Annotated in this window: 43 protein-coding genes and 1 pseudogene (1 of these 44 only partly in view); 28 read left to right on the top strand and 16 right to left on the bottom strand. The window is 68.8% G+C overall.

What is annotated here, in order from left to right; all coding sequences use genetic code 11:
• Positions 1–202: 202 nt before the first annotated feature.
• Both DDE10_RS17770 and DDE10_RS17765 read right to left on the bottom strand, forming a co-directional pair.
• On the bottom strand, positions 203–1,219 hold the full coding sequence (locus DDE10_RS17770; protein WP_114954123.1) for a zinc-dependent alcohol dehydrogenase family protein: 1,017 nt from the start codon (positions 1,217–1,219) through the stop codon (positions 203–205).
• A complete protein-coding gene (locus DDE10_RS17765) occupies positions 1,212–2,741 on the bottom strand; it encodes an AMP-binding protein (RefSeq protein WP_114954122.1) in 1,530 nt (509 codons plus the stop codon). The genes DDE10_RS17770 and DDE10_RS17765 overlap by 8 nt, the downstream gene beginning before the upstream one ends.
• Before the next feature lie 124 nt (positions 2,742–2,865).
• Between DDE10_RS17765 and DDE10_RS17760 the strand changes: the two genes are divergently transcribed.
• The 4 genes from DDE10_RS17760 (at position 2,866) to DDE10_RS17740 (ending at position 7,625) form a co-directional block, all read left to right on the top strand.
• Positions 2,866–4,374, top strand: coding sequence for an aldehyde dehydrogenase family protein (locus tag DDE10_RS17760; RefSeq protein ID WP_114954121.1), 1,509 nt, complete (start codon positions 2,866–2,868; stop codon positions 4,372–4,374).
• Positions 4,375–4,512: 138 nt separating this feature from the next.
• Complete coding sequence (locus DDE10_RS17755; RefSeq protein ID WP_114954120.1) at positions 4,513–5,379, top strand: amidohydrolase family protein; 867 nt, start codon at positions 4,513–4,515, stop codon at positions 5,377–5,379.
• A gap of 639 nt (positions 5,380–6,018) precedes the next feature.
• Entirely contained in the window at positions 6,019–6,855 is an 837-nt protein-coding gene (locus tag DDE10_RS17745) for a CmcJ/NvfI family oxidoreductase (protein ID WP_162806707.1), read from the top strand.
• A 5-nt stretch (positions 6,856–6,860) separates the two neighbouring features.
• Complete coding sequence (locus DDE10_RS17740; RefSeq protein ID WP_114954118.1) at positions 6,861–7,625, top strand: glutathione S-transferase family protein; 765 nt, start codon at positions 6,861–6,863, stop codon at positions 7,623–7,625.
• 95 nt (positions 7,626–7,720) lie between these two features.
• Here the strand turns inward: DDE10_RS17740 and DDE10_RS17735 are convergent, their stop codons facing one another.
• Positions 7,721–8,611, bottom strand: a complete 891-nt coding sequence (locus DDE10_RS17735; RefSeq protein ID WP_114954117.1) for an SDR family NAD(P)-dependent oxidoreductase — start codon at positions 8,609–8,611, stop codon at positions 7,721–7,723.
• A complete protein-coding gene (locus DDE10_RS17730; RefSeq protein WP_114954116.1) occupies positions 8,608–9,513 on the bottom strand; it encodes an SDR family oxidoreductase in 906 nt (301 codons plus the stop codon). The genes DDE10_RS17735 and DDE10_RS17730 overlap by 4 nt, the downstream gene beginning before the upstream one ends.
• 162 nt (positions 9,514–9,675) lie before the next feature.
• Between DDE10_RS17730 and DDE10_RS17725 the strand changes: the two genes are divergently transcribed.
• The 5 genes from DDE10_RS17725 to DDE10_RS17705 are packed head-to-tail and all read left to right on the top strand — an operon-like array spanning position 9,676 to position 14,889.
• Entirely contained in the window at positions 9,676–10,416 is a 741-nt protein-coding gene (locus tag DDE10_RS17725) for a nuclear transport factor 2 family protein (RefSeq protein ID WP_114954115.1), read from the top strand.
• The gene (locus DDE10_RS17720; RefSeq protein WP_114954114.1) at positions 10,413–11,843 is read left to right on the top strand and encodes an NAD-dependent succinate-semialdehyde dehydrogenase; all 1,431 of its coding nucleotides are present in this window, start codon (positions 10,413–10,415) and stop codon (positions 11,841–11,843) included. The genes DDE10_RS17725 and DDE10_RS17720 overlap by 4 nt, the downstream gene beginning before the upstream one ends.
• A 57-nt stretch (positions 11,844–11,900) precedes the next feature.
• Positions 11,901–12,950, top strand: coding sequence for an amidohydrolase family protein (locus DDE10_RS17715; RefSeq protein ID WP_114954113.1), 1,050 nt, complete (start codon positions 11,901–11,903; stop codon positions 12,948–12,950).
• Positions 12,950–14,581: an MFS transporter gene (locus DDE10_RS17710; RefSeq protein WP_114954112.1), complete on the top strand. Its 1,632-nt coding sequence runs from the start codon at positions 12,950–12,952 to the stop codon at positions 14,579–14,581. The genes DDE10_RS17715 and DDE10_RS17710 overlap by 1 nt, the downstream gene beginning before the upstream one ends.
• Entirely contained in the window at positions 14,581–14,889 is a 309-nt protein-coding gene (locus DDE10_RS17705; RefSeq protein WP_114954111.1) for a DUF1244 domain-containing protein, read from the top strand. Before DDE10_RS17710 ends, DDE10_RS17705 begins: the two co-directional genes overlap by 1 nt.
• A gap of 7 nt (positions 14,890–14,896) precedes the next feature.
• Here the strand turns inward: DDE10_RS17705 and DDE10_RS17700 are convergent, their stop codons facing one another.
• Entirely contained in the window at positions 14,897–15,355 is a 459-nt protein-coding gene (locus DDE10_RS17700) for a DUF3237 domain-containing protein (RefSeq protein ID WP_114954140.1), read from the bottom strand.
• The gene (locus tag DDE10_RS17695; RefSeq protein ID WP_114954110.1) at positions 15,352–16,845 is read right to left on the bottom strand and encodes a lignostilbene-alpha,beta-dioxygenase; all 1,494 of its coding nucleotides are present in this window, start codon (positions 16,843–16,845) and stop codon (positions 15,352–15,354) included. Before DDE10_RS17695 ends, DDE10_RS17700 begins: the two co-directional genes overlap by 4 nt.
• Positions 16,846–16,925: 80 nt before the next feature.
• Between DDE10_RS17695 and DDE10_RS17690 the strand changes: the two genes are divergently transcribed.
• Positions 16,926–17,390 (top strand): Saro_0803 family transcriptional regulator, encoded by a 465-nt coding sequence (locus DDE10_RS17690; RefSeq protein WP_284734743.1) that lies wholly within the window; start codon positions 16,926–16,928, stop codon positions 17,388–17,390.
• Between the two features lie 34 nt (positions 17,391–17,424).
• On the opposite strand, the gene DDE10_RS17685 is transcribed toward DDE10_RS17690, so the two are convergent.
• From DDE10_RS17685 to ykgO, 4 genes are read right to left on the bottom strand one after another with little or no spacing between them, the layout of a single operon-like run.
• Complete coding sequence (locus DDE10_RS17685; RefSeq protein WP_114954108.1) at positions 17,425–18,312, bottom strand: NAD(P)H-hydrate dehydratase; 888 nt, start codon at positions 18,310–18,312, stop codon at positions 17,425–17,427.
• Entirely contained in the window at positions 18,309–19,073 is a 765-nt protein-coding gene (locus tag DDE10_RS17680; protein WP_114954107.1) for a histidine phosphatase family protein, read from the bottom strand. Before DDE10_RS17680 ends, DDE10_RS17685 begins: the two co-directional genes overlap by 4 nt.
• A gap of 31 nt (positions 19,074–19,104) precedes the next feature.
• Positions 19,105–19,740, bottom strand: a complete 636-nt coding sequence (locus tag DDE10_RS17675) for an HAD family hydrolase (protein WP_114954106.1) — start codon at positions 19,738–19,740, stop codon at positions 19,105–19,107.
• A 59-nt stretch (positions 19,741–19,799) separates the two neighbouring features.
• Positions 19,800–19,925, bottom strand: coding sequence for a type B 50S ribosomal protein L36 (gene ykgO, locus DDE10_RS17670; protein ID WP_006833921.1), 126 nt, complete (start codon positions 19,923–19,925; stop codon positions 19,800–19,802).
• A gap of 218 nt (positions 19,926–20,143) precedes the next feature.
• Here ykgO and DDE10_RS17665 point away from each other — a divergent pair, with 218 nt between their 5' ends.
• The 4 genes from DDE10_RS17665 (at position 20,144) to gpmA (ending at position 23,164) form a co-directional block, all read left to right on the top strand.
• On the top strand, positions 20,144–20,611 hold the full coding sequence (locus DDE10_RS17665; RefSeq protein WP_114954105.1) for an Lrp/AsnC family transcriptional regulator: 468 nt from the start codon (positions 20,144–20,146) through the stop codon (positions 20,609–20,611).
• 109 nt (positions 20,612–20,720) lie between these two features.
• Positions 20,721–21,341: a DUF4136 domain-containing protein gene (locus tag DDE10_RS23545; protein ID WP_162806706.1), complete on the top strand. Its 621-nt coding sequence runs from the start codon at positions 20,721–20,723 to the stop codon at positions 21,339–21,341.
• On the top strand, positions 21,338–22,474 hold the full coding sequence (locus DDE10_RS17655) for a M14 family metallopeptidase (protein ID WP_114954103.1): 1,137 nt from the start codon (positions 21,338–21,340) through the stop codon (positions 22,472–22,474). Before DDE10_RS23545 ends, DDE10_RS17655 begins: the two co-directional genes overlap by 4 nt.
• A 3-nt stretch (positions 22,475–22,477) precedes the next feature.
• On the top strand, positions 22,478–23,164 hold the full coding sequence (gene gpmA, locus DDE10_RS17650; RefSeq protein ID WP_114954102.1) for a 2,3-diphosphoglycerate-dependent phosphoglycerate mutase: 687 nt from the start codon (positions 22,478–22,480) through the stop codon (positions 23,162–23,164).
• A 393-nt stretch (positions 23,165–23,557) separates the two neighbouring features.
• On the opposite strand, the gene DDE10_RS17645 is transcribed toward gpmA, so the two are convergent.
• Positions 23,558–24,169 (bottom strand): GGDEF domain-containing protein, encoded by a 612-nt coding sequence (locus DDE10_RS17645; protein WP_162806705.1) that lies wholly within the window; start codon positions 24,167–24,169, stop codon positions 23,558–23,560.
• Between the two features lie 127 nt (positions 24,170–24,296).
• Here DDE10_RS17645 and purE point away from each other — a divergent pair, with 127 nt between their 5' ends.
• Both purE and DDE10_RS17635 read left to right on the top strand, forming a co-directional pair.
• Positions 24,297–24,785, top strand: coding sequence for a 5-(carboxyamino)imidazole ribonucleotide mutase (gene purE / locus DDE10_RS17640; RefSeq protein ID WP_114954101.1), 489 nt, complete (start codon positions 24,297–24,299; stop codon positions 24,783–24,785).
• On the top strand, positions 24,782–25,861 hold the full coding sequence (locus tag DDE10_RS17635) for a 5-(carboxyamino)imidazole ribonucleotide synthase (RefSeq protein WP_114954100.1): 1,080 nt from the start codon (positions 24,782–24,784) through the stop codon (positions 25,859–25,861). Before purE ends, DDE10_RS17635 begins: the two co-directional genes overlap by 4 nt.
• A 147-nt stretch (positions 25,862–26,008) precedes the next feature.
• Here DDE10_RS17635 and DDE10_RS17630 read toward each other — a convergent pair whose 3' ends face one another.
• The gene (locus DDE10_RS17630; protein WP_114954099.1) at positions 26,009–28,942 is read right to left on the bottom strand and encodes a M16 family metallopeptidase; all 2,934 of its coding nucleotides are present in this window, start codon (positions 28,940–28,942) and stop codon (positions 26,009–26,011) included.
• A 115-nt stretch (positions 28,943–29,057) separates the two neighbouring features.
• Positions 29,058–30,536 (bottom strand): pyruvate kinase, encoded by a 1,479-nt coding sequence (gene pyk / locus DDE10_RS17625; protein ID WP_114954098.1) that lies wholly within the window; start codon positions 30,534–30,536, stop codon positions 29,058–29,060.
• Between the two features lie 178 nt (positions 30,537–30,714).
• Here pyk and DDE10_RS17620 point away from each other — a divergent pair, with 178 nt between their 5' ends.
• The 4 genes and pseudogenes from DDE10_RS17620 (at position 30,715) to ruvA (ending at position 32,921) form a co-directional block, all read left to right on the top strand.
• Positions 30,715–30,957, top strand: a complete 243-nt coding sequence (locus DDE10_RS17620; protein WP_114954097.1) for a DUF2312 domain-containing protein — start codon at positions 30,715–30,717, stop codon at positions 30,955–30,957.
• A 35-nt stretch (positions 30,958–30,992) separates the two neighbouring features.
• Positions 30,993–31,736, top strand: coding sequence for a YebC/PmpR family DNA-binding transcriptional regulator (locus DDE10_RS17615; protein WP_114954096.1), 744 nt, complete (start codon positions 30,993–30,995; stop codon positions 31,734–31,736).
• A gap of 13 nt (positions 31,737–31,749) precedes the next feature.
• Positions 31,750–32,229, top strand: a pseudogene (gene ruvC / locus DDE10_RS17610) (crossover junction endodeoxyribonuclease RuvC); the annotation flags it as partial.
• Positions 32,230–32,315: 86 nt separating this feature from the next.
• Complete coding sequence (ruvA, locus tag DDE10_RS17605; protein WP_114954094.1) at positions 32,316–32,921, top strand: Holliday junction branch migration protein RuvA; 606 nt, start codon at positions 32,316–32,318, stop codon at positions 32,919–32,921.
• Positions 32,922–32,943: 22 nt separating this feature from the next.
• On the opposite strand, the gene DDE10_RS17600 is transcribed toward ruvA, so the two are convergent.
• A complete protein-coding gene (locus DDE10_RS17600) occupies positions 32,944–34,071 on the bottom strand; it encodes a dipeptidase (RefSeq protein ID WP_162806704.1) in 1,128 nt (375 codons plus the stop codon).
• A 101-nt stretch (positions 34,072–34,172) separates the two neighbouring features.
• Between DDE10_RS17600 and ruvB the strand changes: the two genes are divergently transcribed.
• The 8 genes from ruvB to pal all read left to right on the top strand — a co-directional run bounded on the left by ruvB (position 34,173) and on the right by pal (position 40,792).
• Positions 34,173–35,195, top strand: a complete 1,023-nt coding sequence (gene ruvB, locus DDE10_RS17595) for a Holliday junction branch migration DNA helicase RuvB (RefSeq protein WP_114954092.1) — start codon at positions 34,173–34,175, stop codon at positions 35,193–35,195.
• 12 nt (positions 35,196–35,207) lie between these two features.
• A complete protein-coding gene (locus DDE10_RS17590; protein WP_114954091.1) occupies positions 35,208–36,350 on the top strand; it encodes a DUF3089 domain-containing protein in 1,143 nt (380 codons plus the stop codon).
• Between the two features lie 88 nt (positions 36,351–36,438).
• The gene (gene ybgC, locus DDE10_RS17585) at positions 36,439–36,897 is read left to right on the top strand and encodes a tol-pal system-associated acyl-CoA thioesterase (protein WP_114954090.1); all 459 of its coding nucleotides are present in this window, start codon (positions 36,439–36,441) and stop codon (positions 36,895–36,897) included.
• Positions 36,898–36,905: 8 nt separating this feature from the next.
• A complete protein-coding gene (gene tolQ / locus DDE10_RS17580) occupies positions 36,906–37,580 on the top strand; it encodes a protein TolQ (RefSeq protein WP_114954138.1) in 675 nt (224 codons plus the stop codon).
• A gap of 21 nt (positions 37,581–37,601) precedes the next feature.
• Entirely contained in the window at positions 37,602–38,051 is a 450-nt protein-coding gene (locus tag DDE10_RS17575; RefSeq protein WP_114954089.1) for an ExbD/TolR family protein, read from the top strand.
• Positions 38,051–38,884 carry a hypothetical protein gene (locus DDE10_RS17570; RefSeq protein ID WP_114954088.1) on the top strand — a complete coding sequence of 278 codons (834 nt, stop codon included), beginning with the start codon at positions 38,051–38,053 and terminating at the stop codon, positions 38,882–38,884. The genes DDE10_RS17575 and DDE10_RS17570 overlap by 1 nt, the downstream gene beginning before the upstream one ends.
• A complete protein-coding gene (gene tolB / locus DDE10_RS17565; RefSeq protein WP_114954087.1) occupies positions 38,884–40,236 on the top strand; it encodes a Tol-Pal system beta propeller repeat protein TolB in 1,353 nt (450 codons plus the stop codon). The genes DDE10_RS17570 and tolB overlap by 1 nt, the downstream gene beginning before the upstream one ends.
• Before the next feature lie 34 nt (positions 40,237–40,270).
• Complete coding sequence (gene pal / locus DDE10_RS17560) at positions 40,271–40,792, top strand: peptidoglycan-associated lipoprotein Pal (RefSeq protein ID WP_114954086.1); 522 nt, start codon at positions 40,271–40,273, stop codon at positions 40,790–40,792.
• 92 nt (positions 40,793–40,884) lie between these two features.
• On the opposite strand, the gene DDE10_RS17555 is transcribed toward pal, so the two are convergent.
• Both DDE10_RS17555 and DDE10_RS17550 read right to left on the bottom strand, forming a co-directional pair.
• Positions 40,885–41,730 (bottom strand): S1/P1 nuclease, encoded by an 846-nt coding sequence (locus DDE10_RS17555; RefSeq protein ID WP_114954085.1) that lies wholly within the window; start codon positions 41,728–41,730, stop codon positions 40,885–40,887.
• Between the two features lie 71 nt (positions 41,731–41,801).
• Positions 41,802–42,859: the 3' portion of a cystathionine gamma-synthase family protein gene (locus DDE10_RS17550; RefSeq protein ID WP_114954084.1), read on the bottom strand. 244 nt of this gene lie beyond the right edge of the window; 1,058 of the gene's 1,302 nt are visible here — the last part of the coding sequence; its start codon lies beyond the right edge, outside the window; the stop codon is at positions 41,802–41,804.

Below are 42,859 nucleotides of genomic sequence, written 5' to 3'. Positions count from 1 at the left end.
GCCGGCGACGGCGGGGTAAAACCGCCCAGCCGCGCTCATGCTCAGTCTGCGCGACGTCCGCTTCTGTCAGTAGCGGACGCTTTTTCAACGCTATCGGCGCAAAGCTGCCGTAGAGCACCATCCAAAAGCATGACGCTGCCGCTCGATCGCTAAGCACACACTCCAACTTCTTACTCCCCAGCCGAGCCGCGGCCCTACCCCCTTACACCGCGATCACGACCTTGCCGAACAGCTCCGGAGAGGCCTGGTAGCGATAGGCCTCGGCTGCTTCCTCGAACGGGAAGACCTTGTCGATCACGGGGTGGATGTCCGCGGCCTCGATGGCGCGGTTGAGGTCGATCGCCATGGCGCGGCTTCCCACCATGATCCCGCGCAGGCTGGCGCCCTTGATCATCAGCGGATGCGGCGCGTTGTCGCCGCCGCGGGTGAGGACGCCGATCATCGCGATCTCGCCGCCCCAGCCGACCGCCTGCATCGACAGCGGCAGCGTCCCGAAGCCACCGACCTCGATCACCTTGTCGACGCCGCCGCGGCCGGTGCGCGCGGCCGCCTCCTGGCCCCATTGTTCGACCTCGCGATAGTTGATCAGCGAGTGGGCGCCTAGCGCCTGGGCGCGGGCGAGCTTGTCGTCCGACGAGGAGGTGATGAGGATGTTGGCGCCGCCGGCCGCCGCGATCTGCAGCGCCAGGATCGACACGCCGCCGGTCCCGAGCAGCAGCACGTCCTGCCCCGGACGCAATGGCGCGGCGCCGAGGGTCAGCCCGTTCCAGGCGGTGACGCCGGCGCAGGGCAGGGTGGCGGCCTCCTCGAAGCTCAGATTGGCCGCCATCGGCACCAGCGCCCGCTCCGGAAGGACGACATATTCGGCGAGCATGCCGGGCGCGCCCGGCGCACCGAGGGCGGGGCCGGCATCGGGACGCGGCGGGCCCTCCTGCCAATTGAGGAAGAAGGAGGACATGACCCGATCGCCGGCCTTGAAGCGGGTCGCCCCGTCGCCGGTCTCGACCACCTCGCCCGCGCCGTCCGACAGCGGCACCTGGTCGTGCGGCACCTTGCCGCCGAAATAATGGCCGGTGACGATCGCCTGGTCGCGATAGTTCAGCGAGCAGGCGCGGACGCGGACGAGGACCTCCCCCGGTCCCGGCCGTGGCTCGTCGGTCTCGATCATCGCGAGGTCGTCCAGCGAGCTGCTGCCTGCGCGCAGGATATGGCTACGCATCCATGATCTCCATCTCTTGGAGCGCGCGCCGGCGCAGGATATGCTTCTGGACCTTGCCGGAGGCGGTCCGCGGGATCGCCTCGGTGACCACGATCGTCGCCGGCACCTTGTATTTGGCGAGCCGGGCGAGGCAGTGCGCTCGCACCTCGACCGGATCGAGGTCGCGGCCCGGCCGGGGGATGACATAAGCGCGGCCGACCTCGCCCCAGCGATCGTCGGGCACGCCAACGACCGCCGCCTCGGCGACCGCTTCCAGCTCCGCGAGGGCGGCCTCGACTTCGGCCGGATAGACATTCTCCCCGCCCGAGATGAACATGTCCTTCTGGCGGTCGACCAGCCACAGATAGCCGTCGGCATCCACATAGGCGGCGTCCCCGGTGCGGAACCAGCCGTCGACGAAGGCCCGCGCATTCTCCTCGGGCCGCTTCCAATAGCCGGGCGTGACGCTCGGGCCGCCGATCCACAATTCCCCGGTCTCGCCGGGGGGCAGCGGCTTGCCGTCCTCGTCGACGATCCTCGTCTCGACCGAGACATAGGGCAGGCCGCACGAGCCGGCCTTCTCGATGGCGAGCCGTTCGTCCGCCACCGGCATGCCGAAATTGGAGCCGGTCTCCGACATGCCGAAGCCGTTCGACATCGGGATGCCGGCACGGATGAAGCGTTCGACCTGGGCCGCCGGATTGGGCGCGCCGCCGGTGGTGAGATAGGCCAGGCCGGCGAGCATCGCCGGCTCGAAGCCGGGCTCCTGCCAGAGGCGCTGCGCCATCTGGGGCACGCAGAAATAATGGCTGATCCGCAAGGCCGGGTCGGCGATCCGGCCGAGCGTGACCGGGGCGTCGAATCCCCTGGAGATCAGCACGCTGCCGCCGGCGAGAAGCGGCGTCATCGTCGCGGCGAGCAGGCCGGCGACGTGGAACATCGGCATGTCGCACAGGAAGACGCTGCTCCGGCCGACGTCGTTGCCGAGCACGAAGTTGGTGCAGCCGAAAAAGGCGTTGGCCGCGGTGACGATCACGCCCTTGGGCCGGCCGCTCGTCCCCGACGTATAGAGCAAGGTGACCGGCTCCTCCCAGGCGCGGCGGGCGTCGGCGGGCGGCGCCGCGGGCGCATCGGCGGCGAGCGGGAGAAGCGCCTCGATCGGATGCAGGTGCGCGCCCTGCGCCGCGCCGCCGGCAAGGCTTGCATATTGCGGATCGTGGAACAGCAAGGCGGGCCCGGAATCTTCGGCGAGGACTGACAGCTCGGCTGCCGACAAGCGCCAGTTCAAGGGCACGAAGACGGCGCCGGCGCGGATGCAGGCGAGCTGCAGGATCAGCTGCTCGGCGCTGTTGCGGGCAATGGTGGCGACGCGCTCTCCGCGCCCCGGCCCGAGCCTTCCCGCCAACCACGCCGCCACCCGGTCGACGTCACAATCGAGGCCGCGATAGGTCCAGGATCGGCCCGTCTCCAGGTCTGCGCAGGCGGCCGCGCCCGGATGGGTGCGCGCATGAGTCGCGACCGGATCGATTCGTGCCTCGATCATCCTCTCTCCCGAGCCTATCCTGCTGTCGATTCGCCCCCCGAAATTTGTACGCAACACTTCGTATCGGGCATAGCCCGTGCTACACGGAAAACGGCAAGATCCTACGACCCCGGGAGAGATGCAAATGAACGAGATGGCCCGAATCAACGCGCAGCAGGATTATTCCGACGCGGCGCGCAAGGCGCTCGCGCGCGAGCCGAGGCTGTTCATCGGCGGCGAATGGGTCGAATCGACCCACGGCGTCACCTTGCCCGTCATCGATCCGTCGACCGGCCAGGAGGTCGGGCGCTTCGTCGATGCGTCCGACGCCGATGTCGACCGCGCGGTGGCGGCGGCGCGCCTGGCCTTCGATGACGGCCGCTGGACGGGGCTGCCGCCGATCGTCCGGGAACGGATGATCCACAAGCTGGCCGACCTGCTCGAGGCCCATGCCGACGAGTTCGCCGAGCTGGAGGCGATCGACAATGGCAAGCCACGCTCGATCGCGGCGGCGGCCGACATCCCGGGCTCGATCGGCATGCTGCGCTACATGGCCGGATGGACGACCAAGATCGGCGGCGAGACGATGCCGCCGATGGCGGCGCCCAACGGCGCCTTCCATGCCTATGTCCGGCGCGAGCCGGCCGGCGTCGCCGCCCAGATCGTGCCGTGGAACTTCCCGCTGCTGATGGCGGTGCTGAAAATCTCCCCGGCGCTGGCGGCCGGATGCACGGTCGTGCTCAAGCCGGCCGAGCAGACGTCGGTGACGGCGCTCAGGCTCGCCGACCTGATCAACGAGGCGGGCTTCCCGGCCGGCGTCGTCAACATCATCACCGGCAACGGCCATACCGCCGGCGACCGGCTCGTCCGCCATCCCGACGTCGACAAGATCGCCTTCACCGGCTCGACCGAGATCGGCAAGCTGATCAACAAGAATGCCACCGACACGCTGAAGCGGGTGACGCTCGAGCTCGGCGGCAAGTCTCCTGTCGTCGTCCTGCCCGACGTCGACGTCCAGGCCACCGCCGGCGGCGCCGCCGCGTCGATCTTCTTCAATGCCGGCCAGGTCTGCGTCGCGGGGTCGCGCCTCTACGCCCATCGCGACATCTTCGACAAATTGATCGAGGGCGTCGCCGAGGCGGCGAAGGGCTGGACGGTCGGGCCGTCGCTGAGCCCCGCCACCCGCATGGGTCCGCTCGTCTCGGACGAGCAGCATCGCCGCGTCCTCGACTATATCGACCAGGGCAAGAAAGCGGGCGCCTCGATCGTCACCGGCGGCGACGTCCCCTACGACCAGGGTTATTTCGTCAATCCGACGATCATGGTCGACGTGAATCCGGACATGAGCGTCGTCCGCGAGGAGATTTTCGGCCCGGTCGTCGTCGCCCAGCGCTTCGACGATCTCGACGAGGTGGCGCGCCAGGCGAACGACACGCCCTACGGCCTCGCCGCCAGCGTCTGGACCCGCGACCTGTCGGCGATGCACAAGATGTGCGCGAAGCTCAAGGCGGGCACGGTCTGGGGCAATTGCCACATGATGATCGACCCGGCTCTGCCCTTCGGCGGCTTCAAGCAGTCCGGCCTCGGCCGCGAGCAGGCACGGCAGGGCGTCGAGGCCTATACCGAGCTCAAGACGGTCATCATCGCGCTGTAACGGCCCCTCTCCCCTTCAGGGGAGAGGCTGGGAGAGGGGGAGTCGAGGCGTTCGAAGGACGCCCTACTACCCCCTCTCCTCCGCCGCTTCGCGGCTCCTCCTCTCCCCTGAAGGGGAGAGGGCTCTAACGGAGATCCCATGGACATCAGCAAGCTCAAGGCCATCGACGTGCACGTCCACGCCGAGGTCTCCTGCCATCACCCCGAAGACCCGATCATGGGCAAGTATCTCGACGCGGCGAGCCAATACTTCAAGGCGGACCGGCGGCGGCCGACCATCCCGGAGACGATCGCCCTCTACCGCGAGCGCCAGATCGGCTTCGTCATGTTCACCGTCGACATGGAGGCCGGCACCGGCATCAAGCGCATCTCGAACGAGGAGATCGCGCAGGCGGCGCGCGACAATGGCGACATCATGATCGCCTTCGCCTCGATCGACCCGCACAAGGGCAAGGCCGGCGCGATCGAGGCGCGGCGGCTGATCGAGGAGCATGGCGTCAAGGGATTCAAGTTCCACCCGCCGATGCAGAACTTCCATCCCTATGACCGGATGGCCTGGCCGCTTTACGAGGTGATCGCCGAATTTGGCCTGCCGGCCATCTTCCACACCGGCCATAGCGGCATGGGCACGGGCATGAAGGGCGGCGGCGGCATCCGCCTCAAATATGGCCAGCCGATCCTCGTCGACGACGTCGCCGTCGACTTCCCGGACATGAAGATCATCCTCGCCCATCCGAGCTGGCCGTGGACCGACGAAAGCCTGTCGATGGCGCTCCACAAGGAGAATGTGTTCATCGACCTGTCGGGCTGGTCGCCCCGCTATTTTCCGAAGCAGGTGATCCACTATGCGAACACCCAGCTCAGGAAGAAGATGCTGTTCGGATCGGACTATCCTCTGATCACGCCCGACAAGTGGATGGCCGACGCCGCCGAGGCGGGTTTCCGCGACGAGGTCATGCCCGGCATCCTCAAGGACAATGCCGCCAAGCTCCTGAAGCTGGCGTGACTGCCGTCCACGGCCGCCACGTCCTCGTCACCGGCGGCTCGACCGAATCGGATTCGCCACCGCACGGCTGATCGCCGCGCGGGGCGGCCGGCTGCCCCCGGTTGCGCGGAACGAGGACAGGCTTCGCCGCGCTGCCGGCGAGATCGGCGAGGTCGCCGCCTTCCTCCTCTCCGACGCCGCCGGGCATGTCACCGGCCAGAGCTGGGCGATCGACGGCGGCGTGCTGGGGACGCTGCGGGTGGATTGAGATCGGCTCTTATCGCAGACCGATACGCGCAGGAATTCGCAACATGCCCGGCCTCTCTCCCTCTCCCGTCGGGAGAGGGTCGGGGTGAGGGGGTTCGGCGCTCGCCGGGGGGACGCGAGCCCACGAGCCTCTATTGTTGGGGCCGGGATTCAGTCGCCTGGAGCGAAGACGCGAACCTCCGGCTGCCGAACCCCCTCACCCAACCCTCTCCCCCTGGGAGAGGGCTACGGCCGGCCCCGCCCTGCACGCGGTGGAACAGGGATGAAGGCCGGACCCGCGCCAACCCCGCTGTCACCTTCGACGGGGCGCAACCGCCCCTTGCCCCCGCCCGCCTTTCTGTTACCCTCAACTTGTAAGCGCTGCATACAAAGCGCGAGGAGATGGAGAGGCTCATGGCGACGCTCGCCGCGCGCCCGCGGACCGTCCAGGCCGAGATCAACTATCTCGGGCCGATGGACACGATGCCCTATTTCTACGCCAAGGATCATGACCGCGATCATCTCTTGCTCGAGCCGCACCGGGTCGAGATCGCCGACGCGCGCCAGGCCGAGCCGCCGCCTTGTCTCGACCGAGAGGGCTTCACGCTCGTCCCCCATCGGAGCGCGATCACGGATTTCACGGACAGCGCGGCGGTGGATGCCGTCTATCCGGGGGAGATCGAGGCGCTGCTGAAGCGGGTCACCGGCGCGGATCATGTCGTCGCGCGCGGCACCGTGCTGCGCTTCGTCGAGCAGGACCAGCGCGACCGCTTCGTCAATTCGCTCCCCGCCGGCTTCGTCCATGTCGACACGTCGCGCGAGAGCTTCGCCGCCTTCGCCGCGATGCAGCTCGGCGACCATCCCGACCGCGAGGCGCTGCTCGCCGGCCGCTATGTCGGCTTCAACGTCTGGCGGGTGCTGACGCCGCCGCCGCAGGACCTGCCGCTCGCCGTCTGCGCCGCGTCCTCGGTGACCGAGGCGGACCGGGTGACCGGCGAGGCGCGGGTCGACGGGGTCGGCATCGACGAGTTCCGCTTCGGCTCCTCCCTGTTCCGCGCGAGCCCGCGCCATCGCTGGTTCTATTATCGCGACATGAGCCCCGACGAGGCCCTGATCTTCAAGCAGTTCGACACCGCCGATCCCGACCTGGTCGGGGTGCCGCACGTCGCCTTCGCCGATCCGAGCGCGCCCGAGGATGCCTTGCCGCGCGCGTCGGCCGAGATCCGCGCTTACGCTTATTGGAGGGGCTGAGGCCGATGGGAATCCGATATTATCATGCCGAGCCGCTCGCCAATTCGCTGAAGTCGATGATCCCCCTGTTCGAGAAGGGGCTCGAATTCGAGAGCGTCTACGTCAACCTGCACAAGTTCGAGCAGCACGAACCCTGGTTCCTCGCGATCAATCCCGAGGGCCAGGTGCCGGTGCTCGACCATGACGGGGCGATCGTCACCCACACGACCGTCATCAACGAATATCTCGAGGACGCCTTTCCGGAGCGGCCGCCGCTGCGGCCGAACACGCCGATCGGCAATGCCCGGATGCGCTACTGGAACAAGTATGTCGACGAGCATGTGATGAACTTCGTCTCGATGCACGGCTGGCACCGGCTGGTCGGCATCATCGCGCGCAAGATCGAGAGCGGCGAGTTCGAGAAGATGCTCGAGCGGATCCCGCTGCACGAGCAGCGCGAGAAATGGCGGACCGCCCGCTCCGGCTTCAGCGAGGCCGACCTCGCCAACGCCACCCGCAAGATCGAGGTCGCGGTCGACAAGGTCGAGGCCCAGCTCGGCGAAAGCGAGTGGCTGGCCGGCGACCTGTTCACCCTCGCCGACATCAACTTCTACAGCCATTGCGGGATGATGGTCGAGCGGATGTTCCCCGAAATGGAGATCGCGACGCGCTGCCCGCGGCTCGTCGAGTGGCGCGACCGGGTGACGGCGCGGCCGGCGGTCCAGGAAGCGCTCGACATGCCCGACCATACCGAGCCCGGCCTGCGCACCTGGAGCGGCCACGCGCGCTAGCGCCTCGTCGCCCCTGCGAAGGCAGGGGCCCAAGCTGAATTGCCTGTCTCGCATTCTGCTTGGATGCCGGCCTTCGCCGGCATGACGAGTGGGGGTCACTCCCCCTTCAGCAGCGCCCTCTCCTGCGCGTAGCGATCCCGCCGTCCCTGCTCGAAGGCGATGCGCTGCGGGTCCGGCGTTTCGTCCGGGAATTTGGCGAGGATCTGGTCGAACACCTCCTCGAGCTCCTCTTTGAACTCGGGATGGGGGAAGATGTAGAAGCGGTTCGCCTTCACCGCGGCGATCGTCTTCTCCGCCACCTCGACCGGGTCCATGCCGATCTGGTGGACCTGGCCGAGCATCTCGACGAAGCCCGGGTCGGTGGAATTGCCGCCCTCCGCATGGGCCGCCGGCCGGATCTCGTCCGAGCGATAGATCTCGCTGCGGACGAGGCCGGGGCAGAGGACGGACACGCCGATGCCGTGCGGGTGCAGGCTGTGGCGCAGCGATTCCGACAGGCCGCGCACCGCATATTTCGAGCAATTGTAGATGCCGGGAACGCCGGAGGCGAGGAAGCTCGCCATCGACGCGGTGTTGACGACGTGGCCGCCCTCTCCCCGCGCCTTCATCCGCGGCACGAAGGTCTGGACGCCGTTGATGACGCCGAACAGGTTCACGCCGAGCACCCAGTCCCAATCCTCGTAGGAGGATTCGTCGATCGGCCTGAACAGGTTGATGCCGGCATTGTTGAACAGGAGGCTGACCGGCCCCATCCGCGCCTCGGCCTCGTCGGCAGCGGCGGCGAAGGTCTCGCGCGAGGCGACGTCGAGCCTGATCCCGGTGACCTCGCGATTGTCGAGCGTCGCCAGCGCCTGCTCGATCGACTCCTCGCGTATGTCGGCGATGACGACCTTGCAGCCCTGGTCGAGCAGGACTCGGGCGAGGCCGAGGCCGATGCCGTTGGCGCCGCCGGTGACGAAGGCGGTGCGGCCCGCCAGGTCCTTCATTTCGTCCTCTTCGCGTTCTGGCGGTCGCGCTCGGCGGCGTGGATCGCATTCTTGAAGAGGAAGGGGAACATCGCCTTGTACTCGGGATCCTCCTCGCGATCGGGGACGGAGGCGATCATCGCCTCGGCCCGGTCCTTCACGCCTTCGTGGAATTCGTGGTGGGTGAGGATGAACAGCTCGTCATTCTCGATGCCCTCGCGCACCCGCTCGCCCACTTCCTCCTTGGTCATGAACAGGTGGCTGAGGTCGCCGCTCTGCTGCCGCCGCCGGTCGGTCTCGGCATAGCCGGTGTCGGCGAGATGGGCGGGCCGGGTCTTGCCCGATTCGGCGATGTTGGACTGGACCGCGCCCGGGCAGAAAGCGGAGACGATGACGCCTTTCGGCTCGAGCTCGCCGCGCATCGCTTCCGAGAGGCCGACGACCGCGGTCTTGCTCGCCGTGTAGAGCGTCGTGCCGGCATTGGGCATGATGCCGGACATGGAGGCGGTGTTGACGATGTGGCCGCCTTCGCCATGGGCGAGGATCCGGGGCAGGAAGGTGACGATCCCGTTGATGACTCCGCCAACATTGACGCTCATCGTCCAGTCCCAGTCGGCATAAGTGGCGAGCTCGACCGGGCCCATCACCGCGATGCCGGCATTGTTGACGAGCAGATGGACCTTGCCGAAGCGCGCTTCGGTGGCGTCGGCGGCCGCGGCGAAGGCGGCGCGGTCGGTGACGTCGAGTTCGAGCGCGAGGACGCTTTCCTCGCCCAGCTCCCCGACCGCCTCGTCGATATGGTCCTGGCGGATGTCCGCGATGGCGACGTTCATCCCGGCGCGCCTCAGCGCCTTGGCGATGCCGAGGCCGATGCCGGAGGCGCCGCCGGTGACGAAGGCCGTCTTTCCCGCGAGATTCTGCATGTCCACCTCTCCTCGTCGCAGTCGGCTTGCGCGGGCTCGCGCCCGAAGGCGACAGAAGCCGTTGCCGAGCCGCTGGCGTTATTTGTATGCGTAGAATACAAATCAGCGGCACAGTAACGCAAGAGCCGTGTCGAGCGGCCGGCAGCGCGAGAGGAGAATGGGATGTCCGAACCGGATCGAATCGCGGCGCTCGAGGCGCAGGTCGCCGAATTGAGCCGCCGGCTGCAGGTGCAGGAGGACGAGCAGGCGGTCCGCAAGCTCCACCACCTCTACGGCTATCTCATCGACCAGTGCCTCTACCGCGAGACGGTCGACCTGTTCACCGAGGATTGCGAGGTCCGCTTCTTCGGCGGCTCCTTCAAGGGCAAAGCGGGGGCGAAGCGGCTCTATATCGACCGCTTCCAGGCCAATTTCACGCACGGCAATAATGGCCCGATCGACGGCTTCCTGCTCGACCATCCGCAGCACCAGGACATCGTCGACATCCTGCCCGACGGCGTCACCGCTTATGCGCGCTTCCGCTGCACGATGCAGGCCGGCCGCCACCGGGATCATGGCGAGCCGCGGCAATGGTGGGAGGGCGGCATCTACGAGAATGTCTATCGCAAGGTGGACGGCGTCTGGCGCATCCACATCCTCAACTACAATCCGCAATGGCACGCCGATTTTGAGACCGGCTGGGCCCATACCCGCCCGCAATATGTCCCCTTCTTCAGCACCACCTTCCCGGAGGACCCTACGGGCCCTGACGCGCTGGTCAGCGACGTCTGGCTGTGGCCGACCCGCAAGGTGGTCCCCTTCCACAACGTCCATCCGGTGACGGGGCAGCCGATCGTGCCGGAGCGCTGGCAAGGTGATATCGACCGCGCCCGGATCGCCAACACCCAAGAGGAACGCGCATGACTGCTTACCCCGAACTTTGCATGATCATCGACGGCGAGAGGGTCGCGGCCGGAGACCGGCGCACCTTCACCGTCCGCAATCCGGCGACCGGAGAGGCGCTGGGCGAGCTGCCGCTCGCCGATGCCGCCGATCTCGACCGGGCGCTCGACACCGCCGCGCGCGGCTTCCGGATCTGGCGCGATTCGACGCCGCAGCAGCGCGCCGCGGTCCTGCAGGGCGCGGCGCGGCTGATGGCCGAGCGCGCCGACGACCTCGCCCGGATCGCGACCATGGAGGAGGGCAAGCCCTTCGCCGAGGCGCGGATCGAGGTGATGATGAATGTCGGCCTGTTCAACTTCTATGCCGGCGAATGCCAGCGCCTCTACGGCCGCCAGCTCGTCCGGCCGGCCGGGCAGCGCTCGACCGTCACCCACGAGCCGGTCGGGCCGGTCGCCGCCTTCGCGCCGTGGAACTTCCCGCTCGGCAATCCGGGCCGAAAGCTCGGCGCCCCGATCGCCGCCGGCTGCTCGGTCATCCTCAAGGCGGCCGAGGAGACCCCGGCCTCGGCCCTGGGCGTGCTCCAGGCCCTGCTCGATGCCGGGCTGCCCAAGGAGGTCGCGCAGGCGGTGTTCGGCGTTCCCGACGAGGTGTCGCGCCACCTGCTCGGATCGCCCATCATCCGTAAGCTCAGCTTCACCGGCTCGACCGTCGTCGGCAAGCATCTGATGAAGCTCGCCGCCGAGGACATGAAGCGCACGACGATGGAGCTGGGCGGGCACGGCCCGGTGCTGGTGTTCGACGATGTCGACGTCGAGCGCGTGCTCGACGTCATGGTCGCCGCCAAATATCGAAATGCCGGCCAGGTCTGCGTCTCGCCGACCCGTTTCATCGTCCAGGAGGACATTTTCGACCGCTTCGTCACCGGCTTCGCCGAGCGGGCGAAGAAGGTGAAGGTGGGCGACGGGCTCGCCGAGGGCACCCAGATGGGGCCGATGGCCAATCCGCGCCGGCCCGACGCGATGGAGCGGCTGATCGGCGACGCCAAGGCGAAGGGCGGCAAGCTCCAGGCCGGGGGCGAGCGGATCGGCAATCAGGGCTATTTCTACGCGCCCTCGGTCCTTTCCGAAGTGCCGCTCGAGGCCGACATCCTCAACGAGGAGCCGTTCGGGCCGGTCGCCATCCTCAACCCCTTCAAGGACGAGGAGGCGATGATCGCCGAGGCCAACCGCCTCCCCTACGGCCTCGCCGCCTACGCCTGGACCCGGGACAGCCGCCGCCAGAAGACCGTCGCCCGCGAGATCGAATCGGGCATGGTCGGGATCAATTCGGTGATGATCGGCGGCGCCGACTCGCCGTTCGGCGGCGTCAAATGGTCGGGCCACGGCAGCGAGGACGGCCCCGAGGGGCTGATGGCCTGCCTCGTCGTCAAGGCGGTCCACGAGGGGTGAGAACTTCCCCCCTCCCCATCAAGGGGAGGGCTAACGTGCTTGTGATTGGGAGAGAGAATGACCCACGAACTGAAGACTCGCGGCGACCGGGGCTATTTGCGGATCGCCACCGAAGAGGCCTTCGCCACCCGCGAGCAGATTGACGGCTATTTGCGGCTGATCCGCGAGGGCAAGGCGGACAAGGGCGTGAAGTCGCTCTGGGGCTTCTACGCCTCGAGCCCGTCCGAGCGGGCCGTCCAGATCCTCGATCGGCTGCTCGATCTCGACGCGCGGCGGATCGCCGACATGGACGCGACCGGGATCGACGTCGCCATCCTGTCGCTCACCGCCCCCGGCGTCCAGGCCTTCGAGGCGGAGGAGGCCAAGGCGATGGTGACGAGGGCCAACGACCATCTCGCCGAGGCGGTGTCGCGCCACCCCGACCGGTTCGTCGGCATGACCTCGATCGCGCCGCAGGATCCCGCCTGGTCGGCCCACGAGATCGCCCGCGGCAAGGAGCTCGGCTTCAAGGGCGTGATGATCAACAGCCACACCCATGGCGAGTATCTCGACAACCCGAAGTTCGACCCGATCTTCCGCGCAGCGGTCGAGGTCGACCAGCTCATCTACATCCACCCCCAGTCGCCGCCGGACCGGATGATCGACCCGATCATCGAGGCCGGGCTCGACGGCGCGATCTTCGGCTTCGGCGTCGAGGTCGGCATGCACCTCTTGCGGATCATCACCAGCGGCGTCTTCGACCGCTATCCGAGCCTGCAGATCGCCGTCGGCCATATGGGCGAAGCGCTGCCCTTCTGGCTCTACCGCCTCGACTACATGCACCAGGCGACGGTGCGCTCGAAGCGCTATCCGTTCATGAAGCCGCTGAAGAAGACCATCTTCGACTATATGCGCGAGAACGTGCTGATCACCACCAGCGGCATGGCCTGGGCTCCGGCGATCAAGTTCAGCCAGGAGGTGCTCGGCGTCGACCGCGTCCTTTACGCGATGGACTATCCCTACGAATATGAGCCGGACGAGGTGCGCACCCACGACCTCCTCGACATATCGGACGAGGACAAGAGGAAGCTGATGCAGACCAACGCCGAGCGGGCGTTCAAGCTCTGATGGCCGCCGCGACGCCGTCCGCCGATCCCCACAAGCTCGGCGGCCGCGTCGCCTGGATAGCGCTCGTGCTCGTCGCCCTCACCCAGGCGATGAGCATGGTCGACCGCCAGATCCTCGCCATCCTGGTCCCTCGGATCAAGGCCGACCTGGGCATCGCCGATGCCGAGATGGGCCTGCTCTACGGCACCGTCTTCGCGCTCTTCTACGCGATGTTCTCGCTGCCGCTCGGCCGCCTCGCCGACGGCTGGATCCGCACCCGGTTGCTCAGCCTGTCGATCATCGGCTGGTCGGCGGCGACCGGCCTCGCCGGCTTCGCCAACAGCTTCGCCTTGCTCGCCTTGTCGAGGCTCGGCGTCGGCATCGGCGAGGCGAGCGTCCAGCCGGCCGGCATGTCGCTCCTCGCCGACAGCTTCCCCAAGGAGAAGCGCGGCATGGTCGCCGCCTGGATGGCGGCGGCGGTCGCACTCGGCCTGGGCGGGGCGCTGCTGCTCGGCGGCGTCACCGCCGACCAGTGGGATTCGGCCTGGCCCGGCGGCGACGGCGCCCCGCTCGGCCTCAAGGGCTGGCAGGCCGCCTTCCTGATCGCGGCGCTGCCCGGCCTCGTCATCGGCTGGCTGCTGTGGCGGCTGCCCGAGCCGCGGCGGGGCGCGGCCGACGGCCTCGCCCCGCATGCCGACCCGCACCCGTTCCGGGCGAGCTGGGGGACGCTGCACGCGATCCTGCCGGTCACCAACTGGATCACCTTCGCCCGCCGCCGTGCCCGGGCGGGGGAATGGGCGGTCAACCTGGTCGGCCTCATTGTCATCGCCGCCGCCATGTACGGCCTCACCGCCTGGACCAACTCGCTCCGCCCGAATGCGCCGCCGCTCGCGCTGGGCGCCTTCTCGATCGGCGGAAACGCCCTGCAATGGCTGATTGTGGGCTTCGGCGCCTATGTCATGCTCAACTGGCTGCAGTCCCTTCGGCTCGGCGACCGGCCCGCTTTCGCCCTCATCGCCGCGTCGCCCGCGACGGTGCTGACCCTGACCATCGCCGCCCTGCAGACGGTGATCAATTACGGGGTGATGGGCTGGACGCCCGCCTATCTGATCCAGCATTTCGACCAGAGCGCCACCGAGGTCGCCCTGCTCTTCGGAACGCTGTCGGCCGCGATCGGCATCGTCGGGCCGATGGTCGCGGGGCCGCTCGCCGACTGGGCGCATGCGCGCATCGGCGGCGGCCGGGTCTATGTCACCCTCGCCTCGCTGGGGATCTCGCCCTTCTTCGGCTTTCTCACCTATACGGCGGACACGCTCACCGGCTTCTATCTGTGGTTCTGCGCCTATTCGATCGCGCTCACCATGTGGCTGCCGTCCATCTATGCGACCATCCTCGACCTGGTGCTGCCGCGGATGCGCGGTATCGTCATCAGCTTCTACATCCTCAGCATGACCATCGTCGGGCTCGGCCTCGGCCCCTATGCGGTCGGGCTAATGAGCGATCTCAACGGCGGCGACCTGGCCTCGGCGATCCTCAACCTCTATTGGCTGGGGCCGATCCTGATCGTGCTGCTGATCGCCCTGATCCGCCGCCTGCCGATCGATGAAGCGCGCCTGCTCGAGCGGGCCCGCGCCGCCGGGGAGCCTGTCTGATGACCAACGATGCCGAGCTCGACGATGATGTCGCCGCCGCCGCCTTCCGGCGGCTGCTGAGCCACCTGCGCCACCGCAGCGACGCCCAGAATGTCGACCTGATGGGCCTGGCCGGATTCTGCCGAAACTGCCTCGCCGACTGGGTCGCCGAGGCCGCCGCCGAGCGCGGCCGGCCGATCGACCGGGAGGCGGCGCGGCAGCTGGTCTACGGCGTGCCTTATTCGGAGTGGAAGGCGAACCAGCCGCCGGCCACGCCCGAGCAGCTGGCGCGGATGGAGGAGAGCGTCGCCCGCAACAAGGGGACGTGACCGTCGCTCAGACGACCTGCCACACCCACAGCCTGATGCCGTCCGCCCATCTTTCGCCGGTGCACAGGAAGAGCGAGCGGTTGAGCCAGTCATGGGGTCCCGCCGGGGCCGTCAGCTGGGGCGAGGTGCGGAAGTAGATGGACGTCGGATCGATGCGCTCGCCCCGCGCCAGCGCCGCCATCACCTCGGGCGGCCCCGAGCGCATGCCGCGGTTGCGGACCTGGATGACGGCGCCGTCGCCCGTGCGCATCGCGTAGATGGCGTCGAGGAGCAGGACGCCGTCCGGCCGAGTCACCTGCCAGTCGGCCCCGCCGGGCAGGATCTCGCCCTCGAGTCTCGGTCCCTTGAACCGCCCGCCGAGGATCGGGATGTAGCGGCGCTCGCCGTCGGGCGCCGCTCCCTGAGCCACCGCCGGCCCGAGCCGCGCCTCCGCCTCGTAGGCGAACTCGACGTCCGGCCGGATCATGCGGCGATCGGCTCGGAGCGATTCGCCGCCGCCTCCAGCCATTCGCCCGGCGCCCAATTGCCGTGGAGGCCGAAGCGCAGGCGTAGCGGCAGCTTGATCGTCGCGATCGGACCCTTCTCGATGGCGAGCGCATCGAACAGCAGCAGGTCGGTGAGGGCGACGTCGAGCCGGTTGGCGAGGGCGACGATATAGCCGTCCCCCTCCGGCGAATCGGCGCTGCGAGGGATGAAGCAGGGCTCCTGCAGCGACGAGGTCGGGCCGACCCACCAGCTCTTGTCCTCCCCGGCCTCCAGGTCGACATGGCCGAGCGTGTTCATGAGCAGGCCGGTGCTGCTGCCGCCCTTCAGGTCGACGGGCTTCGACATGTCGACGACGAGCATCCAGCCGTGCCGATATTTGCGGCCGGCATAGCGGTCGTCGATCCGCGGAAACTCGCCGACCATCTCGGACAGCCGCTCCCGGCTCTCGAACTCGTCGGAATTGGAGGCGAGGTCGACGGTCCAGCGGGTGAGATGCGACTGGGCCTTCATCGGATCGAAGGGGGCGCCGTGGACGTCCGGGAAGAAGGGGAACATGTTCCCCTCGGCCTCCGGCGTGTCGAAGTGGATCCTGGTCCCTTCATTATAGGCGTTCATGACATGGCTGGCGAACAGGTTGGGCGCCTTGAACCAGCGAATATCCTCGGCCGTCGCGCCCTCGCGGCGCGGGACGACACCCAGATAGACGGGCAAGGTGGTGTCGAAGCCGAAATGGGGAAGCCCCTTTTCGAGCCGCTCCAGGCTGCCGATGCTCGGCACGACGTGGAAGACGGCATAATCCCGGGTCATGCCGAAATCGTGCATCATGCAATAATAAGGCAGCTCGAACCAAAGCTCGCGCTTGAGCTCACCCTCCGGGCTGATCTCGTAATAGACGATGTCGCGCGTGCAGATGCCCTTGGCCGCATAGCCGAAGGCGATCATGTCGCCCGTCTCGGGATCGATCTTCGGATGAGCGGTGAAGGTCTCGCCGGTCATCCTGCCGCCGAACTTCGTGTAGCCGACCGTCTCGAGCGTGTTCGGGTCCATGACGACGGCGGGGCTGTCCTCCTTCAGCGCGAGCAGCCGGCCGGCATGCATGATGACGTTGGTGTTGGCGGTCCCGCGAATCCGGCCCTTGACGCTCTCGTCATCGGTCAGCGGGTTGCGATAGGCGCCAAACAGGGCCTTGCCCGCCTCCCGTTCCAGCTTCCACTTGTCGGTATGGACCCAGCGGTGCTTCATCGAGACCTTGCCGTCCTTGAAGCGGAACATGGTCACCTGGCCGTCGCCGTTGAAGGCGATGTCGTCGTCGAGGCGGGGCGGGAATTGCGGATCGGGCTGCACCCTGTAGAAGGCACCGTCGAGATGTGGCGGGACCTCCCCTTCCACCTCGAGGTCGAGAATGTCGGCTTCGAACCTTCCGGGCTTGTTGAAGCCGGTGAATGCGGGAGTCTCAGGAAAATTGGCCAAGGCATCTCTCCTTTTGGCCAATTGTACGCTACGCTCACAATAGGGCCAAGAGGCGGAGTCAGGGGGAGGTGCGGAAAGAAGTGGTAGAATCCGCTGCGAGCAACGTCGTTCCGCCGGTCGACCTCAGCGATGTCGGCGAGATTCGGGACATATTGGGCTTCCACATCCGGCTCGCCTACGTCACCGTCTACCGACATTTCATGGAGACCTTCTCCGACCTCGACCTGACCCAGAAGCAGGTCTCCGTCCTGTGGCTGGTGAGCGACAATCCCGGCGTCGCCCAGACCGACCTCGCCCAGCGCCTGCACATGGATCGGGCGACGACGATGGGAATCATCAACCGACTCGAGGGCCGCGGCCTTCTGCGCCGAGGCCCCTCGCCCCAGGATCGTCGTCGCAAGACGCTCTACCTCACGCCCGCGGGCGAGGAGGTGCTGAAGCGCGCGAAGGCGGCGATCTGGGAGCATGAGAATTGGCTCAAGAGCCGCTTCACCAAGCGCGAGGTGCAGACCCTGATGGGCCTGCTCGACCGCATCCACACCTGAAGGTCAGCTCAGCGAACGCAGGGCGACGGAGCGGTCAGGCCCGGTTATCCGGCAGCAAGCCGGGTATCTCGCCGGGCAGCTCGCGGGCGAGGAAGCCGAGGCGGCCGACCCGGCCGGTCAGCGCCCGCCCCGCCTCGGCGTGGAGCCAGATGCCCCACAGCAAGGCGGTCAGCGTCGGCGCGCCGCGGGCGCACAGGCCGCCGACGATGCCGGACAGGACGTCGCCGCTGCCGGACGTGGCGAGGCCGACGCCGCCGCCTTCGAGCCTGAAGGTCCGTCCGTCGGGATCGGCGACGTAGCTGCAGCCGCCCTTGACCAAAGCGATGGCCCGAAAGCGCCGCGCCGCCTCGCGGACGGCGGCAACCGGATCCGCCTCGACCTCCTCGCGCTCAAGCCCGAGCAGGCGCGCCATCTCGCCGCCATGGGGAAGCAGGATGGTGCCGCCGGACCAAAGGCCGACCTCGCCGGCGAGCTCGGGGAGGCAATCGAGCACCGCCGCATCGAGGACGAGCGGGCAGCAGGCGCCGCAGCCGAGCAGCTCGGCCAGGAGGCGGGTCAAAGGCGGCCCCGACTGCATGCCGCAGCCGATCGCGACCGCCTGCGCCGCCTTGGCCCAGCCGACCAGCGGCGCGATGCCCGCCTCGGCGATGCAGCCCTCCTCCGTCTCGGGATAGCCGATCACCCGGGCTTCCGGCACCGCGACCGCCATCGGCGAGGCGATGCTGGCGGCGGTGCCGATCTGGAGCTTGCCCGCCCCGGCGCGCAGCGCCGAGATGCCGGCGAGCAAGGCGGCGCCGGCCAGCTCCCGGCTGCCGGCGATGACGAGCAGCCGGCCGCGATCCTCCTTGCCCGAATCCTCCGGCACGTGCGGCAGCGGGAAGCGGGCGAGCAGCGCCGAGTCGACCGTCTCGATCCCGCTCATCGCGCGCCCGTGATCGTCTCGGGCTCGGCCGTCACCGGCGCATGGTCGACCTCGAGCGGCGCGGTGAAGTTGTAGCGCACCAGCTGGGGCATGCACTGGCGCTCGTCGTCCGGCTCGAACGCATATTCGCAGATCCCGCAATTGAGCACGGCCCCCTCCTTGTCGATCGCCAGCACGCCGGCCTCGTCAAGCTCCTCGAGGATGTAGCGAAGGCAGAGCACCACCACCTGATGGCAGACGACGAGGACCCGGCGGTCGGCATGATGGAGGCTGACCGTGTCGAGCGCGCTTCTCAGTCTCAGGATGACGTCGGCCCAGCTCTCGCCGCCCGGCGGGCGGTGGTAGAACTTGCCGAGCAGCCGGCGGTGCTCGGCCTGGTCGGGATGCAGGGCACGAATGCCCTCGGTGGTCATCCGGTCGAGGATGCCGAACTCACGCTCGCGCAGCCGCTCGTCGATGATCGGGCCACGCGCGCCGCAGGCGACCCCGCCCGCCCGGCAGATCGCCGCCGCGGTCTCGCGGGCCCGGATGTAAGGCGAGGAGATCACGACCTCCGGCCGCTCTTCCTCGGGCAAAGCGGCGAACCAGTGGCCGACCGCCTCGGCCTGGCGATGGCCCAGTGCGCTGAGCGGCACGTCGACGTCGCGCACGTCGAGCGCGATCATCGGCTCGCCCGCCGCCACGGCTGCGGCGCGGGCGACGTTGCCGGCGCTCTGCCCGTGCCGGATCAGCCAGAGTCGCGAGGGCCATCTTTGTCGCACGGGCGAAACAAAGCGCCACGCGCGGGAAAGTTCAGAGCAGCCCTTCGGCCTCGAGGCGATCGCGCAGATCCGCGGCGGACGTGAACAGGTGCGCGCGCATGCCGACCGCCTCGGCGCCCTCGACGTTGATCAGGCGGTCGTCGACGAAGAGGGCGTCCTGCGGCCTCAGCCGGAACCGGTCGAGCGCGAGGAAGTAGATGGCCGGATCCGGCTTCAGCAGCTTCTCCTCGCCCGAGACGACGATGTCGCGGAACCGGCCGAAGAAGCCGCGCTCCTTGGCATGGAAGGGCGGCCAGAAATCGGCGGAGAAGTTGGTGATCGCATAAAGCGGCACGCCGCGCTCGTGCAGGTCGTCGACGATCGCGTGCACGCCGGGGACGGGGTCGGTGATCGTCTCCCCGAACCTTTCGCCCCAGGCGGCGATCAGATGGGCATATTGCGGGAACTTCTCGGTCAGCTCGGCGGCGGCATCCGCATAGGCGCGGCCTCCGTCCAGCGTCTCGTGCCACTGCCAGAGGCCGACATCGTCGACGAAGCGCATGCGTGCCTCGTCGTCTCCGAGCTGGCGGACCAGGAAGCTGTCCGGATCCCAGCCGTAGAGAACGTTGCCGACGTCGAAGATGACGGCGCACGGTGCGCCGTCCGGAACGGGAATCGCTTCAGGCATGCGATTCGGGCCCTCCCCGCGGACGGGAAGAGGCGAGACGGACGACGTCAAAGCGGGCGTCAGCCCTGGCGGGCCTTGAAGCGGCGGTTCGTCTTGTTGATGACGTAGGTGCGGCCCCGGCGGCGGATCACGCGGCAGTCGCGGTGGCGCGACTTGAGGGACTTCAACGAGTTGCGGATCTTCATGGCCTGGGACGCCCTGCCTGTTCTTCGTGATCTTGTTGCCGGAAAAAGCGAGGCGCTCACCTAGGAAGAGCCGCGTCCCAAGTCAAGCTCGCGGTGAGGGCCTCCTGCGCGCCGCGGCGACCCTCGTGCCACAATTTCTATTGCCCCGATCCTGCAATTTTATTCTAAGAGCGCTACCCGAACATGCCAGTGACGCAATTTTATTGCCAGGAACGATGATGGACCGGACCGATCTAAAGATTCTCGCCATCCTGCAAGAGGATTGCTCGCTGCCGGTGGCGGAGGTCGCCTCGCGCGTGAACCTGTCGCAGACGCCCTGCTGGCGGCGGATCCAGCGGCTCGAGGCGCAGGGCGTCATCCAGCGCCGGGTGGCGATCCTCGATCCCGAATCGGTCGGCTTCGACCTTTCGGTCTTCATCGAGATCGAAGCGGCCGATCATTCGCCGGAATGGCTGGACCGCTTCGCCCGCACGGTGGCGGCGATGCCCGAGGTCATGGAGGTCTACCGGATGGCCGGCGACGTCGACTATCTGCTCCGGGTCGCGGTCGGCAGCATGGGGGAATATGATGATTTCTACCGCCGGCTGATCGCCGAGGTGCCGCTCAAGAACGTCACTTCCCGCTTCGCCATGGAGCGGGTGAAGAGCACCACCGCCTATCCGATCCAGCGCCAGCTCCAGGCCTGAGCGCCTTTCGATCCTGCGCGCCGAGGACGATGCAGCAAAAGCGCCGGAGAGTCGTTACACCTCCCATATGGTTGCGCGCCCCGGCAGGATCGCGGTGAAGGAGTTGGCAATGAGGAAGTTCATACCGGCCGCGACGGCGCTGGCAGCGGCCCTGCTGATCGCCGGCTGTCAGACCACCGACCAGGGATCGGGCGTGAGACAGGGCGCCAATGTCGCCCGCTTCCATCTCGGCCAGCCGATCGCGCGCGGCGAGATCAGGGTCGAGCCCGCCGACGCCGCCCAGGCGGGCAGCCTTCAATTCTCGCAGCAGGCCAGTGCGGTCGAGCGCGAGCTCGCCCGCCTCGGCTGGACCGTGGCTCGCGAGAATGCGACGTCCGAACAGGTGGCGGTGGTCCGCGTCGACCAGAGCAGCCGCCCCGCCGGCCGGTCCGGATCGGGTCTCAGTATCGGGATCGGCGGCGGCTCGGGCGGCTGGCGGGGCGGCGGCGTCGGAGTCGGGGTCGGCGCGACCATTCCGGTCGGCGGCCGGCCGAGCGACATCGTCACCACGCAGCTCGAGGTGCGGATACAGCGCCGATCGGATGCGACCGTCGCCTGGGAGGGGCGCGCCGACCTCGAGTCGCGAGCGGATTCGCCGCTCGCGAGCCCCGCGGCCGCGGTCGATCGGTTGGCCGAAGCCCTGTTTCGGGACTTCCCCGGCGAGTCCGGCCAGACTATGCGCGTCCGATGACCCTTAACGTATCGTCCGCCTTCGACGGCGGAAACATCCGCCTGCTGGCCGCCGAAAGCGATCGCATCGATCTCGAAATCCTTCGCGACCACCAGTCCGATTTCTACCAGTGGTTCTACTTCCGGCTCACCGGCGCCGGCGGCCGGCCGCTCGAGCTGCGCCTGACCAACGCCGGGGGCGCCGCCTACGCCCATGGCTGGTCGGGTTACCGGGCCTGCATGTCCTACGATCGCGAGGAATGGGAGCGGGTCGACACCGATTACGAGGACGGGGTCGTCACCATCCGGGTGACGCCGGCATCGGACAGCGTCTGGTTCGCCTATTTCGCGCCCTATACCATGGAGCGGCACCACGATCTGGTCGCCTCCGTCGCGGCCGAGCCGGGGATCCACTATCGCTCGCTCGGCCAGACCCTGGACGGGCAGGAGCTGGACTATTTCCGATTTGGCGAAGGCCCGCTCCAGGTCTGGCTCTACGCCCGCCAGCATCCCGGCGAGACCATGGCCGAATGGTGGATGGAAGGCGCGCTCGAACGGCTTCTCGACGATGCCGATCCGGTCAGCCGCCGCCTGCGCGAGAAGGCGACCTTCCACGTCGTTCCGAACATGAACCCGGACGGATCCCGCCGCGGCCACCTGCGCACCAACGCGGCCGGCGTGAACCTCAACCGGGAATGGCATGCACCGAGCCTCGAGCGCAGCCCGGAAGTCTATCACGTGCTGGAGGCGATGAAGGAGACCGGGGTCGACTTCGCGATGGACGTGCATGGCGACGAAGCGATCGCCGCCAACTTCCTCGCCGGCTTCGAGGGTATTCCGGGATGGAAGAAGGCCCAGCAGGACCTGTTCGACGCGTTCGCCGACGCGCTGGTCGCGGCCTCGCCCGACTTCCAGACGGCCAAGGGCTATGAGATACCCCGGCCCGGCGAAGCCAATCTCTCGATGTCGACCGCGCAGCTCGCCGAGCGGTTCGGCGCCGTCTCGATGACGCTCGAAATGCCGTTCAAGGACAATGACGACCTTCCCGACCCGACCTACGGCTGGTCGCCGGAGCGGTGCCGGCTGCTCGCCCGCTCCTGCCTCGACGCGCTTTACGCGATCATCGACCGGGTTGGCGCCTACAGGGGCCGATAGACCATGCCGCGTCTCGTCCTCATCCGGCACGGCCAGTCGGCCTGGAATCTCGAGAACCGCTTCACCGGCTGGTGGGACGTCGATCTCACCGACCAGGGAAGGAAGGAAGCGAAGGCGGCGGGCGAGCTGCTCGGCGCCCGCGGCATGGATTTCGACCTGTGCTTCACCAGCCTCCAGACCCGGGCGATCAAGACGCTCCACATCGCCCTCGAGGCGATGGGCCGGCTCTGGCTGCCCGAGGAGAAGGACTGGCGGCTGAACGAGCGCCATTATGGTGGCCTCACCGGGCTCGACAAGGCGGAGACCGCGGCCAAGCATGGCGACGAGCAGGTCCATATCTGGCGCCGCTCCTTCGACATTCCGCCCCCGGCGATGGAATCCGGGAGCGATTTCGACCTGACCAACGACCGCCGCTATGCCGGGATCGAGGTGCCGGCGACGGAGAGCCTCAAGGACACGATCGCCCGGGTGCTGCCTTATTGGGAAGGCCGCATCGCCCCCGCGCTGCGGGCCAGCGAGCGGGTGCTGATCTCGGCCCACGGCAATTCGCTGCGCGCGCTGGTCAAGCATCTCTCTGGAATCGCCGACGAGGCGATCACCGGTCTCGAAATCCCCACCGGCCAGCCGATCGTCTACGAGCTCGACGACGGGCTGCGCGAGATCGAGCGTTATTACCTGAAGGATCGCTAGCCGGCTTCGGAGAATGCGCGCCGCGACCAAATTGACGACTCCCTGGGGGTCGTCAATTTCGTCAATTTCGAACGCGCGCGCCGCGTTTGTGGAATGCACCCCTGGAATGAGACAGGGGTAAAGTGACGAAGGTGACGGGTGCCATCGGGCCCGCTTGCGCGGCCGCGGACGTGCAGGACGTCTCTCGCCCCCGCGCGGCGCGGGGGCGTGGTGCGCGGCGCCTCGCCTGGGCGCGCGAGGCGCTGCCGGCAGGAGCCGCTCTTTTCGTCTGACAATGTCAAAGCGTGGGGATTCGCCTCCGTGCGCTCCGCCGCAGCGGTGGGGGCACGGGAGCGTCAGGCATAGCCGAGAATGCGGAACAAGTCAAGAACATCTTGCCCGCAGCGGCCGGCGTCAGAATTCCTTCACCCGCTCCAGATTGCGTTGGGCGCGGGCCAGCACGTCTCCGGCCTCGTCGCCGGGGAGGATGGTGGCGACTCCGACGATCGCCTCCAGCGCGACCTGGGCACGGCCGAGGTCGAGCGGATGGGCGGCGATGAACTGGGCGATGCGTTCGCCGGTATCCACCGCGGAATCCGGATCGAGATGGTCGAGCAGCAGGGCGAAGCCGGCGCCGGACCGGGCGGCGCTGTCGCTCGCGCGGATGAGCTGGCCGAGCAGGCGCGCGACATGGGACAGAGCGGCGTCGCCGGCGATCCGGCCATGCCGATCGTTGATCGAGGCGAGACCGCGCAGGTCAATCATGATGAGCGCCGAGGGGGTGCCATGGCGGCCCGCCTGGCTTACCGCGCGCTCGAGCTGCCGGGCCAGTGACCGTTCGCCGGGAAGACCGGTCACCGGATCGGTGTCGGCGGCCTGCTCGAGATCGCCGATGCGGGCGCGAGTGTCGGCGAGCGCCGCGCGGAGCAGCGCATTCTCTTCCTGCAGCCGCTCGATCGCGCCGCGCACCTCGGGGGTCAGCTGGTCGGCCGGAACGCCGTGATCCGGATCGTCGACTGGAATCATCTGCTCGTATCTCCGCGGCGAAGATAGCCCGGCGAGGTTAACAAGCCGCGAAGCCGCGCGCCCGCGATTGCCGAAGCGCGGAGCGCTGGTTAAGGAATGGCGCTTCGCGCTCCACGCAAGGCAGGACATGGAAGACGAAGCGCCTCTGGTCGGCATCATCATGGGCAGCCGCTCGGATTGGGAAACGATGCGGCATGCCGCCGACATGCTCGCCGCCCTCGGCGTGCCGCACGAGACGCGCGTCGTCTCCGCCCATCGCACGCCGCAGCGCCTCTACGATTATGCCACCGGCGCCGTCGGGCGAGGCCTCAAGGTGATCATCGCCGGCGCCGGCGGGGCCGCGCACTTGCCGGGGATGACGGCATCGATGACCCGCCTTCCGGTGCTGGGCGTCCCGGTGGGATCGGCGGCCTTGTCCGGGCTCGACAGCCTGCTGTCCATCGTCCAGATGCCGTCGGGCGTGCCGGTAGGAACGCTCGCCATCGGCAAGGCCGGCGCCGCCAATGCCGGCCTGCTCGCCGCCGCCATCCTCGCCACCACCGACGACGCGCTGGCGGCGCGCCTCGACGCCTGGCGGGAGACGCAGACGCAAGCGGTCGCGCTTTCGCCCGAATGAGCATCCCGCCCGGCTCCACGATCGGGATCGTCGGCGGCGGCCAGCTCGGCCGAATGCTCGCCATGGCGGCGGCGCAGCTCGGCTATCGCTGCCATGTCTACGCCCCGGACGAGGCACCGCCCGCGGCGGAGGTCGCCGCCTTCTTCACCCGCGGCCGCTACGAGGACGAGGCGGCCTTGCGTCAGTTCGGCCGCGAGGTCGACGTCGTGACCTATGAATTCGAGAATATCGCCGCGGGACCGTTGGCGGCCATCGTCGACGAAGCACCGCTCTTTCCGCCGCGGCGCGCACTCGAGATCGGGCAGGACCGGCTGACGGAAAAGGCCTTCATCGAGGCGCAAGGCGGCCGTCCGGCCGGCTATCGCGGCGTCGGCAGCCGAAGCGAGCTCGACACGGCCCTGGCCGAGCTGGGCACGCCGGCTATCCTGAAGACGCGCCGCTTCGGCTATGACGGCAAGGGGCAGGTCCGCATCGACGCGCCGGACGAGGCGGAAGCGGCCTGGGCAGCGGTGAAGGGCGCGCCCTGCGTGCTCGAGGCCTTCGTCCCCTTCGACACCGAATTCTCGATCCTGCTGTGCCGATCGAGCCGGGGCGAAACGGTCACGTGGGATGCGCCGCACAACGTGCATCGCCGCGGGATCCTCGACCGCTCGTCGGTGCCGACCGATGCCGCGCTCGCCCCCGCCGTCGAGGCGGCGACGGCGCTGGCCGTCCGGGTGGCGGGGGCGCTCGATTATGTCGGCGTCCTGGCCATGGAGTTCTTCGCGCTGGGCGACGCGGCGCTGTTCAACGAGATGGCGCCGCGGGTCCACAATAGCGGCCACTGGACGATCGAGGGCGCGCTCACCTCGCAGTTCGAGAACCATGTCCGCGCGATCTGCGGCCTTCCGCTCGGCGCGACGACGCGGGCCGCGCCGGGGGTCGAGATGCGCAACCTGATCGGCGACGACGTCCATGGCTGGGCGGAGGCCCTCGCCGACCCGGCCGCGCACCTGCACCTCTACGGCAAGGGCGAAGCCCGGCCCGGGCGGAAGATGGGCCATGTCACCCGCTTGATCGGCCTCGGCGACAGCTGAGCCTCCCCCGGCTGCGGAGCAAGGGATCGGGACCTTTCATGCCCCGGCGCAGCCCCTTCCCGCGCCGAACCCCTCTCCCTACCCTCCCCGCCGGGGAGAGGGCCAAGAGGGGATGCCGGCCGCCGCACTTGACCGTGCGGGTCGAGCTTATTGCAGCTCCATCACCTCGACCGGCAGGCCGAGCCGCTCCAGCTGCGGCCGCACCTGGGAAGCGTCGCCGACGACCACCCAGACCAGGCTGGAGGGATCGACCGCCTGGCGCGCGGCGCGGTCGAGGGCGGCAGCGGTGAGCGCCCGATAGCGGCCCGGCAGCGTCTCCTGATAGCCGTCGGGACGATCGTAGAGGTCGTTCTCGATGATCGCGTCGAGCACGGCGCCGGAAGTCTCGTAGCTGCCGGGAAGGCCCCGGACGCTGCCGTTGACGATCCGCTCCAGTTCCTCGGCGGTGACGCCGCGGTCGCCGATGAAGGCGGTGAGCTGCTGCCGAAGCGCGGCGATAGACTCGCCGGTCCGGTTCGTCTGCACCGGTGCGAAGACCATGAACGGGCTGCGCTGCTGGACCCGATTGACGAAGGAGAAGGCGCCATAGCCCCATCCCTTGGTCTCGCGGATGTCCATGTTCAGGCGCGCCGACGCCTGTCCGCCGATCGCGTCGTTGGCGGCGAGCAGCGGCAGCATGTCGTCCGTGCCCCGGAGCGGCATGACGGTGCCGGCGAGGATCATCGACTGGGGCGATTGCGGGCGATCGACCAGAATGATCCGCGAGCGGGCCGGCGGCACCGAAGCGGCGAAATTCTTGGTGCCGCGCGGCGTCGCCGGGGCCTGCCAGGATCCGAACCGCTCGTTGAGCAAGGCGGTGATCTCCTCGAGCGTGGTATCGCCGACGACGAAGATCTCGAGATTGTCCGGCCGCAGCCAGCCCTGATGGGCGCCGACGATGTCGTCACGCGTGATCGCCTGCGCCGACGCGGCGGTGCCCGAACCGGTGAACGGCACGCCATAGGGATGCTGCGGCCCGTAGAGCAAAGGCGGCAGCGTCCTGAGCGCGATGCCGACCGGCTGGGTCTGCTCGCTGGAGATCGTCGCCAGCCGCTGGGCCCGCAGACGCTCGATCTCGCTCGGCGCAAAGGCCGGATTCTTGACGATGTCGGCGAGCAGGTCGAGCGACGGAGCGAGATTGGTGCGCAGGGCGGCGAGGCTGACCGACGTCCGATCGATCGAGGCGCCGCTGCCGATGACGGCGCCGAGCCTCTCTTCCTCCTCGGCGATCTGGACCGAGCTGCGGGTGGTCGTACCCTCGTCCAGCAGACCCGCCATCAGGCTCTGCAGGCCCTCGCGCCCTTCCGGATCCGCCGCATAGCCGGCGTCGAACTGGAGCGAGACGCGGACGACCGGCACCGTGGTGCGGCGGGCGAAGGCGATCCGGACGCCGTTCGACAGGGTCGAACGCTGGACGTCCGGGAATTCGAGGTCGCGGATCGGCCCCACTTCGGGGATTCTCGAACGATCGACCTGCATGAAGGTGCGGGGACCGTGCGCCGCGTCGGTGCCGGCGGTGCGCGGCATCGGCGCGAGCGGCTGCTCGCCGGGCTCCGGCGTCCGGAAATAGCGGGGAGCCTGGGTGGCGCCGCCGCCGTTGCGGCCACCGGCCGCTTCCTCATACGCCTCGCGCTCGCCGGGGACGACGTGCAGGGCGTAGACCGGCCGGGTCAGCCAGGTCTGCAGCGCCTGACGGACCTCCGCCGGCGTCGCCGCCGCATATTCGGCGAGCTCGCGCCGATAGTGGCTGGGGTCGCTCATGTAGAGCGTGCCTTCGGCCAGGGCGACCGCCTTGCCGCCGAAGCCGCCGACCTGCTCGAGGCCGCGGATGCGCCCGGCGAGCGTCTGCATGACGACGCGGCGCACCTCGTCCTCGGTCGGGCCGTTCTGGACGAAGTCGGCGATGATCTCGTCGAGACGGCGGGACACCTGATCGGCGTCCACGCCAGGCTTCACGTCGACGGTCACCTCGAAGAGGCTGACGCGCTGGAAATCCTGCACGCTGGCGGTGACGCCGACCGCGGTCTGCTCGCCGCGAACGAGGGCGTTGTCGAGGCGCGAGCTGGCAAGGCCGCCGAGCACGCTGGCGGCGATATCCAGCGGAACCAGATCGGTATGGCCGATGCCCGGCACCGCCCAGTTCCGGTAGAGGCGGGTGGTGGCGACACGGTCCTGCATCACCTGATCGACGCGCGCCGCCAGCGTCGGCACGTCGGCCTGCGCCGGCACGTTCTCGGGGCCGCGCGGAATGTCGCCGAAATATCGCTGGACGAGCTGGCGCGCCGTCGCGGTATCGATGTCGCCGGCCAGAACGAGCACGGCGTTGTTCGGGCCGTAATTGTCGCGGAACCACTGATGGACCGTCTCGAGCGTCGCCGCGTCGAGGTCCGCCATCGAGCCGATCGTCGAGTGCCGATAGGGATGGCCTTCGGGGAAGAGCGCCTCGAGCTGGGCATATTCGACGAGACCGTAAGGCTGGTTGTCGCCCTGCCTCTTCTCGTTCTGCACGACCCCGATCTGGTTGCGCAGTTTCTCCTCGGTCACCGCTCCGAGCAGATGGCCCATCCGATCGCTCTCGAGGAACAAAGCCGTCTCCAGCGCCGGCGTCGGCACCGTCTCGAAATAGTTGGTGCGATCGAACCAGGTCGTGCCGTTCCAATCGGTGGCGCCGACCGCCTCGAGCCGCGGGAAGAAATTGCCCGGCGCATTCTCCGAGCCGTAGAACATCATATGCTCGAACAGATGGGCGAAGCCGGTGCGGCCGGCCGGCTCGTCCTTCGAGCCTACATTGTACCAGACGGACACCGCGACCACGGGCGCCTTGCGATCCTCGTGGACGACGACGCGCAGCCCGTTGTCGAGGGTGAAGGTCTCATAGGGAATATCCACGCCGGCGAGGAGCTGGCCAAGCGCCGGATCCATCGGCGCGCCGCCGGGCGCCGTCGCCGCGGCGGCGGGCGCCGCCTCGTTCGCCGTCGTCGCCGCGCAGCCTGCCAGCGAGACGCCCGCGGCAATGGCAAGAGCCGTCAATAGCTTACGCATGGTGTTCCCCTGAATGCTATGGCCGCGGACACTAATGCGCCGCGCCGCATAGGCAATACGCTTCGTCTCAAAAAAGCCGTGCAAGCCAGCGATTTCCGCGGCCGCCCCGCCCGCTTCAGCTCGGTCGATAGCGGGCCAGCTCGTCGCCGATCAGGCGCGCGACATGGACGACGTTGGTCGATCCCGGCGTGCCGAACGGGACGCCGGCGGTGACGATGATCCGGTCGCCGGACCGGGCGACGCTGTGGCGAAGCGCCATGCGCTTCGACTTGCCGACCATCTCCTCGAAGCTGCCGACATCGCGGGTGCGCACGGCATGGGCGCCCCAGAGCAGGCCGAGGCGGCGAGCGGTCTTGAGCGAAGGGGTGAGCACGAGCAGCGGCACCGTCGGGCGCTCGCGCGCCATGCGCCAGGCGGTCGAGCCCGAGCTCGTGAAGCAGACGATCGCCGAGGCGTCGACGGTCCGCACGATCTGGGCGGCGGCGCGGGCGATGGCGTCGTTGGTCGTCGCATCGGGCAGCGTCTCGGTGAAATGGACCCGGGCATGATGGGTCGGATCCGATTCGGCGCTGGTGGCGATCCGGTTCATCATCGCCACCGCCTCGAGCGGGTATTTGCCCGAGGCGCTCTCGGCCGAAAGCATGATCGCATCGGCGCCGTCATAGACGGCGGTGGCCACGTCCGACACCTCCGCGCGGGTCGGCGAGGGCGACTGGATCATCGATTCGAGCATCTGCGTCGCGACCACCACCGGACGACCGAGGCGGCGCGCGGCCTCGACGATCCTCTTCTGGAGCGGCGGCACGTCCTCCGGCGGAAGCTCGACGCCGAGATCGCCGCGAGCGACCATGACGGCATCGGCCAGCTCCAATATGCCTTCCAGCCGGTCGACCGCCGCCGGCTTCTCGATCTTGGCGAGGAGGGCGGCCTTGCCGCCGATCAGCCGGCGCGCCTCGGCGACGTCCTCGGGCCGCTGCACGAACGACAGCGCGATCCAATCGACGCCCTGCTCGAGGGCGAAGACGAGGTCGGACCGGTCCTTCTCGGTCAGCGCCGCCAGCGGCAGCAGCACGTCGGGCAGGTTCAGGCCCTTGTTGTTCGAGATGGTGCCGCCCACCTCGACCACCGTCTCGATCCGCGCATCGTCCGCTTCGACGACCCGGAAGACCAGCTTGCCGTCGTCGACGAGCAAGCGGGCGTCGGGCCTCACCGCCTCGAAGATCTCGCGATGCGGCAAAGTCACCCGGTCCGAATCGCCTTCGGCGGGATCGCGATCGAAGACGAAGCGCTGGCCGTTGCGAAGCTCGGCGCGATCGGCCTTGAAGCGGCCGACGCGCAGCTTCGGCCCCTGCAGGTCGGCCATGATCGTGGTCGGACGCTCGAGCTCCGCCTCCAGCCCGCGGATCGCGGCGATGCGCCGCGCATGGTCGGCATGATCGCCGTGGCTCATGTTGATCCGGAAGGCGTCGGCCCCGGCCTCGGCGAGCTGGCGGATCATCTGCGGATCGTCGCTGGCCGGGCCGAGGGTCGCGAGGATCCGCACCTTGCGGCTGCGCGGGACGAACCGGCTGGGCGTCGTCTCTTTTCTCGACATCGGCGGCGGCCCCTTGCTGGAAGTCGATTGCGCCCATAACCGGTCGGCCCCACAGTGCAACCCGGTTGAGCCGGCAGCATCGAGGCACCGGAACTCCCCGACCCGGCGAAAAACCGGTTCCCTCTTTTCCGCGCGATGCTCTAGAGCAGCGCCTCAACCCGAAATCATGGAGCGTGAATTGGCGGAAGGGAATGTCGCGGCCGACGAGCTGAGGCTGCTGATCGAGCGTATCGAGCGGCTCGAGGAAGAGAAGAAGGCGATCGGCGACGACGTGAAGGACGTCTACGCCGAAGCGAAGGCACGCGGTTATGACCCGAAGACGATGCGCACCATCGTCCGCCTGCGCAAGATGGACAAGGACGCGCGCGACGAGGCGGAGGCCCTGCTCGAGACCTACAAGGCCGCGCTGGGCCTGGCCTGAAGCGCTGAACGCAGCAAGGAAGGGAGCAGGCGGCGATGGCCGGCCACAGCAAGTTCAAGAACATCATGCATCGCAAGGGGGCGCAGGACAAGAAGCGCTCGGCGATGTTCTCAAAGCTGTCGCGCGAGATCACCGTGGCGGCGAAGATGGGCGCCCCCGATCCCGACATGAACCCGCGCCTGCGCGCGGCGGTGAATGCCGCGCGCGCCCAGTCGATGCCCAAGGACAATATCCAGCGGGCAATCGACAAAGCGAGCGGCGGCGACGCCGAGGATTATGAGGAGATCCGCTACGAGGGCTTCGGCCCGGGCGGAGTGTCGCTCGTCGTCGAGGCGCTGACCGACAATCGCAACCGCACCGCCACCAACGTGCGCACCATCTTCTCCAAGAATGGCGGCAATCTCGGCGCCTCGGGATCGGTGACCCACGGCTTCGATCGGCTCGGCCTGGTCACCTATCCCGTCACCGCCGGCTCCGCGGACGCCCTGTTCGAGGCCGCGATCGAGGCCGGTGCCGAGGACGTGGAATCCGGGGAGGAGGTTCACGAGATCTGGACCGCGCAGGACAGCCTCCACGAAGTCGCCCGGGCGCTCGAGGAGAAGCTCGGCGCGCCGGAGAGCGTCAATCTCGCCTGGCGGCCGCAGACCTCGGTCGACGTCGCCGGCGAGGATGCCGAGAAGCTGATCAAGCTGGTCGAGACGCTCGAGGACGATGATGATATCCAGACCGTCTGGGGCAATTACGAGATGTCGGAAGAGACGTTGGAGAAGCTAGCATAAAGAGCGAGGGGGCATGCTGATCATCGGCCTGGATCCCGGCCTCGGCTGCACCGGCTGGGGCGTCATCGCGGCCGAGGGCAACCGGCTGAGCCATGTCGCCAACGGACAGATCCGCACCGACTCGAAACAGGGCCTTCCCGAGCGTCTGGCGCGGCTCGATGCGGCCCTGGGCGGAGTGCTCGACCTGCACCGGCCCGGCGGCGCGGCGGTCGAAGAGGTCTTCCTCAACGAGAACCCCCAGTCGACGCTCAAGCTCGGCCATGCCCGCGGCGTCGTCATCCTGTCGGTCGCCCGGCGCGGGCTCGACGTCGGCGAATATGCCGCCCGGCTGGTCAAGAAGGCGGTGGTCGGAGTCGGCGGCGCCGAGAAGGCGCAGGTCCATGCCATGGTCCAGCGGCTGCTGCCGGGGACCAAGGTCGCCGGCGCCGATGCCGCCGACGCCCTCGCCGTCGCCATTACCCACGCCCATCACCTCGCCAGCCGGCGCGCGCTGGAACCCCGGTCGTCCGGGAGCGCTGCGCCGCGAGACGGTGCGTTGACGGGCGAGAATCGGGCGATCCGCAACAAGGGTCACGCGGCATGATCGCCAAGTTGCGGGGCCTGCTCGACGGCTTCGGGACCGATTTCGCGGTGATCGACGTCGGCGGCGTCGGCTATCTCGTCTTCGCCTCGACGCGGACGCTGGCGCAGCTCGGCGCGATCGGCGACGAGGTCGTGCTCCACACCGAGATGCTGGTCGCCGAGGATTCGATCCGCCTCATCGGCTTCTCGACCGCAGCCGAGCGGGACTGGTTCCGTCTCCTGGTCTCTGTCCAGGGCGTCGGCGCCCGCGTGGCGCTCGCCATCCTCTCGGCCCTGAACGCCGACGAGCTGCACAATGCCATCGCCGCCGGCGACAGCCGGATGATCACCCGCGCCCAGGGCGTGGGCCCGAAGCTCGCGCAGCGGATCGTGCTCGAATTGAAGGACAAGATGGGCGGCGTCGCGCTCGGGCCCGGCGCCGCCGGCGGCACCGCGCCGATCCCGGCCGGCAGCCATGCCCAGGATGCGGTGTCGGCTCTGCTCAATCTCGGCTTCCGTCCCGCCGAGGCGGCAGCGGCGGTCGGCAAGGCCGAGACCGAGCTCGGGCCGGAGGCCAGTCTCGACCAGCTGGTGCGGACCTCGCTCAAGATGGCGGCGCGGTGACGAAGGCGCGCCGGCCTTCGCCTCAGCCGCCCCAGACCTCGCCGAACAACCGCACGAAATTTCCGCCGAGCACCTTGTCGATCCGGGCCGAGCTCCAGCCTCGGCGGCGCAGGTCCGCCGCCATCCGGTCGTAGCGCGCCGCATCGTTATAGCCCTCGACGAGGTTGAGCACGTCCGCGGCCTCTCCGGGAGCGGCGATGCCGCGGCGCGACCGTTCCTCGAAGAAGCGTCGCTGCTCCGCGCGGGTCTCGTCATTGACCGTATAGCCGAGGAAGGGGTTGTCGGTGCCGATACCGACATGATCCTCGCCGCAGACGTCGATGGCGTGATCGAGGTGGCGAAGCAGGTCTTCCCGCCCCGGCTGGCCGGCGGTGCGCAGGAAGGGCATCAGATAGAGGCCGAAGACCCCGCCCTTCTCCGCCAGCGCACGCATCTGCGCGTCATGGGTGTTGCGCGGCAGATCGGCGAGGGCCCGGCAGCCGCTATGGGTTATGGCCGGCGGCGCAGTGCTGGCGGCGATCCCCTCCGCGATTGTGCGGGGACCGGCATGGCTGAGATCGAGCAGCAAGCGGGCGCGGTTGATCCGCCCGATCACCTCCCGGCCGAAATCGGAGAGACCGGCATCGGCGCGCTCGAGACAGCCGTCGCCGGCGAGGTTGCGCTTGTTGTAGGTGAGCTGGATCACGCGCACGCCGAGACTGGCGAACGTGTCGACCCGGTCGGGTACGGCCTCCAGCGCGACGGTGTCCTGGAAGTTGTAGATCAGGCCGACACGCCCGGCGGCGCGCGCGGCCTCGATATCGGCGGCGCGCTCGACCCGGGAGAAGAGGGCCGGGTGGTCGGCGAGGAAGCGGTTCCAGCCGGCGAGATCCTCGACGGCGCCGCGAAACGCGTCCGGGACATTGCCGACCGGCCCGATCGTGCAGCTGACGAGATCGATGCGGCGGGCCCGTATCGCCTCGACCAGCCGGGGCGAGGCGACGTATCGCCCGTCGGCCCCGCGATCGAGGCCATCGATGCCGCCCTGAGCGTCGACATAGATCGACCTGTCGGCCGCCGCACGCGGCGCGGGCTGCGCACGCAGCGAGAAGGGGAGCAACGATGCCGCCCCGGCCGCGCCGGCGCTCAGGATGAACTCGCGACGATGCATGGCCGGGCCCTCCGATCCATCGAGGTTAGGAAAGAAGCGGTCGCCGCTCAAGCGCGGCAAAGCCGCTCGACACCCGACTCGCTTGCGCTATGGCTGAGGCCATGGATCAGGACCGCGTCATGTCCGCCGAGCGTCGCCCCGAGGACCTCGACGCCGCGCTGCGGCCGAAGACGCTCGCCGAGTTCGTCGGCCAAAAAGCGGCGCGCGAGAATCTGCGGGTGTTCATCGACGCCGCCAAGGGGCGCGGCGATGCGCTCGACCATGTCCTGTTCTTCGGACCCCCGGGGCTCGGCAAGACCACGCTCGCGCAGATCATCGCCCGCGAGCTCGGCGTCGGCTTCCGGGCCACGTCCGGCCCGGTCATCGCCAAGTCGGGCGATCTCGCCGCCCTGCTCACCAATCTCGAGGATGGCGACGTCCTGTTTATCGACGAGATCCACCGGCTCAGTCCCGCCGTCGAGGAGATACTCTATCCGGCGATGGAGGACCGGGTCCTCGACCTGATGATCGGCGAAGGCCCGTCGGCCCGCTCGGTCCGCATCGACCTGCCCAAATTCACCCTGGTCGGCGCGACCACCCGGCAAGGGCTGATCACGACGCCACTGCGCGACCGGTTCGGCATTCCGGTGCGGCTCGCTTTCTATTCGGTCGACGAGCTGGAGAAGGTGGTGCGCCGCGCGGCCGGGCTGCTCGGCCTCGCCATCACCGACGACGGCGCGCGCGAGGTGGCGCGACGCTCGCGCGGCACGCCGCGCATCGCCGGACGGTTGCTCCGCCGGGTCCGGGACTTCGCCCAGGCGGCCGGCCAGGCCGAGGTGGACGCGCGTGCGGCCGATTCCGCCTTGACCCGGATGGAGGTCGACCAGCTCGGCCTGGACGCGATGGACCGCCGTTACCTCCACATGATCGCCGACATCTATCGAGGCGGCCCGGTCGGCGTCGAGACGCTCGCCGCCGGCCTCAGCGAGCCGAGGGACACGATCGAGGAAGTGATCGAGCCCTATCTGATCCAGCTCGGCCTCATCGCCCGCACGGCCCGCGGCCGCTGCCTCAACGGACCGGGATGGACCCATCTCGGCCTGCCGCAGCCGAGCGGCCAGGCCGGCCTGTTCGACGCCAAATAGGGAAAATCGCGCATGAAAGCCTGGATCGCCGCCCTCGGCCTCGCCCTCGCCTCGCCGCTCGCGGCGCAGGCGCCGGAGAGTGATCCGGTCGACTATGCGGACGAGACCCGCTGGCTTTGCCTGCCGGACCGCGACGATCCCTGCAGCCGGCCGTTGCCGACCGCGGCGCTCAATCCGAACGGCTACGGCTCGATCGGCGAGGTCAAGCCCGCGCAGGATCCGCCGATCGACTGCTTCTACGTCTACCCGACCGTGTCGCGCGATTCCGGCCTGATCAGCGACCTCGCTGCCGGCCCGGAGGAGCAGGGCGTCGCCACTCTCCAGCTGGCACGCTTCGCGACCCTGTGCCGCACGTTCGCCCCGCTCTATCGCCAGGCGACGCTGGCGGCGATCCCGCGCGTGGCGGCGGGCGAGGACGTGACGCCGATCTTCGACCGGGCCTATGGCGACGTCCTCGCCGCCTGGCGCCATTATCTCGAACACCACAATCAGGGCCGTCCCTTCGTCCTCATCGGTCACAGCCAGGGCACCATCCATCTCACCCGGCTGCTCGCCGAGGAGATCGAGAATGAGCCTGCCGCGGGGCGCCTGCTCTCGGCGCTGCTGATCGGCTTCGCCGTCGAGGTGCCGGAGGGCGAGGTCGTCGGCGGCAGCTTCCAGCGGACGCCGCTGTGCACCCGCCTCGGCCAGACCGGCTGCGTCATCACCTACATGTCGTTCCGCGCCACCAATCCGCCGCCGCCCGGCGGTATGTTCGGCCGGGCGGCGCGCCCGGGCATGACCGCCGCCTGCACCAACCCCGCGGCGCTCGGCGGCGGCACTGCACCGCTCGATTCCTACTGGTTCGCGGCGGAGGGCGGCTTCGGCGCGTCGGACATCGCCTGGTCGAGCGAGGGCACGCCGCCGGTGCCGTTCCTTCGCACCGAAGGGCTGGTCTCCGCCGCCTGCATCAATCGCGGCGCGACCGGCTATCTGTCGGTGCTGGTGAATGCCGATCCGGCCGACGCGCGTACCGACGACATCCCCGGCGATGTCCGCGTCGGCGGCAGGATCCTGCCCGACTGGGGCCTCCACATCACCGACATGAACCTCGCCATGGGCGACCTGCTGCGCGCCGTCGAAGCCCAGCGGGACGCCTATCGGCGGCGCCGCTGAGGCGGAACAACGCACAAACGGCTCGGCTCGTCCCAGGCGGCGGGCCAAGGGGTTCGTCGCGGCGGCAAGGCCGATACAGGGCCGTTCCGTGAACCTGGACATCGACAAGCCCTATGAAGGCGCCTGGATCGGGCGCACGCATCATTTCGCGCTCAGGGTCTATTTCGAGGACACCGACGTTGCCGGCGTCGTTTACTACGCCAACTATCTGAGATTCCTGGAGCGCGCGCGATCGGACATGCTGAGGGCCGCCGGCATAGACCAGCGCGCCGTCCTGGAGGCGGGCGACGGCGTCTATGTCGTCGCCGAGGCGCGCATCAAATATCTCCGCCCGGCGAAGCTCGACGACGTGCTGCTGGTGCTGAGCGAGGTCGAGGAGGTGCGCGCCGCAAGCTGCCTCATTCATCAGCGAGTCAGGCGCGGGCATCAACTGCTCGCCGATGCGCAGATCAGGGCCGCCTTCATGTCGGCGGACGGGAGGCCCAGGCGCCAGCCGCGCGATTGGGTGGCGAAATTCGAGCGACTGAAGAAGGAAGGGGTGGAGTGAGCAACAATATGCCGACCGATATGATGTCGCCGATCGCCTTGTTCCTGCAGGCGGACATCGTCGTGAAAGCGGTGATGATCGGCCTGCTGCTTGCCAGCGTGTGGACCTGGGCGATCATCGTCGGCCACTGGGTGCGCATGCGCCGTATCAACCGCGACAATGAGCGGCTCGAGCGCGAATTCTGGAAAAGCGAGGACATAGACAGCTTCTACGAGACCCGGGGCCGGAGCGACCTTCCCTCGGCCAAGATCCTTGCCGCCGGAATCGCCGAATGGCGCCGCTCGACCGCGGGCAAGACCGTCGATCGGGACGGGACCCGCCAGCGCCTGGCCGTCGCCCTTCATTCGGCGGTCGCCGCGGAGACCGACCGGGTCGCGTCGCGGCTCAACATCCTGGCGACGGTCGGGGCGGTGGCCCCCTTCGTCGGCCTGTTCGGCACGGTGTGGGGCATCATGCGCAGCTTCACCGACATTGCCGGCCAGCAGAATACCAGCCTGGCCGTGGTCGCACCCGGTATTGCCGAGGCCCTGTTCGCCACCGCGCTCGGCCTGTTCGCCGCCATCCCGGCGGTGATCGCCTATAATCGCTTCAGTTACGGCATCAATCGCCTCGAAGCCCGCCTGCAGCGCTTCGCCGACGGCTTCCACGGCACGCTCAGCCGCGAGCTCGAGGCGGAAGCATGAGCGCGGACGAGAAGAGCTGACATGGCGATGGGACCCATTCTCGGCCCCGGGCAGCGCACCCGCCGATCGCCGATGGCGGAGATCAACGTCACGCCGATGGTCGACGTCATGCTGGTGCTGCTCATCATCTTCATGGTGACGGCGCCCCTGCTCGCCACCGGCGTCCAGGTCGACCTGCCCGAATCCAAGGCGGCGCCGCTCGACCAGGACCGCGAGCCGCTGGCGGTCTCGATCGACGCCACCGGCGGCGTGTTCATCGACGACACGCCGGTGCCGGACGAGATGCTCGCCGGACGGCTGGCCCAGATCGTGTCCGTTTCCGGCGAAGAAGGCGGTCCGCGCATCTTCCTGAGGGCCGATCGCGGCCTGCATTACGGCCGGGTCATGCAGGTGATGGGCGAGATGAACCGTGCCGGCATGCGCCGGGTGTCACTGGTCAGCCTCGGCGAGCCCGGCGACGGGGCCCGCTGATGGATCGGGCGGAGAGGACCGGCTTCGGCGTCGCCTTCGTCGGGCACGCGGCCATCCTCGCCGCCCTGATCTGGCTCGGCCGCCCGAATTCGGAAGCGCCGCAGACCAAGGCCTTCGAAGTGTCGTTCGTCGACGAGGTCGGCCTCACTTCCGCGGCGCCGATGCCGACCCAGCAGCCCGCCGCCGCGGCGACCGCCCCGGAAGCGGGCCCGGTCGATGATTCGGCGGCGGCCCCGGCCCCCGCCGAGGCGGCGCCGCCCGTGCCGGATCCGCGGCCGGTGCCCGAGCAGCCGGCGCTGACGCGCCAGCCGCGCACGCGGCCCGAGCCGCCGCGCCAGCAGCCGACCCGCCCGATCACGCGCCAGACCCGCAGCGAGCCGAAGCAGACCCGGCCGAGCGAGAGCGGAACCGGCGAGCGCAGCCGGCGCCCGCTGATCGGCGACGACATCCTCAAGGGCATCGGCGACGATCGCCAGTCGCGGAGCAACGCGCCGCCGGCCGAGGTGCCGGGCGCGGCGCGGGCGAGCATCAATGCCGCTATCCGCCGCGCGCTCATTCCCTGCGAACGACAGCCGCTGCCGGCGCCCGAGGCCGGGGCGATCAAGGTGAATGTCCGCGTCCAGCTCAACCGCGACGGCAGCCTTGCCGACGCGACCGTCACCCGGGTGATCAACGACGATCCGGGCCTGCGGAACTATGAGCGGCGGATGCGCGATCTTGCACTGTCGATCGTGCGCGGCTGCACGCCCATCCGGGGCTTGCCGGCCGAATATTACGACGCTCCCCGCGGCTGGCGGCAGTTCACCTACCAATTCGATCCGAGGCAGTCCTGATGAAGATGCTCAGCTCATTGAAGCCCCTGCTCGCCGGCGTCGCCCTGCTGCTCGTCGTCGCCCCCGCCGCGGCGCAGCAGCAGGCGGCCGACCGGCCGGTCGAAGAGGACGAGCCGATCCGCGTCGGCGAGGGCGTCACCACCGCCATCCCGATCGCCATTCCGTACATGCCGACGCCGCGCCCGGCGGACACGGCGGCGGGCAACACCCAGAATCTGGGCCGCCAGGTGGCGGAGATCGTGGCCACCGACCTCAGGAATTCGGGGCTGTTCACGCCGATCGGCCCCCCGGGGCTCCCGGCCGTTTCCTTCCCGCAGGTCACTGCGCCCGATTTCGGGGCCTTCTCGCCGACCGGCGCCAACAATCTCGTCCAGGGCTTCGTCCAGGCCAATCCGGACGGGACGCTGACCGTCGGCTGCTATCTCTACGACGTCACCCTGCGATCGGAGCTGACCCGCCAGGGCTATGTCGTCCAGCCGCCGGAATGGCGCCGCGCCGCGCATCGCTGCGCCGACACCATCTATTCGCGGCTGACCGGCGAGGGCGGCTATTTCGATACCCGCATCGTCTACGTGTCCGAGACCGGGCCGGCGCGGCGGCGGATCAAGCGGCTGGCGATCATGGACTATGACGGCGCCAACCACCGCTTCCTGACCAACGGGCAGTGGACGGTGCTGACGCCGCGTTTCGCGCCGAACCAGCAGACAATCACCTTCATGACCTACCAGGACGAGCGCCCCCGGGTGATGGTCTACGAACTCGATTCCGGACGCACCCGGCCGCTGGTCCAGCAGCCCCATATGACCTTCGCGCCGCGCTACTCGCCGGACAGCCGCTACATCATCTTCTCGATGGCGGTGAACGGGAATACCGACATCTACCGGATCCCGGTGAGCGGCGGCTCGCCGCAGCGGCTCACCAACTCGCCCGGCGTCGATACCGGCGGCTCCTATTCGCCGGACGGCAGCCGGATCGTGTTCGAGAGCGACCGCAGCGGATCGCAGCAGCTCTACGTGATGAATGCCGACGGATCGGACCAGCGGCGGATCAGCTTCGGCGGCGGCGGCTACGCCACCCCGGTGTGGAGCCCGCGCGGCGACCTCATCGCCTTCACCCGCACCGGCAGCTTCCAGATCGGGGTGATGAGCCCCGGCGGATCGGGCGAGCGAATCCTCACCCGCGGCGGCTTCGCCGAAGGCCCGACCTGGGCGCCGAACGGCCGGGCGGTCATGTTCACCCGCGGCGCCAGCTCCGGCCAGCTCTGGTATGTCGACGTCGCCAGCGGCACCACGCGCCGCGTGCCGACGCCGCTCGGCGGCTCCGATCCCGCCTGGTCGCCGCTTCGCGACTGAACCCATTTACGAGTCGACCACGATGGAGGACAGAATGAAGAAAAGCATGATCAGCCTGGTGGCCGCCGCTGCGTCGCTGTCGCTGGTGGCGGGCTGCGCCCCGCGCACCCGGGAGCTTCCGCCCGAGCCGCCGAGCTCCTCGACCCCCGGCGACCTGGGCAACCAGGACAGCACGATCGGCGGCACCGCCGTTCCGGGCTCGCGCGCCGACTTCCTCCAGAGCGTTCCCTCGGACCGCGTCCTGTTCGGCTTCGACAGCTATTCGATCGATGCCGAAGCGCGGGCGATCCTCGACGCCCAGGCGCAATGGCTGAACCGCAATCCGAACGTGCGGGTGACGATCGAGGGCCATGCCGACGAGCGCGGCACCCGCGAGTACAACCTCGCCCTGGGCGACCGCCGTGCCAACGCCGCGCGCGACTATCTCCAGTCGCGCGGCATCGCGGCGAACCGGATGCAGACGATCAGCTGGGGCAAGGAGCGTCCCGCGGTCGAAGGCTCCAACGAATCGGCCTGGGCGCAGAATCGCCGCGCCGTGACGGTGGTGCCGGAATAAGGAGGTCCATGCCTCCAAGGGGAGGGTCGGGGCTGTTCGAAACGCCTCGACTCCCCCTCTCCCGGCCTTTCCCCTGAAGGGGAGAGGGCTGCTCAGGCGAGAGCTTCGTCGAGCATCCTTGCCAGGCGCAGGCCGCCGCGGGCGGCCTGGAGGCGGACGATCGGGATCAGCCGGCGGGTCATCGCCTCGTCGATGACGGGCCGTTCCTCGGGGACCTCGCCGCAGGGGTCGCCGAGGACGGAGGCGTAGGCGAAATCCCGGCTGGCCCGCCAGCTTTCCCGCGCCCAATCCTCGAGCGAACCGGTCCGCATCGCCGACTTCTGCAAAGGCGAAAGCTCCGACAGGATCCCCGCCGCGCCGGCGGCCGGCGTCGAAATCGCGCGCTCGCCGAGATAGCCGTCCCAGGCGAGATGCAGGTTGGTGCGCCCCTCGATCAGCCCGTAGGCGACGCGCAGCCGGTTGCCGCCGAGATCGCCGCGGTCGCCGGAGTGGAGCGGCTGGTGGAGATCGCCGACGAGGTGGATGAGAAAGGCCAGGGCCATCACCCGCTCGCGGACCGGCACCGCCTCGTCGGCGAGCAGCCGCGCGTTGCGCTCGATCTGGGCGGAGACGCAATGGCCGTCCCGGCAGGCCGCCTCCTGGTCGAACGGACGGCAGACGTCGACATTCTGATAATGCCAGGAGGCGGCATAGCTGAACCGGTCGCCGAGCTCCTTCACGCAATCGGGCCAGGTGCTCGCCTCCGCCATCGTCGCGGCGGCGCAGGTCGGGGTGTCGAGCAAGGCCGAGCGGGCGAGGAGAGCGCGGATGCGCGCCCGCGTCGCCGGCCGGATCTCGGCCTCGGCGATCCGGGCGACGGTCTCGTGCCCGTAATCCCACCAGGCGAGCGCCGGGCTCGGCAGGAACAGAAGCACGATCAGGGCGGACAGACGCAGCACGGTGAACTCACTGATGACGAGGATCCGCCGGCAGGCGCCGGCGGACCTTTGCGGGGCTGGAAGCGGAGGGCTCAGACGGCGCCGAGCGCCTGGTCGAAATCGGCGATCAGGTCGTCGGCATCCTCGACGCCGATCGAGATGCGGACGAGATTGTCGGTGATGCCGAGCGCCTGCTTGCGCGCGTCGGGGACCGAGAGGTGGGTCATCGCCGCCGGCGCGCTGGCAAGCGTCTCGGTGCCTCCGAGGCTGACCGCGAGCTTGGCGATCCTGAGACTGTCGAGGAAGGCGAAGGCCTCCTTCTCCCCGCCCTTGAGATAGAGCGAGAAGGTCGATCCGGCGCCGGTGCAGTGTCGGCGATAGATGTCGGCCTGCCGTCCCTCGGTGAGGAAGCCGAGATAGCCGACGCTGTCGACCTTGGCATGGTCGCGCAGGAAGGCGCAGACCTTCGCCGCATTCTCGCCGGCGCGCGTCATGCGCAGCTCCAGCGTCTCGAGGCTGCGCAGCAGCATCCAGGCGGTGTTGGGATCGGTGATCGTGCCGATCGTGTTGCGCATCATCCGGATCGGGGTGATCAGCGCCTCCGATCCGACCACGCCGCCGGCGACGAGATCGCTGTGCCCGCCCGCATATTTGGTGAGCGAGTAGACGGAAAGGTCGGCGCCGTGGCGAAGCGGGTGGTGCCAGAGCGGGCCGAGGAAGGTATTGTCGATGGCGATGGGCGGCGGATTGTCCGGAAAGGCCGCGTCGCGCACCTTGCGCACCGCCTCGACGTCGACCAGCTGGTTGGTCGGGTTGGCCGGGCTTTCGAGATAGATGAGCGGCACCCGCCCCATCGCCTTCGCCCGATCGAGCACGTCGGCGATCTCCTGCTCGGTCGCGCCGGCGGCGAAATCGAGCCACTTGATGTCGAAGCGGCCGAGGATGCGGCCGATCAAGGTCTCCGTCGCCGCATAGAGCGGACCCGAATGGACGACGACGTCGCCCGGCTGGACGAAGGTCAGCAGGAGGGTGGCGATGGCGGACATGCCCGACGAGAAGCTCAGCGAATCCTCGGCATCCTCCCAGACGCTGAGCCGGTCCTCGAGGATCTCCTGATTCGGACCGTTGAAGCGCGAATAGACGAGACCCT

The organism is Sphingosinicella terrae (assembly GCF_003347635.1).
Lineage (GTDB): Bacteria > Pseudomonadota > Alphaproteobacteria > Sphingomonadales > Sphingomonadaceae > Allosphingosinicella > Allosphingosinicella terrae.
Note: the sequence above shows the minus strand (reverse complement) of the source record. Positions and strands in the feature narration are given on the sequence as shown.

Coding starts and splice junctions, on each gene's coding strand:
- DDE10_RS17665 (WP_114954105.1), top strand. CDS start 20,144: ATGGACCGGACCGATCTAAAGATTCTCGCCATCCTGCAAGAGGATTGC.
- DDE10_RS17700 (WP_114954140.1), bottom strand. CDS start 15,355: ATGATCCGGCCGGACGTCGAGTTCGCCTACGAGGCGGAGGCGCGGCTC.
- ruvA (WP_114954094.1), top strand. CDS start 32,316: ATGATCGCCAAGTTGCGGGGCCTGCTCGACGGCTTCGGGACCGATTTC.
- pal (WP_114954086.1), top strand. CDS start 40,271: ATGAAGAAAAGCATGATCAGCCTGGTGGCCGCCGCTGCGTCGCTGTCG.
- DDE10_RS17570 (WP_114954088.1), top strand. CDS start 38,051: ATGGATCGGGCGGAGAGGACCGGCTTCGGCGTCGCCTTCGTCGGGCAC.
- pyk (WP_114954098.1), bottom strand. CDS start 30,536: ATGTCGAGAAAAGAGACGACGCCCAGCCGGTTCGTCCCGCGCAGCCGC.
- DDE10_RS17710 (WP_114954112.1), top strand. CDS start 12,950: ATGGCCGCCGCGACGCCGTCCGCCGATCCCCACAAGCTCGGCGGCCGC.
- DDE10_RS17575 (WP_114954089.1), top strand. CDS start 37,602: ATGGCGATGGGACCCATTCTCGGCCCCGGGCAGCGCACCCGCCGATCG.
- DDE10_RS17720 (WP_114954114.1), top strand. CDS start 10,413: ATGACTGCTTACCCCGAACTTTGCATGATCATCGACGGCGAGAGGGTC.
- DDE10_RS17770 (WP_114954123.1), bottom strand. CDS start 1,219: ATGCGTAGCCATATCCTGCGCGCAGGCAGCAGCTCGCTGGACGACCTC.
- DDE10_RS17685 (WP_114954108.1), bottom strand. CDS start 18,312: ATGAGCGGGATCGAGACGGTCGACTCGGCGCTGCTCGCCCGCTTCCCG.
- DDE10_RS17725 (WP_114954115.1), top strand. CDS start 9,676: ATGTCCGAACCGGATCGAATCGCGGCGCTCGAGGCGCAGGTCGCCGAA.
- DDE10_RS17730 (WP_114954116.1), bottom strand. CDS start 9,513: ATGCAGAATCTCGCGGGAAAGACGGCCTTCGTCACCGGCGGCGCCTCC.
- DDE10_RS17600 (WP_162806704.1), bottom strand. CDS start 34,071: ATGCATCGTCGCGAGTTCATCCTGAGCGCCGGCGCGGCCGGGGCGGCA.
- DDE10_RS17655 (WP_114954103.1), top strand. CDS start 21,338: ATGACCCTTAACGTATCGTCCGCCTTCGACGGCGGAAACATCCGCCTG.
- DDE10_RS17755 (WP_114954120.1), top strand. CDS start 4,513: ATGGACATCAGCAAGCTCAAGGCCATCGACGTGCACGTCCACGCCGAG.
- tolB (WP_114954087.1), top strand. CDS start 38,884: ATGAAGATGCTCAGCTCATTGAAGCCCCTGCTCGCCGGCGTCGCCCTG.
- DDE10_RS23545 (WP_162806706.1), top strand. CDS start 20,721: ATGAGGAAGTTCATACCGGCCGCGACGGCGCTGGCAGCGGCCCTGCTG.
- DDE10_RS17615 (WP_114954096.1), top strand. CDS start 30,993: ATGGCCGGCCACAGCAAGTTCAAGAACATCATGCATCGCAAGGGGGCG.
- DDE10_RS17765 (WP_114954122.1), bottom strand. CDS start 2,741: ATGATCGAGGCACGAATCGATCCGGTCGCGACTCATGCGCGCACCCAT.
- DDE10_RS17735 (WP_114954117.1), bottom strand. CDS start 8,611: ATGAAGGACCTGGCGGGCCGCACCGCCTTCGTCACCGGCGGCGCCAAC.
- DDE10_RS17740 (WP_114954118.1), top strand. CDS start 6,861: ATGGGAATCCGATATTATCATGCCGAGCCGCTCGCCAATTCGCTGAAG.
- DDE10_RS17705 (WP_114954111.1), top strand. CDS start 14,581: ATGACCAACGATGCCGAGCTCGACGATGATGTCGCCGCCGCCGCCTTC.
- ruvB (WP_114954092.1), top strand. CDS start 34,173: ATGGATCAGGACCGCGTCATGTCCGCCGAGCGTCGCCCCGAGGACCTC.
- DDE10_RS17675 (WP_114954106.1), bottom strand. CDS start 19,740: ATGCCTGAAGCGATTCCCGTTCCGGACGGCGCACCGTGCGCCGTCATC.
- DDE10_RS17635 (WP_114954100.1), top strand. CDS start 24,782: ATGAGCATCCCGCCCGGCTCCACGATCGGGATCGTCGGCGGCGGCCAG.
- gpmA (WP_114954102.1), top strand. CDS start 22,478: ATGCCGCGTCTCGTCCTCATCCGGCACGGCCAGTCGGCCTGGAATCTC.
- DDE10_RS17760 (WP_114954121.1), top strand. CDS start 2,866: ATGAACGAGATGGCCCGAATCAACGCGCAGCAGGATTATTCCGACGCG.
- DDE10_RS17715 (WP_114954113.1), top strand. CDS start 11,901: ATGACCCACGAACTGAAGACTCGCGGCGACCGGGGCTATTTGCGGATC.
- ykgO (WP_006833921.1), bottom strand. CDS start 19,925: ATGAAGATCCGCAACTCGTTGAAGTCCCTCAAGTCGCGCCACCGCGAC.
- DDE10_RS17745 (WP_162806707.1), top strand. CDS start 6,019: ATGGCGACGCTCGCCGCGCGCCCGCGGACCGTCCAGGCCGAGATCAAC.
- purE (WP_114954101.1), top strand. CDS start 24,297: ATGGAAGACGAAGCGCCTCTGGTCGGCATCATCATGGGCAGCCGCTCG.
- DDE10_RS17645 (WP_162806705.1), bottom strand. CDS start 24,169: ATGATTCCAGTCGACGATCCGGATCACGGCGTTCCGGCCGACCAGCTG.
- DDE10_RS17590 (WP_114954091.1), top strand. CDS start 35,208: ATGAAAGCCTGGATCGCCGCCCTCGGCCTCGCCCTCGCCTCGCCGCTC.
- DDE10_RS17630 (WP_114954099.1), bottom strand. CDS start 28,942: ATGCGTAAGCTATTGACGGCTCTTGCCATTGCCGCGGGCGTCTCGCTG.
- tolQ (WP_114954138.1), top strand. CDS start 36,906: ATGCCGACCGATATGATGTCGCCGATCGCCTTGTTCCTGCAGGCGGAC.